The organism is Acinetobacter sp. CWB-G5, assembly GCF_019209785.1.
Taxonomy (GTDB): domain Bacteria; phylum Pseudomonadota; class Gammaproteobacteria; order Pseudomonadales; family Moraxellaceae; genus Acinetobacter; species Acinetobacter johnsonii.
Map to the genome: position 1 here is coordinate 1 of NZ_JAHUTF010000009.1, position 57,671 is coordinate 57,671.

A 57,671-nucleotide genomic window follows, 5' to 3' on the forward strand; every position below is an offset into this window, starting at 1 on the left:
CAACTGGTTTTGTTAATTATTTTCAAACTCATTCAAGACCTCCAGATTCTACCGCTTGGGCTAAATCCTTGTTTCTCAACAAGTTTTAATCAACATCACCGCCGATGGATGTGCATTCTACAGTATTTCTAATCCCTTGCAACACCTTTTTCTATTATTTTATTCCAAGCGCATATTTTTTGGTCAAAAATGTGATTTTTGTCGATTATTAAAGCAATTTTAACCATCACTGTTTATTTTTCGTTAAAATAAGCTCACTTTCGCTGCCAAGCAAAATGAATAATGACAGCTTTTAAATACAATATTTATTTAACCCTCTTGTCCTGTTTAATGATTTCTCAGGCACAGGCACAACCACAACTAAATCTCCCCGCAACCACATTGACGATTTTGAGCTATGTACGTTGGAATACTCCCAATCCCATTTCTTTATGCATTTTAAATAATAACCAATTATCCAATCAATTCATTCAAGTCAATCAGCAACTCAAGAGTGCGTATCAAATTCAAGCGGTCAGTTTGTCTGAATTGAATAAGGTTATGTGCAATGCTGTTTTTTTCTCAACCTACACGCCACGTGAAGAGCAAAATATTATAAATAGCTTAAAAGATGCTCCTCTGACTTTCAGCTCCAACAATACTGAATGCGAATTAGGTAGCGCATTTTGCTTATATCAAAACAAAACGCAAACTTCATTTAAGGTAAACTTGGCCAGCCTGTCCCAGTCACAAGCGCGTGTTGACCCACGTGTTTTATTATTAGCAAAATCTACGGAGCCTTAAGTCAATGTTTCGTAAAAGCTCTAATACTTCCCTACAAAAAATTTTTAGTCAGTCTCAATTGCTGATTTTTGCTCTTACTCTTGGAATTTGTAGTTTAATTTTCGTGGTAATTTCCATCTACACCATGAATACCTACGCCAAGCAAAGCCTTAATATTTTTAGCGCAACCTTAAGTGAGCAAATTCAACCTGCTGTCATTTTCAATGATCCTATTACACTACAGCAAACACTGAACAATCATATTCAGCAATATCCAATTCGTGCTATTCAAGTCATCAACCTACAAGGGAAACCACTGGCCGAAGCACACAAACCTACACCTGAGTTTGCATGGATGGAAAATCTGTTTGATAAGGTCTTCTTTAAACACCCCGTGACACGCACCATCAAACATCAAAATAACCAGTATGGGACATTGATCATTTACGGTAGTGCCACTCAACTCATGAGCTTTTTCTTTCAGCTCTTGATTTGTCTCTCCGCTGGGATTTTTGTCATCCTGCTGATTATGTTATGGTTGGTACATTCAACATATCAAAAACTGATGCACTCGATTCAACCCATGGTCAATACTGTTGAAAGCCTTAATCTAGATACTCAATATCAAGCACGTCTTCCGTCATCCCCCATTTATGAATTTCGCGTCATCAGTGGGGCATTTAATAATTTATTAGATAAAGTGCAGCGTACCAATGAAAAACTACAAAGCGAAAACTCTCAGTTATCACATCAAGCGTTGCATGATCAGTTAACCGAACTCCCGAATCGTCATTATTTTTACAATATTTTGTTCAATCAATTTGAGCACCCCGAGAAAAACCAGACCGCTCTCTTTTTTATTGACAATAATAACTTTAAAAACATTAATGATGTGTATGGGCACTTAGCAGGTGATGCCGTACTCAAAGAAATGGCTCAACGCTTAAAAAAGAATGTCAGAAGCCACGATGTGGTTGCTCGTTTAGGTGGTGATGAGTTTGCAATTCTGCTTCGTAATATCAAACACTATGATCATTTAGAACTAATTTGCGAGCATTTAATCGAATGCAGTAAAGCCCCGTTATCTTTTGATCAACATCAGATTCATTTTAGTTTCAGTATTGGCGTTGCTTTCTCAAAATGTGCAACAACGCCTGAAGATTTGATTGCTGAAGCAGACAATGCCATGTATAAAGCCAAAAACTTAGCTCAAGGGTGGTACATCACACCTTGCCTAAATCCGGATCAGGAACCCTCATGTTAAAACATCTTTGTAAATTTATGCTCATCGCAGGTCTTATCACTGCTTTATCTGGTTGCCTGAGTTTAGGGCATCTCAACTATAAACAAGCACGTATGCTGAAAAAACAAGGCTTCACCTTGACTGAAGAAGGCTGGACACTGAGACTGCCTGAAAAATTATTGTTTGGTTTTGACCAATCTGATATTCAAGCCACTCAAAAACCTGCACTCGAAGCACTTTCTAAACAGTTGCAGCAGTATAATTTGAATAAAATTAAAGTGGTTGGACATACAGATAATATTGGTGACCCAAGCTACAACCAAACACTTTCGGAGAAACGCGCATCAACAGTTAGCCAGATTTTTATCGAAACAGGGTTTAAAACTCAAAATATTCAGAGCATGGGTCGCGGTGCATCACAACCTCTGGTAGAAAATAGCAGCGAGGAAAATCGAGCGCTGAATCGTCGCGTGAATATTATTATTATTCCATAAATATTTCTGTTTTATGTTTTATCTTGAGCCTTCGACATGAAGGCTTTTTTATCTATTGCACTAAATTGCAGGCATAAAAAAACCGCTTAACGCGGTATCTTTATCTCGACCATTTTAATAAATGGTCGGAGCAGTAGGATTCGAACCTACGACCCCCTGGTCCCAAACCAGGTGCACTACCAGGCTGTGCTATGCTCCGATTTCAACTTTTTAAAGTTGGGGTGAATGACGGGATTCGAACCCGCGACAACTGGAATCACAATCCAGGGCTCTACCAACTGAGCTACATCCACCATAACGTGTCGGTTCTTAATACCAAGCTACCTAATGGCGCGCCTGACAGGATTCGAACCTGTGACCATCCGCTTAGAAGGCGGATGCTCTATCCAACTGAGCTACAGGCGCATGACCAATAATACGAGGTATTATGGATAACCTTGCCTTGAAGAATTGGTCGGAGCAGTAGGATTCGAACCTACGACCCCCTGGTCCCAAACCAGGTGCACTACCAGGCTGTGCTATGCTCCGATTCATCTCAGCTTTTGTATCGAACATCTCGTTCGGTACGGTGTGCATTCTAGGCGTGACGCTTGATAACGTCAACACCTATATTTAAAAAAAATAAAAAAATCACCTCAAATGTATATTAATCAAGCGTTTCAGGCATTTTTTATACAAATTTTAACGTTTTAGCGATGCACTGAAATCTAACATGCGATCTAAAGGTAATTTTGCACGCTCAGCAAGTGCAGGATCTACGAATATTTCCTGATCGCCGCGCTGTAATACCTCTAAAATACCATCCAGCTCATTCATTGCCATCCATGGACAATGTGCACAAGAACGACAGGTTGCTCCCTCTCCGGCTGTTGGTGCTTCAACCAAAATTTTGTTGGGCACTGCTTGTTGCATTTTGTAGAAAATACCCCGATCGGTTGCCACAATCAGTCGTTCATTGGGTAAGGTTTGCGCAGCTTTAATCAGTTGTGAAGTACTTCCAACGGCATCAGCAACATCTACCACCGACTCAGGTGACTCAGGATGTACCAGCACCGCAGCATCAGGATAAAGCGCCTTCATTTTCGCAATGCCACGTGCACGGAATTCTTCATGCACAATACATGCACCATCCCAAAGCAACATGTCTGCGCCCGTTTTCTTTTGGATATAACGGCCTAAATGCTGATCAGGCGCCCAAATAATCTTTTCACCTAAACTGTCTAGATGCTCAATAATTTCAACCGCACAACTTGAAGTCACCACCCAATCGGCACGGGCTTTAACGGCTGCTGAAGTGTTGGCATAGACCACTACTGTATGGTCTGGATGGGCATCACAAAACTGACTGAATTCTTCAACAGGACAACCCAAATCTAAAGAACATGTAGCCTCTAAAGTGGGCATCAGAATAGTTTTATTCGGTGATAAAATTTTTGAGGTTTCCCCCATAAATTTAACACCCGCCACCACCAAGGTCGATGCTGGATGATCACGACCAAAACGGGCCATTTCCAATGAATCGGATACACAGCCACCACTTAACTCAGCCAATTCCTGCACTTCAGGATCGCAATAGTAGTGCGCTACCAATACCGCATCGCGCTTTTTCAACTCTTCCAAGATTAAAGCAAATTTTTCTTGCTTCACTTCTTCACTGAGCTTTGAGTCTTTGGTTTCACCCAAACGGTCCAAATGCGCCTGCACAATTGATTTTGCGTCATTGGCAATTAAATTGGTCGCATTGTTCATCATTCATTCATCCCTTCATGCTTGTCGGCAAGCAAGTCCCGCACTTAATTTATTGGCCAAATGGCTTCTCGGCTTTTGACCAATCATTCAAAAGTCCTTATGGTAAAAAAAGCCTCCAAAGGAGGCTTTTTTTACACTTGTTAAGATTAAGAGCGATAATCCGCATTAATCTTTACATAGTCATAAGATAAGTCACAGGTATACACTGTGTCTTTCGCTGCCCCGCGTCCTAGATCTACACGAATGGTCATTTCAGCTTGTGACATTACACGAGCACCTTCCGCTTCCGTGTAATCGGCAGCTGCACCACCATCCTTACAGATTTGCACATCATCTAACCAAACTTGGATTTTTTCAACATCTAAATTTTTAACCCCAGCATAACCAATCGCAGCCAAGATACGTCCCCAGTTCGGATCTGACGCAAAAATCGCAGTTTTAACCAAAGGTGAATGCGCAATACTATAAGCAATATCGCAGCATTCTTGCGTGTCATGACCACCTTCAACAGCAACCGTAATAAACTTAGTTGCACCTTCACCATCACGCACAATTAGTTGTGCAAGACGCTTCATCATACGCGTGAGTACATCTAGTACTACGGTATAGCGTGCATCTTGGGTTGAGCTAATTTCAACACCACCCGCTTGACCCGTAGCCGCAAAGATACAGGAGTCATTGGTTGAAGTATCACCGTCAATGGTAATTCGGTTGAACGAAACATTAACCGTTTCGTTCAACAGTTGCTGAACCAACTCGCGGCTGATAGGTGCATCGGTTGCAACATAGCCCAACATCGTTGCCATGTTGGGACGAATCATGCCTGCACCCTTAGAAATACCCGTCATGGTATACATGATGCCATCCAATTCAAATTGCTCAGATGCGCCTTTCGGTGTGGTGTCTGTGGTCATAATCCCGGTAGCAGCAGCACTCCAAGCATCAGCACTCAAACTATTTAATGCAGGCTGTAATCCATTTAACAAACGCTCCAACGGCAATTGTTCACCAATCACCCCTGTTGAAAACGGTAACACTTCCGTTGCTTGCACACCAGCAAGCTCAGCCAATTTTGCACAAGTACGTTCAGCATTCAGCATGCCTGTCTTGCCTGTACCAGCATTGGCATTGCCAGTGTTGATAATAAGGTAGCGCGGATTCGCCACTTGTAAGTGCGCTTTTGACACATGCACGGGCGCTGCACAGAACGCATTTTGAGTGAAAACACCCGCAACATTCGTTCCTTCAGCAAATTCGAAAATGACAAGATCACGTCGGTTCTGATAGCGCACATAAGCTTCAGCCGTTCCGATTCTCACCCCTTTCACCACGTGCATTTGTGGCATTGATACGTCACCTACTGGCATTTTAAACGTCCAATTCATTTGTTAGAAAAAACACAGCTTATTAGAATTTTCAGAAAAAATCGAGCAGAAGACTTTGTTTGCTTTAACTTTTCAATGCACACTCATTTTTGACATAAAAAAACCAATCCGAAGATTGGTTTTTATACAGCAGCATTTGATTAATTTGAAGCAAGCTGTGCTGAGCTAGACAAAAGCGCTTGTTTAGCATTTTCTTGACTTACAGGAGAAAGTGCTGGGTTTGAAGCCACAATACGATTCACCGTTGCTGCATTTACAGGAGCAATAGCAGCCGTTTGCAGAACCACTGGGCGTTGATTTGGGTTGGCAAAGGTATAACGAATACCTGTACGCGGACTTTGTACCGTAATATTGCCATTGGCTTGTGCCGCAGGTGCTGTGGTTACACCGCGTGCTTGTTGAACTTTAGCTGCGGTAGTGGTATCTGCAAATGCAAAAGTTGGAAGCGCTAAAGCTACAATCATGATTGGTTTTAATACTTTTTTCATTGTCTTTCCACTTTAGAGGTTTAGATGATGAGCAACTAAATAGCATTTAATGCCTAACACTGCAAATGCTATTCACATTATGCAACGCTTTAGCTGTAATCAGAATCGTATTTGGATTGATCTTAATGTCAATTTTTCAGCCATGCCAATAAAAAGCAGAACCGAAGTTCTGCTTTTTCACTCGTTCACAGTTTAGATTTTACCGTGACACTGTTTGTATTTTAGGCCTGAGCCACATGGGCAAGGCGCGTTACGACTCGCAGGTGCAGCAAACTCTTCTACTGGCTCATACTGTGCATCTACTTCTGCGAAGTGGCTTTGATCATCGGCCAATAAACCATCAAAGTCTGCATGCGACAAGTTCAATTGCATCGCTTCAGCTTGAGCTTGCTTTTGAGCTTCCATTTCAGCCAGCTCTTCAGCCGTTGGCACATGTACGCGAGATAAATCAGTCACAACGTCCGATTTGATAATCGCCAACATATTTACAAATAAGTTATATGCTTCTTTTTTGTATTCTTGCTCAGGATTTTTCTGTGCGTAACCACGCAAGTGAATGCCTTGACGTAAATAATCCATCGCTGCCAAGTGATCTTTCCAGTGGCGATCCAACGAGTTCAACATGAAGTGACGCTCCAGCATAACTGCTGTTTCATCCCCCATTTGCTCACGGCGGCTACGGTAGCGCTGTAGCACTTCATCAGTAATACGCTCAACCAAAGATTCTTCATCTAAACGACGGTCATCTTCCAACCATTGGTTGATTGGCAAATCAATCCCGAGGTCTTCACGTAACGCTTTTTCAAGCCCATCAATATCCCATTGGTCATGAATTGACTCAGGTGGGATATAGTTAGAAATCACGCCTTTCATCACATCACGTTGCATCTCTTCGATATAATCTTGCAATGTGCTTTCAGCCAAAACTTCATCACGTTGCGAGTAAATAATTTTACGCTGTTCGTTGTTGACGTCATCGTATTTCAATAAGTTCTTACGAATATCGAAATTACGTGCTTCAACTTTACGCTGCGCATTTTCAATCGAACGTGACACCATTTTATGCTCAATGGCTTCGTCTTCTTGTAAGCCCATCGCGCGCATCATGCCCACAACACGATCACCCGCAAAGATACGCATTAAGTCATCTTCAAGTGACAAGTAGAAACGTGACACACCAGGGTCACCCTGACGACCTGCACGACCACGAAGCTGGTTATCAATACGACGTGATTCGTGACGCTCAGAACCAATGATGTGTAAGCCACCCGAACTCAATACCATTTCATGGTTTTGTTCCCATTCGGCTTTTAAGCGCGCTTCATCTTCAGGGGTTGGGTTTTCAATTTTTGCCAGTAAAGCTTTCCAGTTACCACCGAGCAGAATGTCTGTACCACGACCTGCCATGTTGGTTGCAATAGTTACTGCACGCGGTGCACCCGCTTGCGCAATAATATCTGCTTCACGTTCGTGTTGTTTTGCGTTCAACACTTCATGCTGAATGCCTGCTTCTTTCAATTTATCCGAGAGAATCTCAGAGGCCTCAATTGTTGCTGTACCAATCAAAATTGGGGCTACACCAGACTCATGCACGCGTTGAATTTCTTGAATAATCGCATTGTATTTACCATTACGATTTAAATAGATTAAATCGTTTTGGTCGAGACGAACCATTGGACGGTGCGTCGGAATGATGACTACATCTAGACCATAAATTTCTTTCATTTCCGCAGCTTCAGTATCGGCAGTACCGGTCATACCCGAAAGCTTTTTGTATAGGCGGAAATAGTTCTGGAAGGTTGTAGTTGCAAGCGTTTGGTTTTCAGGCTGGATTTCTAAGCCTTCTTTTGCTTCAACTGCTTGGTGTAAACCTTCTGACCAGCGACGACCTGGCATGGTACGTCCTGTGTTTTCATCGACAATGATCACTTCACCATCATTGATAATGTAATGTACATTGCGTTGATACAAGTAATGCGCACGAATGGCAGCAGTAACATGATGAACTAGATTTAGGTTGGTCGATGAATACAGGCTTTCACCTTCAGCCAACAAGCCCATTTCAATTAGTTCATTTTCAACCGTTTCAAAACCAATTTCTGTCATTTCAACAGAACGTTGTTTTTCATCGATCCAGAAATGACCGCCATCCGCGACTTTTTCTTCTTTCTGCGCATGCAGTTTGGGTGGAATGCTGTTGATTGCAGCATACAACTGTGAAGAGTCATCACTTTGACCTGAAATAATCAAAGGCGTACGCGCTTCATCAATTAAGATCGAATCGACTTCATCGATGATGGCATAGATCAAACCACGTTGTTTTTTCTCAGCAAGCGAGAACACCATGTTGTCACGTAGATAGTCAAAGCCAAATTCGTTGTTGGTACCGTAGGTAATATCGGCACGATAGGCTTCAGCTTTCTCTGTTGGATCTTGCATGGAATAGATAATCCCGATGCTTAAACCCAAGAATTCAAAGAGCGGACGGTTTAACTCAGCATCACGCTGTGCCAAGTAGTCATTCACGGTAATGACATGAACACCTTGAGCACTAATCGCGTTTAAATAACACGCCAAAGTACCCATCAGGGTTTTACCTTCACCTGTACGCATCTCCGCAATTTTACCTTCGTGTAAGGTAATACCACCGATCAACTGTACATCGTAATGACGCATGCCCATTACACGCTTAGCTGCTTCACGGCAGACGGCAAATGCTTCCGGGAGTAATTTATCGAGGCTTTCGCCCTTGTTATATCGTTGTTTAAATTCTTCAGTTTTTGCAGATAAGTCTGCATCGCCAAGAGCGGATATCGTCGGCTCGAGCGCATTAATCTTGTCTACGATTTTACGCATGCGTTTGAGTTCGCGCTCATTTTTGGTACCGAAGATTCCTCCGATCAGACTTGCCAACATGAATAGACTCTCTAAATCTTGCTTGTCAAATGAATATGTTTTCTTAGTCGTTATTATGGTGCTAGAAATTTGAAGTACAAGGGCTTTACACAAAACCATTTAAAAAATCTATTCATTGTTTCTAGCCCGTCGAATCTAAGGCAAACTAATGTAACAAATTTTAAACAGCCGACATAGAGATTTCATCCGAACTCATCAGGATTCAACAGTCTTTTTTAAAGTAGCGACTTTAATTGTTTGCAGTTGTTCAAGGTTTTGCTTTCAAGTGCATGATTTTGCCGCAGCGAGGCTTTCACCCCGTTGTTGGACTGATTTGGATTCATGCTCTGTAAGAAACCCAAGAGTTGTTCATCATTGACTCGCATTGCGGTAAGAATTGGAACAAGCTGTACGCAGGTAATATTATAGACATTACTCGCATTCGTATTCTGACCTTGAGCTAACTCTTGTTCGAGAGCCTGAGACAGTGCCACTTTCCGCTGTGTAAGGCTTTTTTGAGACGCTAGATATTGATCTGTAATTTGTTGTGGCGTTTGACGAGCAGTACTCACTTGGGCTTGTTTCAATTGCCCACCATTCTGCGCATGGGTTACTTCCAGTCCCCATAACACTAAAGTCAGGGCGATACCTATTTTTTTCATTGTTCTAATACTCAAGTTTTTTATACTTTGTGAAATTGCTTTAAAAAACAATTATAAATCAATAATGAAAAGAATTATATCCAATCATAAACCGATCGAATGCGCAATCAATTCTATAGAGCGATACACTTCACAGAAGCAGAAAAAATCTCGTCTAAACACCGTTACCAAATATGCAAATAAGCGGCCTCTAGAGCAACAATGAGGTCATCTTTGGCATCCCCAAATACAGAACACCTATCCGACCAATTATGAATATTTTGTATAAACAAATAATAAAACACTATTTTTCATGCAAAAGAAATTGCGCCATAGTGATGTTCATTCCATAGACATAAAGATAATTTGAGGTTCAACATGAGTTTACGTTTAGGCGACATCGCACCCAACTTTCAACAGGCTTCGAGCGAAGGCGAAATCGATTTTTATCAATTTTTAGGCGATAGCTGGGGAGTACTGTTTTCACATCCTGCTGACTACACGCCAGTATGTACCACCGAGCTTGGCTTTACCGCAAAACTCAAAGATGAATTTGAAAAACGTGGGGTAAAAGCCATTGCCCTCTCGGTCGATGATGTCGAATCACATCAGGGTTGGATTAAAGACATCAATGCAACCCAAAACACCACGGTGAACTTCCCGATCATTGCCGACCAAGACCGTAAAGTGTCTGAGTTATATGGTTTTATCCATCCCAATGCCAGTGAAACATTAACGGTTCGCTCTTTAGTGATTATCGACCCAAACAAAAAAGTCCGTTTGATTATTACCTACCCTGCATCAACTGGTCGTAATTTCCATGAAATCTTACGCGTGATTGACTCACTGCAACTGACCGATCACCACAAAGTTGCAACTCCTGCGAACTGGCAACAAGGCGAAGATGTGGTGATTGTGCCATCACTCAAAGATGAAGCTGAAATCGCACAGCGCTTTCCGAAAGGTTATAAAGCAGTCACCCCGTATTTACGCCTGACTCCACAGCCTGAGCAAGGATAAAATATTCTGCTGTGGCAGCAGACAAGTGAAGCCCGAAGTTTTGACCGAGCAGCTCCATTGAAAACAAAAATGGGGTACCGAACTTCAAGCAATCAAAAGAGGAAACTAACCCATAAAAATACGCTCTGAGTCACCTTGTATGATCGTTTCAAACTCCAATGACGAGCCGAGTTTGAATTTTTGAAAGCCTGTCAATCGACAGGCTTTTTTCCGCTTAAAGCAGGCATACATGACTCTTTAACAAAATCAAACTGTTAAAACTCAAATCTTCCGCTATAACAGTCAAAACAATACGATAAAAATGACTTTATGATTTATAACATTCACCATTTACATTGTGGCACCATGTGTCCAGTGTGTGCCCCACTCTTTGGTCAAAAAGGTTTTCAAGCTAAGGTCGTGTGCCATTGTCTTTTGGTTGAAACAGATCAAGGGCTGGTGCTGATTGATACGGGCTTAGGCATACAGGACTATCTACACACCAAGCAGCGTTTGGGGCAGTTGGTGGCTCGAATTGGAAAAATTGAACAAAACTTAGAATTAACCGCCATTGCACAAATCCAAAAACTTGGCTTTAGCCCGAAAGATGTCAAACACATTTTGGTTTCACATCTGGATTTTGACCATGCGGGGGGTATTTCCGACTTTCCCAATGCAACAGTACATATCCTGTCTAACGAATATAATGCGGCACAAAACCTGAAATCATTTAAAAATAAAGCCCGTTATAAAACACAACAATTTCAGCAGCATCGCCATTGGCACTTTATTGAGCCGATTCACGGTGACGCATGGTTTAATTTGACTCAAGTGCAAGGCTTTGACTTATTTCATAATGAGATTCTTTTGATTCCACTGTTTGGGCATACTGAAGGTCACTGTGGCATTGCCATTAAAACCCAACAGGGTTGGAAACTCTTCTGCGGAGATGCCTACTACTCCCACCAAGAACTCAATCCCCAAAACAAACTTCGCAGCTTAAATGCCTTGGAAGTATTTTTTGCCGAAGATAATGCACAACGTTTAAACAACCTGCATAAAATTCAACAATTGGCACAGTCGGAACCACGTATCGAAATCTTTTGCGCGCATGATCCGGTTGAACTTTCACACCATCAGAGCCTGATCCTATGACCAAATATCTTGTTATGCTTTCTCTGTGTATCAGTGTTTCTGGCTGTATGACTACGCCTGCGCTGCCCGAGACAGAGCGTCCACAACACTGGGGACAGTCTATCCAACCTGCGCATAATTTCTATCAAATCAGTGAAACTGTTTTTCGTAGTGAGCAACCCGATCAAGATTTAGTTCAGAGTTTAAAGGCACAAGAAATTGATGTGATTATTAATTTACGCTCACGCAATCAAGACCTGAAAAAACTGTCCAACCAAGGGTTTAAACTGGTGCATATCCCGATTCATACATGGGCGATTGACCGAGACGATTTGTTAAAGGTGATGCAACAAATTAAACATGCGGAGCAAAACCAGCAAAAAGTTTTACTGCATTGCTACCATGGCTCAGACCGTACAGGCGCCAGTGTGGCTATGTATCGCATTATTTTTCAAAACTGGTCTACCACTGATGCCTTGGCTGAGATGAAACATGGGGGTTATGGTTTTCATCCGATTTGGCAAAATATCGAACCGTTATTTAGCCCTGCAAATATAAAATGGATTCAACAGCAACTGTTGAATCCATCATAGTGAAGGCAAATGGGTTAACCCAATTTTAGCGTTTGTCGAGTGGAACCCAGTCAATCACCCATGCGGACTTCATACCGAGGCTCGCATCTGAAGTGATCTTTTTGCGGGCTGCATCGGCAGTATCACGGTCTTTAGATGGCCCCACCATAATCCGTACGCCTTTAGAGGTTGGACTTTTAGTGACCTTATAGCCCTTGGCACGAAGTTTCGCCGCCAGTGCATCCGCATTGGCTTCATTGGCAGCCAATGCCACCTGTACCATCCATTGCTTATCGCCATGTTCAAGCAAATCACGCGCTTTTTCTGCTTCTGCCTTTTTCTTGGCTTCATCAGCTTTACGCTTTTCATCTGCCTTACGTTTGTCTTCCGCTTTTTTCTCAGCATCTGCTTTACGTTCGGCTTCTTTTTTCGCTTCAGCTTTACGCTCGTCTTCTGCTTTACGTTTAGCCTCTGCTTCTCGCTTAGCTTTATCTTCAAGTGCTTGCTTTTCTGCTAAGGCTTTTTGCTCAGCCAGTTTTTTTGCAGCCGCTGCTTTTTCAGCTTCAGTACGCGCTTGCAGCTTTTGCTGTTCCAACTTCTTTACTTCAGCCGCTTTGTCCGCAGCAATTCGCTGTTGCTTGGCTTTTTCATCTTCAACCAATTCTGGTGGAATGTTGTCCGAGCTTTGTTGTGCAGCATTACGGTGCGCATTCAATGCAGCATATTCTTCTGCTGCTTTACGTGCAGCATCTGCTTCGGCTTGCTGTTGCATTGCTAAAAATTCGGCCGCACGAGCTTCTTGTTCAGCAACCGATTTTTCACGTGCTACACGTTGTTGTTCCAGTAAACGCTTTTCTGTTTCGACATCAACCGTTAACGGCTGAAGTTGAACCAACTCACCTTCGGCATTGCGTTGCACATTTTGTGTGACTAGCTCTGGTGTTTTAATATTATTTTGATGTATTTCTTCTTTGCCTTTAAGCAGTAATGCCGCCAAAAGGACACCACCACCTAATAAAACAACGCCACCCATCCAACGTTGTTTGCTATTCATTGACATTCTTCCAAATACTCCCATACCGCTTCTAAGGTATGAAATGAACCACATACCAAAATCAGCTGATTATTCTTTGTTTCGTCGAGCGCTGATTTAAAAGCCAATTTCACACTGTCAAAGTGCTGCACATGTTGCCCTTGCAGCGCTTGATCCAATTGTTCAATTGGAGCTGCACGCGGGACAGTTAATGCCGCAATTTTCCACATTTGTATGGAATCTTTCAATAACTCTGTGACAGATTTCACATCTTTATCTGCCAACATCGAGAAAACACTGACTACTTCAGTGTACTGTTTATTGTATTTTAGGAAATTTCGCAATTGATTTAATAAAAAAGCAACACCATGCGGGTTATGCCCTGCATCAAAAATTACCGTTTTGTTCTGTATTTGGCGAATTTCAAAACGACCTTGCAGTTTTGCGTTTTGAATTCCTTCAGAAATAGCTGTTTGAGTAACCGTTAAACCACTCAATAAAACAGTAGCAACGGCTGTTGAAATATTTTCAACCGCCAATGTGCCGAGAGGTAAATTTAAAGTGGTGCCGCTGGATGCAAACATCCATGACTGACCATGCTCACTGCGTTGATAAAAATAGTCACGATTCACTGCATAAAGTTTTGCAGCACAAGCATCTGCTTTATCGATAATCGCTTGAGGGATGTGCTGTAAGCCGCCAAACACCACAGGAATATTGGGCCGGATGATGCCTGCCTTTTCAAAGGCAATCTTTTCAATGGTATCGCCCAGCCAGTCAGTATGGTCTAAACCAATATTGGTGATCACCGCAACATCGGGTTCTATCACGTTGACCACATCTAAGCGACCACCCAGACCGACTTCAAGCACCCAAACATCACATGCTTGGTCTTTAAAAATGACAAAAGCCGCGAGTGTGGTCGCCTCAAAGAACGAGAGGCTTAAATCACAATCACGGCGCGCTTGATCCACTTGTACAAAAGCATCGACCAAGCTTTGGTTATCGACCTCTACACCACGTAATTTAACCCGCTCATTAAAACGGTAAATATGTGGTGACTGATACAGTCCCACCTTATAGCCTTGCGCATTTAAAATGGCAGCCAGTGTGGTGGTGGTCGAACCTTTTCCGTTGGTTCCCGCTACAGTTAAAACTTTGGCATCGGGACGCGTTACACCGAGCTTTTCAGCTACTGGAATGACCCGTTCCAATCCTAAATCAATCCCCGTAACGTGAACATGGCCCCAATAATCGAGCCATGTTTCTAAAGAGTCTGTTGCAAGTGGTGCTGTGTTCAAGACAAATTCATCAGTTTCGCGACAATACGATAAACTGTATCACGTAATGCGTGACGGTGAACAATTTGATCGATTACACCATGATCAAGCAAGTATTCCGCACGCTGGAACGGCTCTTCTAGCTTTTCACGCACAGTTTGTTCAATCACGCGTTTACCTGCAAAACCAATCATCGCTTTCGGCTCTGCAATATGTACATCACCAAGCATCGCTAAAGATGCCGTTACACCACCATAGACAGGATGGGTCAACACCACCAAATATGGCAGACCCGCGTCTTTCATTTTTTGGATGGCCGCTGAAGTACGCGCCATTTGCATCAAAGACAACATGCCTTCTTGCATACGTGCACCGCCTGAAGCAGCAAAGCAAATCAGAGGTTGCTTGTCCGCAATGGCTTTTTCAGCCGCTTGCACAAAACGGTCACCAACAACCGTACCCATTGAACCGCCCATGAAGTCAAATTCAAAGGCGCAGGCAACCAAAGGAATACCTTTGAGTAAACCTTGCATCACGACCAAGGCTTCAGTTTCACCTGTTTTGGTCTGTGCTTCACTCATACGCGCTGGATATGGCTTTGAGTCGACAAATTTCAACGGATCTTTGGCTTTAAATTCTTGTCCCAATTCTGTTTGCACTTGGTCAAAGAACCAATTCAAACGATCACGGGCTTTCATACGCAAATGTTCATCACACTGAGGGCAAACATACGCGTTAAATGACATTGCAGTACGTGTAACAAGTGCATGACACTCAGGGCATTCAATCGTTGGTTCTGTAAACGTCGCCTTGAGTGAGGTTTGCTCATCAGGTACTTGAATACCGGGTACACCACGTTCAGTCCATGGCGTCGATGGGCTTAGGATTTTCCCTGATTTAACATCTTGACTCATACTAACTCATCGAGCGCTGCTCGAAGCTCCTTGACTTTATTAACCGTTTCAACCACGGCTTGTTCTGGTGCTAAGCTTGCAAATTGCTTAACAAAAGCACTACCAACAATCACAGCATCAGCCACTCCGCCCATTGCTTTGGCAGATGTCGCATCACTGATCCCAAAACCAACACCGACAGGAATATCTGTTTCTGCTTTAATTTTTGCAATTCGGTTTGCAGCTTCAGCAACGTCTAAAGTTGCTGCACCTGTGACCCCTTTTAAAGACACGTAATAGATGAAACCACTCGCCTGTTTCACCACATGTTTAATGCGTTCGTCCGTTGAGGTTGGCGCTAGTAAAAAGATTTGATCCATATCAAATTGCTTCAATACAACATCAAGCTCTGCTGCTTCTTCTGGCGGTAGGTCCACCAGTAGAATGCCATCGACACCACATGCATGCGCAGTCGATACAAACTTTTCATAACCAATCACTTCAACTGGATTCAGATAACCCATCAATACGACTGGGGTCTCTTGATCCTTTTGACGGAACTCTTTGACCATATTCAAAGCATCTAAGGTATTGGTACCACCTGCCAATGCGCGTTCTGCTGCAAGGGCAATCACAGGACCATCTGCCATAGGGTCTGAAAATGGAAGACCGAGTTCAATCACATCTACACCCGCCTCGACCATCTGATGTAACAAAGGAACTGTTACCTGTGGATGAGGGTCACCAGCCATAACATAAGAAACCAAAGCTTTACGCTGTTGAGATTTAAGCTGTCCAAAACGAGTGGCTAAACGTGACATAGGGTTGTGCTTTCCTTAACTTGTTTAAAATTAAAACTACTGAGGAGTTGGCTTTGTAAAAATACAAGACGCTGCATTGTAACGCTATTTTTTACTCATTGAATAGAGCACATCGCGTTCGCGTTCCAATTCATTTTTCGTCAAATATTTTCAGAACAACCGTAAAGCACCATTTACTGATATTTCGGTTTTTTTCTCAATGATCAAAGATGCCTAATTTTAGGAAATACCAAAATGTCTAAGTTTTAGATAAACTTATTTTTATTTGCAAAAAAATGATAAAAATAGGCGGCTTAGCTTTTACATTTAAAGTTTTATGAAATAGCAAAACCTGCATTATACTACGCACATTCTTTCATTTCCCTATCTCCTATGACCACCGATAACTCAGGTTTAGTGCAAGCACGTGCGCTTGCGCTGTTACCGCTTATTGTTTTTTTAGCCATTTTCTTAGGCAGTGGTATTTACCATTCTGTGATTGGAACCGAGTTTGCGTTCTATCAAATGAAAGCGCCTGTTGCGGCCATTCCTGCCATTATTTTGGCGGTGTTGATTTACCGCGGTGAGTTAAATCAAGGCATCGAAACCTTTCTGCGCGGTGCAAGTCACCCGAACCTCATCTTAATGTTTATGGTGTTCATGCTGGCAGGTGCATTTGCCAGTACCACCAACGCCATTGGTAGTGTAGATGCCACAGTACAAATGGGCTTGTCTGCGATTCCACCCGCCTTTGTGTTACCGATGCTATTTATTATTTCAGCGTTCATTGCAACAGCAATGGGCACCTCGATGGGCACCATTGCGGCCTGCGCCCCCATTGCCTTTGGCTTCTCTCAAGCCACTGATATTGCCGCAGTCTATGCCATAGGTGCGGTCGTGGGCGGTGCGATGTTTGGTGACAATCTTTCAATGATTTCGGATACCACCATTGCAGCCACCACCAGTCAAAACGTTCAGCTTCGAGACAAGTTTCGCGTCAATGTCTGGATTGCAGTACCAGCGGCTTTAATCACGATCGCTATTTATGTCTTTAGTATCCATCAAACCGAAACCATTCAATCCAAAGAATTTAATCCTTGGCTAGTGTTGCCCTATGTCGTGGTATTTTTCCTCGCCTTCAGTCGTTTACACGTGCTTGCGGTACTTACAGTCGGTGTGGTGCTCTCTGGAGTGATGGGACTGATTGCACAGCCAGAATTTACGGTCATTCAACTCAACACAGCCATCTACGATGGTTTTGTCGGTATGTTTGAAGTCGCTTTACTGTCGATGTTCTTGGGCGGTCTTTCGACCATTATGCAAAAAGAAGGTGGTCTCGACTGGCTTATTCAACACATTTACAGCCTAACCCGTTTATTTAAAGTTGGTCGTGAGCGCGCAGGGGAAATCGGATTGAGCTTTTTGGTGGTGTTTTCCAACATTTTTGTGGCCAACAACACTGTAGCGATTATTTTATCGGGCGATATGGCACGTGAAGTCGCGAAAGAATATGGCGTAGACCCAAAACGTGCAGCAGCTTTGCTCGACATCTTTTCATGTGTTGTACAAGGGCTTATTCCCTATGGTGCACAGCTTCTATTGGCCTGCTCAATTGCAAAGCTTTCACCAGTTGAACTCATCGGCAGCATTTACTACTGTTGGATACTAGCAATCTTTGCCATCCTTGCGATTGTATTCCGTTTTCCACGACTGAAATCAGTCTGATCATTTCATACATTTCAGCGCCTCTCCAAAGGCGCTTTTTTTATACCAGCTGTTATTTCAGTTGTCGTTTCAACTGTAATAAGGTCTGTCCACTGTGCTGTTTATAAGCACGCGCTAAAGCAGACTGTCCCGAATAGCCGAGTTGTAAAGCAATTTCAGTTAAACTCAAACCTTGTTGTAAGAGATATTCACATCGTTTCATACGCTCTGACTCAAGTACTCGCTTAAATGAACTATCCCAGTCTTGCAACTGGCGTTGTAAGGTACGCGTTGACAGGTGTAATTCATTGGCAATCTGTTCAATTTTAGGAGCTTCCGCATGTGCTTTAAGATAATCGGCCACGGCGCTATGAATCTGTTGTAATACGCTTTCATAACGAGGCTTGAGTGCGATTGCAACTTCTGCTTGTTTCAGTAAAAGCTGCGTTAAAGAAGGATCAGCAAAGCCCGATTTTAAAGTCAAACTGTCCGCACTCATCACATACGCATAGCAGGCTTGATTAAAGCTCACTTCACAGCCATAAAATTTTTGATAATGATACTGTGCCATCTGGGCTGGATGCGCCATTTGGATTTTTAAGAATTGTAATTGATCGGGGAAAATTTTCTTGGCCAAATACACAATGGATGCCATGGTCATTTCATTCAGTGAAGCATATTTATCATTGAGAAAAGGCCAAGTCAGCCAAATTTCATTGCCCCTTTGCTGCATCTGCATGGGACTAACTTCTGCACCATCAATCACCAAACGACTAAAACGCATCACATAACTCAGTGCTTCAGCCACGCTATTACTGCGTGTGGCCATATAGCCCAAAACACCAAAATGCTCAGGTTGAATAAATTTTGCCATCTCCATAATCAACTGAGGGCAATCCAGCTGCTCTCGCGTCAGTTGTAAAATCGTTTGAAAGAATGAAAATGGCGATTGGGTATCGATTGGCAGTTGTAATACATGCTCCAGTTCATACTGATATTGCTCTAAAAAACCGAGTTGATGAAAATCAATTCCTTGCTCTAAGAGGTACATGTTCCAGAGCTGAAAATAACCATTGGGGATTTGTAATTCTTGCATGACGGCCCACCCGCTATTTGACATGCGATATTTTCACATTGGCGTAAAATGTATAAAAAATGGCAATATCTGTCAAAACAAACTGCATTTTCTCCGACATACTGCAATCATCCAAGGCAAATGAAGTAAAACAAAATGAATGCCATTGTTAAAGCCCCTATTGAACCAATTGTGCGAACTCAACTCAATTTTAAGCTTGATGAAGTGCCCCGTTTTTGGTTTGGCGGCGACCCATTTCGGACGCGTATGTTTGATGCACTCAGCCTCACTTTCCCCGATGGAGAACGCTATTTTATTCAAAGCGTGCGTTTGTTTCGGGACCAAATTACAGACCCAAGCTTAGCTGCTCGTGTCACCGATTTTATTAAGCAGGAAGCACAGCATGGCATTGCCCATGACAAAATGAATCAAGTCATGCGAGAACAAGGCATGCCTGTCGATCAGTTTATTCAGCGTTTAAATAAAATTTTTAAATTTGAGCTGAGTAAACGCTCACCTCAGTACAACATTGCCATGACGGCTGCAGCAGAACATTTAACTGCACTGATGGCCGAAACTTTTTATAGCCATAAAGCCACGTTGGCTGAGGCCCACCCCTATGTGCGTGCTTTATTTGCATGGCATGCCATTGAAGAAATGGAACACCGTGATGTCGCGTTTGATGTGATGAAACAAGTCGGACATGTGCCTGAAGCGACGCGTCTATTTGCATTGGCCTTTACCACGGTGATGATGTTTGGTTTCACCACTTATCGTGCAGATGTCATGCTCAAGCATGATGGCTTTAACCGTATTCAGCGCTTGCAAATGATGCGTAAAGGGCTGCCTTGGTTCTTTGGTAAAAAAGGGATACTGTCCCGCATGCGTGGTCAATATCTCGATTGGTTTAAGAAAAACTTTCATCCCAATCAACATCCTGTGATTGCACAGTACGATGTTTGGATCGAGACCCTCGCAGAAAGTCATGACCCGATTTTAGCAGGTGAAGCTTTTTGGCAAGCAGGGAAATAATTCAGTAAGCGCAACAAATATACACTTTGGATGAGTTTAGGTATCATACGCCCATCTTAAAACATGGGCATATGAAGTTGAATTTGTATGTCCGATTACATCCGAAGTTAAAAATGTCGTTTAAATTCAAACTCCGCGTTCTTGGTTATCTGATCATGGTCAATGCAGTGATCTCGATGCTCATTGCTTGCAGATATTTCCTGTATTTATCTGAGTTTCCAACAGATTTATTGGGATTCAGTTTCTTATTTACTGGAACATTCTCGCACATGACTGTGCTTGCTTCATTGATTGGCTTGATCTTGATTCCGAGCTTATTTCTACCCAATACGCTACGTCATATTACGCAAGCAAGTATTGCTAGCTTGGCACTCATTGCACTGATCATAGATACCTTTGTTTATGCACAGTACCGTTTCCATATCAATACCGTCATGCTGGAACTGGTGATGTCAGGTCAGGTTGTGAGTTTCTCAATCTCAACATGGCTGATGGTCATTGCTGCGATTGCCTGTATTTTTGCAGCACAATTTTACTTCATTCGATTCTTAGAGAAAAAATTACCCACTTTTTCATGGAGCATTGGTAAAAAGTTTACAGGCTTAGTGTTTGTCGCTTTACTTTTAAGTAATGGTATTCACGTTTGGGCTGCAGCACATGTGTATCAACCTGTGACCATGACACAACGCTATTTACCGATGTTTTATCCGATGACCTCGAATAAAACCATGAAAAAGTACGGCTGGATTGATGAAGAAGCCTTAGAAAAACAAAAGGCTATGTCTTTAGAGCGTAAAAGTGACCTGAATTATCCGCTGACGCCGATTGTTGGAGAAGCTCCAAAGCAACCCACCAATATTATGTTTATCGTGATTGATTCTTGGCGTGCAGATACATTTAATGCAGACAACTCACCAAACTTGTGGAGTTATGCGCAGAACGGAAAGATTTTTAATCAACACTATTCAACAGGAAATGCCACACGCACAGGTATTTTCGGAATGTTCTATGGTATTCCTGGTACTTACTGGCATGGCATGATTGTGAACCGCCAAAGTCCGGTATTTATTGACCGTTTGCAAGCACTGAATTATCAACTCGGTTTATTTGCTGCTGCCAAATTAACCAACCCTGAATTCCACGAAACCGCGTTTTCAAAAGTGCCAAATTTACGTATTGGTTCTTCTGGCAAAGTGGCGGGGGGTATAGATGAGGAATTAACGCAAGATTGGTTAAAGTGGTATGAAAAAAGAGATCGAAACAAACCGACCTTTTCATTTTTATTTTACGACTCCCCACACGGATACAGCTTCCCTAAAGACTATCCACACCAGTACAAACCTATGTTGGATGAAGTTAATTATCTCAAGTTAAGTAATGATTCTGATCGTTCATTAATGATGAATCGTTATAAAACCAGTGTGCACTACGTCGACAGCATTGTGAAACAGGTTTTAGATAAACTAAAAGAAACGGGTGATGCAGAAAACACATTGGTCATCATTACTGGCGACCACGGACAAGAGGTGAATGATAATCTTCAAAACTTCTGGGGACATAATGGTAACTTTACCGACCCTCAAGTCAAAGTTCCCTTTGCAATCATTGGTCCGAAGATTCAAGCTGATAAACTATGGAATAACCAAGTTTTAACTAGCCATCAAGATATTATTCCAACCCTCATGAAGAACTATTTGGGTGTGACCACAAAAATTCACGACTATTCAGTGGGTGAAGATTTGTTGGGACCACAAATTCAACGTGATTGGATTTTAACCTCAAGCTATAGTAAATATGGCATTGTTACCCCTAAAAACATCTTAGAAGTGGGGGCTGTTGGGCAGTTCGAAATCTTAGATAAAAAGAATCAGCCAATGTCAGATCAAGAGCCAAACTATGCTCATGTTCAAGCAGCATTGGAGCAAATTAGTCGTTTTAATAAATAAAGGCAAAAGAAAAACCGGCATGATGCCGGTTTTTTATCACAGGTCTTTCACCACTTTGCATAGTGCTGTTCGAGCAATCCATATTCATTTAGCAAGACAATCTCTTGATCACCCTGCTGAATCGTACCGCTAATTTTGGCTTGCCATTGACTAAACTGACTGCCCACGAGACGCAAATTTAGATTTTCAAAACGGCGCCACCCCGTGGTCACTGTTAAATTTAAGCGTTTATCTAGCGAGCGAATGCTCCAACGCCCTTCTTCTTCCATTTGGAACAGAACATCACTCACGGTATAGAGCTTTCCATTCACCCACAGACAGTTTTCATTACCAAAACTTTCATTCACACCAGAGGCTAAGTTCAGACCAATACGCTTACCCTGTGCATCCCAAAAACTACACGAAAGCCAAAACCATGCCGTTTCCGGTCGGAGGAAACCACAAGTATCATCTAGCGCGGCCAAGGTTCGCTCATTAAACTGAATGATCTGCCCCGCTTTATTGGTAAAAAAACCCTCACACGCTAAGGTGGTCAATTTTTGAGTATAAGTCCAACCATTAATCCCTGTTGGACTACACATACTCAATGGATCAGTGCCTGCGCAGAAAATACGGGCGCTCAGCTTAATTTCACCATACTTGGTGACTTGAACATAGCGCACACCATTGGCATGCTGAATTTCAATTTGAAACGGTGAATTTGCAAACACACTCTGGTTATACAAAGGCTGTTCATCTAAAACGGTTTTACGCGCCAGAAAATTCACGGCGTTCCATTCAAGTACTTCATTTTTGAGATGATCGTAAATATAAACGAAACCATGCCCAGCCCAAGCAATATCAGCAATCGCTAAGCCAATGGTGTAATGCTCATGTTGAATGCTACAAAACTTAAATTTCTTATATTTCAGCTTTTTCCGCCATCCCGTAAGTACTTCACCATATGGGGTTTTATACTGATACTTATTTAAATCAATGGTTTTTGGAAGTTCGCTAAACCGACCATAATGTGGTTGTCCGTTGGACTGAATCAAATCCATTGATGCTTTATCCTTAAGCAAAAGTTAATTAATATCCCTAAGCCTATTATGCCTATAATTTTAAAGGTGAAAAGTCTTTAGTTTGTTTTTTCATCAAATTGTTCGCTAAACCTACTCTCTTTCATTTGAAGACACCACTTAAAAATTAAGAATGATCCAACCTTAATTTAACATCAGATATGTATTTTCCCAGATGTTTGCATCAAACTCAGCTTCAACCAAAACCACATAACGCCCATATACACAATCAATCGCAATACAGTCATCAACGTCTAAAACACGGTCAGTATGTTGCTTTTGCCATTTTTGATCAAAATATTGTTTGCCAAGTTGTTTAGCTTCCGCGGCATGCGGAGCAACGACGAGTACATAACGATGTAACTCCCCAAATTCACGTGCGTCATAACCACCTAAATTGATGAGCCACAGTTTTGCATCTGTGACTTGAGACTGGGCATCACTAAACTGTATTTGGTATTTTTTCCCTCGACATTCAATACCATTCACTTGCGTCCAAGCATCAATATGTAAGCCTTTTTGTTCACCAAACCATGCATTTTTAAGTTGTGGGTAACTGTCTTCTAAACTGTCAGCGACTGCAAATACCACATCATGGACTTCGGTATTGGCGCGGGCATGGCGACCACCGAGCATAACCATAAATAAGTTGGGCATTCTATTTCCTTTTTTTGACACATTTTTACAGCTAACATGAGATTCACGGAAACGTCATTCGCAATTGTTCGAGGTAAACCACACTTCGATAGAAATGTTTTTGCAACTATATTAATCACATGAAAGTATAGGACGAGTTTTGCGAATGACAATGCCTTTGGTTACTTTGGGCTTATCCAAAGTAACATTATGAACTCCTTACATTTGAGGTCTAAGCAGCAAGACTCCGTCAAAAATGTAAATAACATTACAACCAATAAGATAGATTTGACCAGAGTTTTCATTGGGAGGAAATATCTTACTTTTGTTTCGGTAAAAGTAACAAAACCATCTTGTTGAGCGGACATTACATCCCTGTAAAGCTACTCAACGGGCAACATCCATGTCGCCTTCACTTATTCATGTTTTTGATAAACGTCTATTTCAAAAAAATCGTGCTGAATTACTTCAGCACGATTTTCATATTGTATAACCTTCTCCACAGAGAGAAGCTTCACACCAGAGGAAAATTACATCTCAACCATTTCCACGCCATCAATACGTGCCACAGTCATTAAGTCCTTATCACCACGACCTGAAACCGTCGCAATAATAATTTGATCTTTAGACATCGTTGGCGCAAGTTTAGTCACATAGGCCATCGCATGAGAACTTTCCAATGCCGGAATAATCCCTTCAATATGGGTCAAATCACGGAAACCTTGTAAAGCTTCATTGTCATTGATCGGCACATAATCCACGCGATGCATATCTTTTAAGAAACTATGCTCAGGGCCTACACCTGGATAATCTAAACCTGCTGAAATCGAATGGGTTTCAATGATTTGACCTTGTTCATCCGACATTAAATACGTACGGTTACCGTGTAAAACACCAACATGACCTGCATTTAACGGTGCAGAATGTTTACCTGTTTCAATACCATATCCCGCCGCTTCAACACCATACATTTTCACATCTGGGTCATTTAAGAATGGATAGAACAAGCCCATTGCATTTGAACCACCACCTACACATGCTACCAAGGCATCAGGTAAACGCCCTGCTTGTTCCTGAATTTGTTTGCGAGCTTCACGACCAATAATCGATTGGAAATCACGAACCAATTGAGGATATGGGTGCGGGCCTGCAACTGTACCAATCACATAGTAAGTTGAATCAACATTGGTAACCCAATCACGCATTGCTTCGTTCATGGCATCTTTCAATGTTTTAGAGCCACTTTCCACAGGCACAACGGTCGCACCGAGTAAACGCATACGATAGACATTCATGGCTTGACGTTTCACGTCTTCTGCACCCATGAATACCACACATTCAAGCCCTAAACGCGCTGCAATTGTCGCTGTTGCTACACCATGCTGACCTGCACCTGTTTCAGCAATAATTCGTTTTTTACCCGAAAGTTTAGCCAGTAAAGCCTGACCAATCGTGTTATTCACTTTATGCGAGCCTGTATGATTGAGGTCTTCACGTTTTAAGTAAATTTGCGCACCACCCAATTCTTTCGACCATCGCTCAGCATAATATAAAGGACTAGGACGACCTACATAATAGGCGAGGTCACGGTCGAATTCTGCCAGAAACTGCTCATCATCCTTCATACGGAAATAGAGCTTTTCTAAGTCTTCTAATGCTGCCATTAGAGTTTCTGACACAAAACGTCCGCCATGGATACCAAAATGCCCACGTTCATCTGGGTATTGGGTATAGTCAATCACATTACTTTGCTGATCCACGATGGACTCCTTGCATGAAGTTTTCTATAAGTTGTTGGTCTTTTATACCTTTAGCGGATTCGACGCCTCCGCTGACATCTACAGCATAAGCCCCAGTCGTCTTTATAGCGTCTTCAACATTAGTTGGGGTTAAACCACCAGCTAAAATTAAAGGAATATCGAGCTTGGGGAATTGTGACCAGTCAAAACTGTGTCCTGTTCCCCCTTTCAGTTCAGGATGCCATGCATCTAACAGTACTGCGCTTGCCCCTGCCTGTTGAAAGCGTTGAACTTCTGCGACCACATCCTGTTCAGGTTTGACTTGAATGGCTTTATACCAACGACGTCCTACTTGTGCCGCAATTGCCTGACAGCCTTCTGGTGTTTCATCACCATGAAACTGAATGATATCCAGCGCCACTTGTTTTAACACATCTACAATATCATCCGCAGTGGCATTCACAAAAAGTCCAACAGTTTGCACATAGGCAGGCACATGTTGAATCAATTGTTTAGCTTGAGCTGCACTGACATGGCGTGGACTAGGCGGGAAAAATACAAAACCAATTGCATCAGCCCCGGCATTGACCACAGCGTGAATATCTTGGCTACGGGTAATTCCACAAATTTTGGCACGGGTTCGCATAGGTTATGACTCTGGCTCAACCCTATTTATAGCTGATCTATAAATAACAGGGCGAATCATTGTAATGCAATTTTTTCGCCTTGCGTAAAGTTCATCCTGAAAAATCTTTACATAGATTGTTTAATTCGCATACAAACCTTATACTGCGCGCAAATGCAATAAGTCTAAGCATTATGCTTTAGGGAAGTTGGTGAGAGTCCAACACTGCCCCCGCAACGGTAAAACGAAACGTATATCTTTTATAAGTGTTTGCACTTACATCACTGCACTCGTGTGGGAAGATGGGTATACCAATATTGTTCGCAATATTTATATTTAAGTCCGGAGACCTGCTTATTGCGCCGTTTAACTCAATCATTCACGGGGGGTGAATGTATGGAGCCAGCATGCCAAATTTATTTCAGCCTACAGCTTTAGTGGGCGCAATCGCTATTGCGATGGGTTTCTCCGCAACAGCATCTGCACAAGATAGTGTTAATGCGTCTTTAGATACACTCGTTGTGACTGCAACACGTTCTGAAGAAAAGATTAAAGACGTACCAGCACGTATCTCTATTATTGAGCCACAAATTGTTGAACAATCACCAATTGCATCTTTACCTGATCTATTAAAAACAGATGCAGCGATCAATATGGTACAAAGCGGTGGTATGGGGCAGCTTGCAGATATCTACTTACGTGGAACTGAATCAGATCACACCTTAATTTTACGTGATGGTGTTCGCTTAAATAATGCTTCTTCAGGTACTGCAAGTCTTGCATTTTTAGATACTACTGACATTAAACAAATTGAAGTCCTCAAAGGTCCAGCATCCGTTTTATATGGTACTGATGCGATTGGCGGTGTAATTCAACTTGTATCTAAAACACCTGAAAAAACCGGTGCTTTTATTACAGGAGAAATAGGTGAGCACAGCACTTATAAATCTGTAATAGGTGCAGACTTAGCAGAAAATGGTTTTTATGCACAAGTTCGTGGTCAACGCTTAGAATCAGATGCAACTAAAGTGACGAATCAAAACACCAATAAAACTGATACTGCATCTTTCGATCAAAAAGGCTTTAGTACCAAATTAGGCGTCGAAAAAGAAGACTATGCTGTATCAGTAGATTACAGCAGTAATAAAGGTACAAGTTTATACGATGCTTACACCTTTGATGGTACGTTACTAAAACAAGATTTTGAAAATGAAATCATCAATCTGCGTAGCCGTTTAAATGTAACGGATCAATTTGAACTCAACACACGTTTATCTCAATTTAATGACGAAGTTGATCAAAAAGATTCAACAGACTACGTCCATAGTAAGACACAAGAAGCTGAACTTTATGGCAAATGGAACTTCACTCCTAGCCAATCTATTATTTCTGGGATTACCCATCGCAAACTTGAAGGCGACATCTTATCTTATGGTACACCTTATAATGAAGATGTAGATTCAACTGGTTACTATGCTCAACATCAATACAACGGTTCAAAACTAAATACTCAAGTTGGTATTCGCCTTGAAGATAACGAAAAATATGGTTCACATACTGTAGGCCAAATGGCGGCACGTTATCAATTATTCGCTAACACAAGTATTTATACAAATATTGGCACTGCTTTTAAATCACCAACATTAAATGAACTCTATAACTCATGGAATGGTAATCCTAACTTAGATCCTGAAGAAAGCACCTCCTATGAAATTGGTCTTGATCAGGTTTTGGCTTACGGTTTCCAAACAGGTTTATCTGCTTATTACACTAAAGTAGACGACTTAATTGCATCTGGTTCAAATGGCTTATTAACCAACATTCAAGAGGCAACTTATCAAGGTGGCGAGCTATATCTAGGTTGGCAACAAGATGATTTATTTACGAAAGCAACCTATAGCTATGTTAAAGCTCAAAATGAAGAAACCAATGAAGACCTAAAACGTCGACCTCGCCAAGGATTCACCTTAACGACTGGTTTACAAAACGAAGTTTATGGCATTAGTGCTTCATTAGTTGCTAAATCTAAAGCCAAAGAATGGAATAAGAACTATAGCACTCCAGGTTATGCAACCATTGATATCAACGCATTTTGGAATGTAAATCCATATGTAAAACTCTTCACGAATATTCAAAATATTGGTGATGTTGAATATAAAACCGCATATCAAGACCGTGGTTATTACTATATGAATGGCGGCCGCCTAGCTACCGCAGGAGTCACTTTCCGTTATTAATTTAACGTAAAGACTCAAAAAACAATTTAAAACAGCGCAGTTTATGGATAATGTTTTGACCGGCATTATCCTTTTTTTCATTCTTTAGGCAGGACAAATTATGGGCCACCGTTTAAGTAAAATTTATACACGTACAGGCGACTCAGGCACCACAGGTTTGGGTGATGGATCACGTGTGACTAAAGATGATCTAAGAATTACCGCACTCGGTGATGTGGATGAGCTTAATTCAACAATTGGTGTGCTTCGTGCTCAAATTACCGCAAGTCAAATCACGGACAAAGCCACATGGGATAAAAGCTTAAGCCTGATTCAGCATTGGCTTTTCGACTTAGGCGGTGAAGTGTGTATTCCAAACTATCACTTGCTGCAACCGGTTTGTATTGAGTTTCTTGAACAAGAAATTGACCGCATGAATGAAGACTTACCCATGCTGAAAGAATTTATCTTACCTTCGGGTTCTTTAGCATGTAGCTATGCACACCAAGCACGCGCGGTATGTCGCCGAGCTGAACGTAGCTTAATGTCAGTGCACACGCGTGATCAAAATATTCAAAGCACCGCACTACAGTTGCTCAACCGCTTATCGGATTGGCTTTTTGTCGCATCGCGTGCTTTACAGCGTGCTGAAGGTGGCTCGGAAGTACTTTGGCAAAAAAATATCAATGAAACTATTTAAACGTTTCTAAGTTTTAGAACGAAATAGATTTTTTCGGAGTCTTCCTGTGATCAATTTACTGGAAGACTTTTTGATATTATTTTCTTTTGAGAATAGAAACCAAAACCATTTGCCAATTGTAAAACTCGTCAAATGCCATCACTTATCGTGAATATAAACATTTCATTCAAATTCAGTCCTACCTCAAACCATTACGAATCACATTTACGCATATCTGATATTTCCACCTTAGAATCTATCCCAATCAGATATTTTTAGCGCTACAATCACGCAAAAGACGTATATAGATCAGGTTCAATATGAGAATCATCGGACATCGTGGTGCACGTGGCGAAGCCCCAGAAAATACACTCGGCGGTTTTCAATATATTCATGATCTGGGCATACGTGCGGTCGAATTTGATGTTCGTCAGCTCAAAGACCATGAGCTGATCATTATGCATGATGACAACATGCTCCGAACCACTGGTATTGATCAAGCACTCTACCAATTAAACAGCACGCAACTCGACACCTATAACCAAGCACATATTTGGCTAGACTGGGAAAAGCAAAGTACGCCAACATTGCGACAAGCCCTCCAGATTATGCAGGACTTCGAACATCTTGAAGTTGAAGTCAAAGCTGTAGAAACACAAGCTGAAGCTGAGCGACTGACGCAACATTTAACACAGCAACTTAGAGGCTTTGAACGCACTGCGGTCATCACTAGTTTTGATCTTAAAATCCTACAAGCACTCCAAGATCAACACTCAACATTTAAACGTGGCTTATTAATTGAAGACGATATTCAACATCTCGCGATTGAACAAGCGCTCAAATACGACTGTTGCCAAATCGGCTGGATGAACCAACTCGCAACCGATGACTTGTTAAAAGCCACACAACAAGCAAATTTAGCGATTAGTGTTTGGACAGTGAATGACATCGAGCGCGCCAAACATTTACGTGACTGTGGCATTGATGGATTAATTACAGATTTTCCTAAAATGATGCTACAACATTTGATAGATGTGCATTGAACAGGCCACAGATTGACTTGAGTTTTACATGAGCAGTGGCACTGAAAATGTTTATTTTTCATATTGATCGCTCTGCTACGATAAAGCCTAGAAAAGCTTCGGTAATTTCGATATCTAAACATTCGTATTCTGTTACTGTTTAGTACAATACATCTGTACAATAATGCTAGTGAACCAAGGTTCGCTCATGCTAATATGCTGTAGCTTAATCCATGCAAAAAGTAATGGATTGACCTTCCATTTATACCTCCCAAGGTTTCAGGAGTGCTGTTGGAGATGAATGCTCCCCTACCCAAAGCCCCATTTAACTGGGTTGCAATTTTTGCATTGGTTTTTCTTCCCATTGTGGCTGTGATTGCAATTCCCTTATATGCCTTTCAGCATGATTTCAGCTTAGCCGCTTGGATCAGTATGTTTGTATTACTGGGTGTTAGTAGCTTAGGTATTACCGCTGGCTATCACCGCTTATGGGCACACCGTGCTTATGAAGCAAGCTTACCTTTAAAAATCATTTTGATGATTATGGGTACCTTTGCCGTGCAAAACAGTATTTTATTTTGGAGTTCAGGTCACCGAACCCACCACCGCCATGTCGATGATATCGAGAAAGATCCGTACTCGATTAACAATGGCTTTTGGTATGCGCACATGGGTTGGATGCTTCGTGATTATCCATCAGCAGAACCGGACTTTAAAAATGCACCCGATTTGCTCAATGACAAATTGGTGATGTTCCAACACAAATACTATGTTCCTTTAGTGATCAGCGTCCACATGGGTATTTTATTACCAATCGGTTGGGCTGTTGGCGACTTATGGGGGGTGTTATTGTTGGGCGGATTAATGCGTTTAATTCTCAGCCACCACGTCACGTTCTTCATTAACTCTTTATGCCACATGTGGGGCAAACGTCCATATACAGACGAAAATACTGCACGTGACAACTTCTGGTTAGCCATTGCTACTTGGGGTGAGGGTTATCATAACTACCACCACATTTTCCAATACGACTATCGTAACGGGGTGAAATGGTGGCAATATGACCCAACCAAATGGTTGATTTGGTCATGCTCAAAACTGGGCTTAGCTAAAAACTTACGTCGTATTCCGAGCTTTAATATTAAAAAAGCTGAACTTGCGATGAAGTTTAAATACGCTGAACAAGACTTAGAAGTTCATGGTCTGAATGTCAGTGATGACATTAGCTCGGCGAAAGCTCGTATTGCACAAGAGTATGATGCGTTCACCCAGACCTTGAATGACTGGGCAAAATTGAAAGAACAAGAAATTCAAGCCAAGAAAACAGCAGTGGCTGAAAAAATCCATCAAATGGATGAGAAACTCAAAATTGAGTTTCAGTTAGTCGAACAGCGTCTAGGTCATCACCGTCAAACCTTGACCACCTTGATGCGTAGCATTAAAAAAGCCCCTGTTTCACAATAATTAATCTCTGATTCAGCATTTCAAAAGAAAGCTCCGCAAGGGGCTTTTTTTAGCAGTTCATAAAGGATAACAGCATGGATATTAACAATATTCCTTTTGGTATCACCAACTGGGCCGAAATACCAACCACCCGCCATACAGGTGATCAGGGTTATGCCCTATGGCGTACTCAGCAATTTGACGCGATTCGCGTGCGTATGGTGGAGTATTCTGAGAACTATTTGGCCGACCACTGGTGTTCTAAAGGACATATTCTGTTGTGCTTAGAAGGTGAACTACACACCGAACTAGATGATGGTCGTAGCTTTACCCTCACGACTGGCATGAGTTACCAAGTTGCGGATCAAGCCGAAGCCCATCGCTCGTCCACCTCAAAAGGTGCTAAACTGTTTATAGTTGACTGAAACAGTTGGATATATGTCTTAACACTAAAACTTTGCTATATTGATGGGGTCATGGCTTATCCCTTGTGATCCTTCACTATGCAGTTCAATTCACGCTACTCTCTCCTTTCTTCAAAGCTTTATCACCATCAACAGCCCCTGCCACTAAAAGGCGCAAAAGCAGGTCACTTCAATGCAGCCTTGGCAGGACAGTTGCAATGGTCTGAAGCCGACAAACAGTCTTGGGTAGAGATTTGTAGCGGACAAAAAACCTTTAGTGAATTTGAACCATTGGCAATGGTCTATGCAGGACATCAATTTGGTCAGTGGGCAGGACAGCTTGGTGATGGTCGGGGTTTATTGATCGCGCAAATTCTCGATCAACATGGGCAAACCATTGACCTGCATTTAAAGGGTGCCGGCTCTACTCCTTACTCACGTATGGGAGATGGTCGTGCGGTACTTCGCTCCGTCATTCGTGAGTATTTGGCTGGACATGCGCTGAATAGTTTAGGCGTCGCATCGAGTAATGCTGTTGGCTTTACCTCGTCGACTCAAGGCGTGCAGCGGGAGAAATTGGAACTCGGTGCAATGATGTTACGCACATCAGACTGTCATATTCGCTTAGGACATTTTGAGTGGATCAACCAGTACCAACCTGATTTACTCGACGAATTTACCCAAAAATGCATCGAATGGCATTACCCTGAGTGTTTAGAGGCAGAGCAACCTGTTTTGGCATTTGCAACTCAAGTGATTCAACGGACTGCGATAATGATTGCCAAATGGCAACTGGTCGGTTTCGCACATGGAGTAATGAATACCGATAATTTAAACATTACAGGTTCAACCCTCGATTTTGGCCCTTATGGCTTTATGGAACGCTTTCGTCCGAATTGGATTAACAATCATTCCGACTACCAAGGCCGCTATACCTATCAGCAGCAGCCAAGCATTGGACATTGGAACTTATGGACATGGTTGAATAACCTGATTCCGCTTTGTCCGCAAGATTATGACAAAGAACAATGGAAGCAAGACCTTGCCAATTGCCTAGAGCACTATGAACCCACGTTCTTGGAGCACTATAAACAAGGTTTAAGCCAGAAAATGGGCTTACCTCATTTCCACACGGACAGTTTTGACTGTGCCATGACCTTCTTACGGATTCTACAAACTGAACAGCTCGACTACACACAAAGCTTTACGCGTTTGCAAGAGCAGCAATATGAAATGATTAAAGATGACTGCCTTGACCGTCGTCAATTTGAAAGTTTCCTCGCGCAATATGAACAGATTCGTGCAAATCAAGACACAGCAGCACTCAATGCAGCCATGCAACAAGCCAACCCTGTTTATATCCTACGCAATCACATGGCGCAAAAAGCGATTGAACTGGCTGAACGAAATGATTTCTCAGAAGTCGAACGCTTATTTGACCTGCTCAGCCGCCCGTTTGAGCGAAATGTAGCACTAGAGAAAGCGGAAGATTTAGCACCTTTACCAACGGATATTCCTGAGGTGATGGTGAGTTGTTCCTCTTAAGCATTTGGCTTAAGCTGTGGATAAATTGAACAATATCCACAAGGCTTCGCCCACTAGAGTGATGATCAACATGTCCTTACACCTTATTGCTGCAAAAGCTGCACTTGCCCTGCCAGAAGTGACGTGTAGTCAGCCCTTTGGTGAAGGCTGTGATGTCTATAAAGTCATGGATAAAATGTTTTTGCTCAATTCATCTTTAAGTGGCGAGGCTTTAAGTAACTTAAAAGTTACGCCTGACCACGGCGCGATGCTACGTGATATTTATCCGTATATTCATGCAGGTTGGCATATGAATAAAAAGCATTGGATTTCAATTTATGAGCATGAAGACTTAGATTCGGATTTAGTCATTGATCTAGTACAAAGTTCTTATGAGCTCGTGGTATCCAAGCTGAATAAACTACAAAGACAGCGAATCGCTACGCTTCAAGCCATCACCTAAATATGTATTGAATGAAAAAGATTTTTAATTATTCTTTTTACATTTTCTAAAGCTCAGTGCTATTGCTTCATCAAAGAGGTCATGGATTTGAATGCATAGTGTCTCGGCTAAACAGTTTTTCGACGCTTTCTACGTGTGCCCAAACTAAAAGTGAAATGAGGCATTCATAGATCATAAAAAAGCCCGACATCCTGTCGGGCTTTTTCGTATTGGTTAGCTAGGTATAACTCCTGTCGTACCTCACATCCTAGTGTTGAACTTATCATTTTTGTTTTATGTTTTGGAACTTCCTGTTCTCTATGACTGCATCATATAAAATATTTCAGAGCTGACCTAGACGCAATCCACTTGAATTAGTGTAAGCCAAAACGTACATAGAAAAATAAGCTTAATTAGACTTACCCCCAAAATTATCCGCAGAAATTGTGGATAGTTTTCAGGATAACTAAAGCTGAGCCTTACTCCTAAAAATTACTTTTTGCGTGATTTAAAAGCAACTTTATAGCTCAGTACTTCAATCTGTCGGAAATACAATCACTCTTTCTCCATTTTGCCTATTTAATTATCTATACATATCAATCCGAAAAGATGAAGTATGGGAGTCGCTCACTCTCCACCCAAGTTAATCAGCAGGTCATGCCAAACCTCAGATAAAGACCCATTGAGAATCAGTAATATCTTAGTCATTTTCATATTCAGTTGCTTATTTGATTGCATTGTAGAATATTTTAAATGCTATCTTATAGTCCAAACCTAAGTGACATGCTCATGGCTTGTAGAATGCTTCGCTGATTTAAATATAGACTCATCGACTTTGTCTAAAACAAATGTAAAAGTAAAAAGACAAACTAAAACATTATTTTAAATACTTATAATTCACCCATGAATCAGAACCCGAAACAATCCAAAGCCCAATAAAAAAGGACTCATATTGAGTCCTTTTCAACATCATTACCTGCGCTTTAGCTCTTCTTCGTCTTCAATGTTTTAAATAAAACAAATAACACGAGGACCCAGACAGGAAGCATCAACACGGAAAGCATAAAACCTTGATTCCACATGATATATAAAATCATCAGCATAAACACTAAAACAAAATAATTGCTAAACGGTGCAAATAACGCTGGAAACTTAGTTTGAATGCCCTGCTTTTTCATACTCTGTCTAAATTTAAGATGAATCAAACTGATCATCATCCAATTCAACACCGCCGCGCTGACCACAATATAAATCAGATAACTGAGCGCTTTTTCAGGCAAAAAGTAATTCAACAGCACGCAACCAAAAATCAGTAATGCTGAAAATAAAACAGCCGCAATCGGTGTCCCTTGTCGATTAACCTGCTTAAAAACTTGCGGGGCATTGCCTTGTTCTGCCAGACCTAAAAGCATGCGACTATTGGCATACATCCCACTATTACAAACAGAAACCGATGCAGTCAGAATAATAAAATTCAGTAAATGCGCTGCCCAATCAATGCCAATTTGCTTAAAAATAAGCACAAATGGACTTTTATCTAAGCCACCCAAATCCAATTGATTCCAAGGCACTAAAGACAAAAGAATCGCCAGCGAGCAAATATAGAACAGGAAAACCCGAATCACCGTTTGATTGACGGCTTTTGGAATGTTCTTTTCAGGATCTTCGGTTTCCGCAGCCGCCATACTGATCAGCTCAATGCCGCCAAAGGCAAACATCATAAAGGCCAGCATATAAAACAAGCCTTCAAAACCATGTGGGAAAAACCCGCCATGTGCCCATAAGTTCGTGACAGATGCGGTTGAACCGACATCAGCCGTCAACAACAGATAAACCCCGAAGATGATCATGGCGATAATCGCCACAACTTTAATCATCGACAGCCAAAACTCAGACTCTGCATACAGTTTGACATTGGCAAGATTGGCCAGTGTGATCACCACAAAAAACACCAGCACCGAGACCCACGCAGGAATATGTGGCCACCAGTAATTCACATACTTGCCAATCGCGGTCAGTTCAGTCATCACCACTAAGATGTACAGCACCCAGTAGTTCCAGCCCGTTAAAAAGCCTGAAAACCGCCCCCAATATTTAAAAGCAAAGTAGCTAAATGAACCCGTCACTGGCTCATGCACAATCATCTCACCGAGCTGACGCATAATTAAAAATGCAATCAAACCGCCAATCATATAACCCAAAATAATCGATGGGCCAGCAGATTCAATAATATGTGCTGAACCTAAGAACAGCCCTGTGCCAATTGCACCACCCATGGCGATCAACTGGATATGGCGGTTCTTTAAACGGCGCTGAAGTTTAGGCGTCTCGCTGCTCAAAACACATGCTCATCTGATAAAAAAATGAATTGTACCGCTTGCACAGACGATCAACCAGTCTTGTCCTTTTAAATTGCAGATTGCTCGGTTTCATTTCACCAGTTGGAGATTTAAGTGAACTGCTGATTTTGATTGCCGTTTTGCTTGAATCCCATAAAAAAAGCGGATAAGCCTAGGCTTATCCGCTTCTTCTATCGTTCAGAAAACCGAATTAATCTTCAGGATATTCAAAACGGTAGCCTACACCATATACTGCCTGAACCCATTCATGACGGTTGCCTGTTTCAGCTGCATCCGAAATCTTACGACGTAAGTTCTTAATATGACTATCAATCACACGGTCAGCCACTTCAAAGCTGTCTGGGTTGATATGATCCAGTAACTGCGCACGTGAATAGACTTGGCCCACATGCTCTAAAAACAACTCCAGTAAACGAAACTCGGTCGGTGTTAGGTTTAAAGGCTTTTGTTGATACCAAATGCGTTGCTGCGCTTTATCCATACGGAACAAAGACTGATCTTCAGGCTCAGCCTTACGTTCTAAACGGCGTAACACAGCTTGGACACGCGCTACCAATTCTTTCGGGCTAAAGGGTTTACACACATAGTCATCTGCTCCCATGTTCAAGCCAAGCACACGGTCAATTTCTTCGGTGCGTGCGGTGACCATAATAATCGGCAAATCCGACTGTTCACGGACTTTACGGCAAATGGTCAAACCATCCATACGCGGCACCATCAAATCTAAAATCATCAGACTCGGTTTACGTTGCGTAAAGCTATCAAATGCGTCCTGACCATCGTGAAACATACTGACTTCAAAGCCCGCTGCTTCAAGATAATCGCGGACCAATTGTGCAAGTTCTACTTCATCTTCAACCAGCATAATATGTTTCATACATACTTCCTTTTGTGTTTCATTTTTTTGGGAACGTTAACTTGCAACGTAAACCACCCAAAGGCGAATGATCAAAATTCAATTCGCCGCCCAAAGCTTGTGCCAGTTTAGCCGATAAAGCCAAACCTAAACCTGTACCACCTGTGCTCCGCGTACGCGAGTCATCGACTCGATAGAAACGCTCACCGAGTCGTGCCAGTTGCTCATCAGTTAAACCATATGGACTGTCATCGACATAGACTGTCCAATCTGTTGCAGACTGTTCCGTATGAACTCGAACCTGACCACCTGCTTCGGTATAACGAATGCTATTACCCAATAAATTGACCATGATTTGCTTAAAGCGGTCAATATCAAGTTGTAACTCAGCGCCCTCACCTTCGACACTGATGCTTAAATGGGCTTGTTCAAATTTGGGCTTAAAGTTTTCCACTTCTTGCTCAATCACCGCCCACGGGTTCACGGTTGCAAAATAACAGTTTAATTGCTGTGCTTCCGCTTGCGCCAAATCGGCCAAGTCATGCGTGAGTTTTTTCAAACTGGTGACTTGGCGTAACATCGATTCAAAATGCTCAGGTGTTGGTTTTCGAATTCCGTCTTGCATCGCTTCGATCTGCGCTTGTAACACTGCCAGCGGTGTTTTCAACTCATGCGAAGTATCTGACACCCACTGACGACGCGAAATTTCATGCTGATCTAAAATCACCGCCAGTTGGTTCAGTTCATTAGATAAATCACCCAGCTCATCGTTTCGATTCACTTTAACCTGATGCTGAAAATTACCCTTCGTTAATTCACGCGTACCATTCAACAAGCGTTGAATCGGTGTCTTAAAATAAGTCGCAAGTAACAACGCAGCAATTAAACTGGCAAAAACGGTTAAACCATAGACCAGCAATAAATAACGTTTTTGGTTACTAAAGAAATTAATACTCAACGCATCATCTTGATCGAGGACTGGTTTCAACCCCAAGTAGCCCACGACTTGGTTATTCACCACAATAGGACGGAAAGAAACTTGATCATCCGAGGGTTCACCGACCACGAACTGACGCTGTGTATCGTATAAAGACAAACGCGAACTAAGACCTAAACGGTCAGGCGTGGAAATAAACTGTTTTTTGCCTGTGTTTTGTTTGCTCTCTTGTTCAATCTCTTCTTTTTTACGATCTGGACGGAAAACATTTTGATTGGCGCTGAGCGGGAACTTTAAACCTTCAAAGGGTTGAAACTCCGAAGGTAAGTTTTCCTCCAAAGCTTGCAGTTCTTGTTCTGTTAAAATCTGTTTTTCATGTTTGACTTCAGTGGTAGAGACATCACTGAGTAAGGTTTTGGTATTTTCTTTAAAATAACGCTGTTGCAGAGCAATATCGTACTGGCGGCGCAACCACCAACGAGAGAGACGGTCATAATCATCTGGCGCGGCATGTCCTTCAATCTGCAAAATTTGCGCTTGAATAGCATTGCCCCAGTCATGATAAGTGCTATAAACGCCTGCTAAGTTATCAATCAGATGATCGAGCTTTTGCATTTCCACGTCCGCCACATATTTAGCAAAATTCTTTTGCATCGTCCAATGCAGCACACCTAAACTCACCGTGGTAATCACCAAAGTGGTCAGCAATACAGTGAGGAATAAGCGTAAAGCAATCGGTACGCGGCGAATCTTCAAAAGCAATCTCTCGGTCGTTCTTTTGCCTTGTTATTGTATAGAACACTGCACCAAAAAACTCTCCATTGTTTCTACATCTTTATTATTTAATCTTTAATCATCCAAAATCACATGCTCTTGTATGGGGGAGTTGTAGAATGAATAAGATGACAAAAATTGCGTTAGCCACTGCCAGCGTTTTATCTGTAGGTGCATTGACTGCCTGTCAATCCACCCAAGCACCAAAAGATATGGAGCAGTCGCAACATATGCATGGTCATTATCAAAAAGACCGTCACATGACACCTGAACAACGCGAACAGTTTGAAAAAATGCGTACTGAACGCAAGCAGGTCATGCAAGACATTAAAAAAGCCTGCGATGGCAAGGCAGTGGGTTCAGCAGTCCAAGTTAAAGCAGGTGAACAAACACTAGAAGGCACATGTGCGATTTCATTTAAACCGAACCGTGATGAAATGAAACGTGGTGAACACCACCCAATGCGTGGTGATCAAGCCGATCGTGGTGAATTCCGTGGCATGAGTATGCAGCGTGGCGAACCACTAACCGATGCGAAACGTGCTGAGTTAACTCAGCAATACGATCAACGTTTAGCTGAACGTCAAGCGCGCCAACAAGCTGCGACCAAAGCCTGCCAAGGTCAAACCGATGGTAAAGTCGTGCAGTTAAAAGTTGGCACACAAACAGTAGATGGCAAATGTATCGTTCACTTCCAGCCTAAAGCCCCTGTTTCAGCACCGAATAAGGCTGCTTAAGCCACTTTAAAAAGCATAAATATATAAAAAAGGCGCAAATTGCGCCTTTTTTATTGGACATAACTTTTTACGCTTTTTGACTATTTATGTCATGCCAAAAGCAGCAAAACTGTTTACACTCAGTGCACTTAGCGATTTTGAATAATATTTATTTGACTTTACAGTCACCAAGAAAAGCACCTGAACCGCTTGTACCAAATTAGAAGATGTTGCACGATTAAGTTATTCCAATCCGTGTCAAAGAAGACACGTTTTTATGTTTATTAGGATTATAAGCTGGTTAAACCAGTATTGAGGAAACCGATATGCCACAATACAAAGCGCCCTTACGTGATATGCAATTCGTACTGCATGAGCTATTGAATGCAGAAGAACACTATTCTAAATTGCCTGCATTTCAGGAAACCGTAAGCCGTGAATTGGTTGACCAATATTTAGAAGCTGCTGCAGATTTCTGTGAAAACGAATTATCTCCAATCAACCAAAGCGGCGACCGCGAAGGTTGTACTTGGAATGATGGCGTTGTTACAACTCCAACTGGCTTTAAAGAAGCGTATCAAAAATATATCGAACTTGGCTTCCCGTCTCTTTCTGCTGAAGAACAATACGGCGGTCAAGCATTACCTGTTTCTTTGGGTAACGTGATTTCAGAAATGGTCGGTACTGCAAACTGGGCATGGGGCATGTACCCAGGTCTTTCTCATGGTGCAGTTCGTACTTTAGAACATCACGGTTCAGCTGAACAAAAAGATGCTTACTTACCAAACCTTGTTTCAGGTGTTTGGACAGGTACGATGTGCTTAACAGAATCACACGCTGGTTCTGACTTGGGTATTATCCGTACTAAAGCTGAGCCACAAGCTGACGGTAGCTATGCAATCACTGGTGAGAAAATCTTTATCTCAGCGGGTGAACATGACATGGCTGAGAACATTGTTCACATTGTACTTGCTCGTCTTCCTGGCGCACCTAAAGGCACCAAAGGTATTTCTTTATTCATCGTACCGAAGTTTAACTTAAACGCAGACGGTAGTGTGGGTGAGCGTAACGCGGTGCGTTGTGGTTCTATCGAACACAAAATGGGTATCCATGGTAACTCAACTTGCGTAATCAACTTTGACAATGCAAAAGGTTTCTTGATTGGCCCTGAAAACCGTGGCTTAAACTGCATGTTCACTTTCATGAACACCGCACGTATTGGTACTGCTGTTCAAGGTCTTGCTGCATCTGAAGGTGCATTCCAAGGTGCATTAACCTATGCGAAAGACCGCTTGGCAATGCGTTCTTTAACAGGTCCTAAAGCACCAGAAAAAGAAGCCGATCCAATTATTGTTCACCCTGCTGTTCGTAACATGCTGTTAACTCAAAAAGCATTTGCTGAAGGTGGTCGTGCACTTGTTTACTTATTGTCTCTACATGCGGACGTGGTTGAGCAAGGTGCAACGGAAGAAGAGCGTAAATCTTCTGACAACATCTTGTCACTCCTTACCCCAATTGCAAAAGCATTCTTGACTGAAACAGGTTCTGAATCTGCAAAACACGGCGTTCAAGTGTTTGGTGGTCACGGCTTTATTTCAGAGCATGGTATGGAACAAATCGTTCGTGATACACGTATTGCGTGTCTATACGAAGGGACAACTGAAATCCAAGCGCTTGACTTGTTAGGTCGTAAAGTTTTGGGTACTCAAGGTGCAATGTTGAAAGACTTCACTAAGATTATTCACAAATTTGTTGAAGCAAACAAAGACAATGCGGCAATGAAAGAGTTTGTTGAACCTCTTGCTGCTCTAAACAAAGAGTGGGGCGACTTAACCATGCAAATTGGTATGAAAGCAATGCAAAACCCAGATGAAGTGGGTGCTGCTGCGGTCGATTACCTCTACTTCTCTGGTTATGTAACGCTTGCTTACCTATGGGCACGTATGGCACTTGTTGCACAAGAAACATTGGCTGCAGGTACAACTGACGTTGACTTCTATAATGCGAAAGTCACTACAGCTCGTTTCTACTTCAAGAAGATTCTTCCACGTGTTCGCTCACACGTTGATGTGATTGCTGGTGGCGTAGAACCATTACTCGCATTAGATGCAGAGCACTTTGCATTCTAAGTAATTAATAACTAATTCGATATTCGAAATAGTTGTACTCTTGAGTACAGAAATGAAAAAGGACAGTCATAGCTTTGGCGGTCCTTTTTCTTTATAAATAGAGCGTTATTTCGCTTGGGTCATTTAACAACGCTCTCCGTTGTTAATTAAGCTGTCCTAAGTCTACAGAGATTCAAACAATAAACAGGTGAACGAACATGCCAATTTATAATGCCCCACTTGCGGATATGAAATTTATCCTCAATGACGTTTTCAATGCAGATCAGTTCTGGCAGTCTAATGAAAATCTAGCTCATGTAGACAGTGCGACGGCTGAAGCGATCCTCGAAGAAATGGCTAAATTTGCGCAGAACGTAACCCTGCCTTTAAACCGTACAGGTGATGAAGAAGGCGCAACTTTTAGCAATGGCGCAGTGACTACACCTGCTGGTTTTAAAGAAGCGTTTAAGCAATATGCTGAAGGCGGCTGGATTGGCTTAGCGGCTGATGAAGAATGGGGCGGTCAAGGCATGCCAAAAATGCTGACGGTTCTAGCAGATGAAATGCTGTTCGCAACTAACCCATCATTTATGCTCTACCCGCTTCTTTCTGTCGGTGCTGGCATGGCGCTGAACAGCTACGCATCGCAAGAACAAAAAGAAACCTATTTACCTAAAATTTACTCAGGCGAATGGTCTGGGACCATGTGTTTAACTGAACCGCATGCAGGTACAGATTTAGGCATTATCAAAACTAAAGCTGAACGTAACGAAGACGGTACCTATAACATTACAGGGACTAAAATCTTTATTACTGGCGGTGACCACGACTTAGCTGAAAACATCATTCACTTAGTTTTGGCAAAAACTCCTGATGCACCTGCGGGTTCACGTGGTATTTCATTATTCATCGTGCCTAAATTCCTAGTGAATGCAGATGGTTCTGTAGGCGAGCGTAATGCGGCAGGTCCAGGTTCAATTGAACACAAAATGGGGATCAAAGCGTCTGCGACTTGTGTAATGAACTTTGATGGTGCCAAAGGTTACTTGGTCGGTAAAGAAAATGAAGGCCTTGCGGCAATGTTCGTGATGATGAACTACGAACGTTTATCGATGGGTATTCAAGGTTTAGGTGCATCTGAATTTGCCTACCAAAATGCTGCACAGTACGCAACAGACCGTCTACAAGGTCGTAGCGCGTCTGGTGTTCAATCACCGGCTAAACCTGCAGACAGCATTTTAGTTCATGGTGATGTGCGTCGTATGTTGCTGAATGCACGTGCCAATAATGAAGCATCTCGCGCATTTGCAGTTTACGTGGGTCAGCAACTGGATATCACCAAGTTCTCAACAGACCCTGAAGCTGTGAAAGCAGCCAATGACCGCGTTGCCTTGTTAACCCCAATTGCAAAAGCGTATTTAACCGATACTGCTTTTAACGCAGTAATTGATTCACAAATGGTCTTCGGTGGTCATGGTTATATTCGTGAATGGGGCATGGAGCAATGTGTACGTGACTTACGTATTGCACAAATCTATGAAGGTACCAACGGCGTTCAGTCTCAAGATTTAATCGGTCGTAAAACCATTAAATGTGGTGGTGCATTCATCGCAGACTACATTACTGAAATCCGTGACTTTGCTAACGGCTTAGATGCAGACCTAAACTTCATTAAAGATGCAACACTCGATGCAGCAACTGAAGTGGAAGAAGTGACCAAGTACATCCTTGAACGTGCTGCTGAAAGTGCAGAGTTCCCGAATGCAGCAGCAGTAGATTACTTACATGCAGTCGGCCTACTCAGCTTTGCCTATATGTTTGCAAGAATTGCCAATGCTGCAAAAGCTAAAGATGGTAACTTCTATCAAAACAAACTTGCGCTTGCAGCTTATTTTGCTCAACGTATTTTGCCTGAAATCGACTTACGTATTGCAAAAGTAAAAGCAGGTGCAGAAGTTATCATGAACTTCTCTGAAGACTACTTCACCAGCCAAGCTTAATCGCTTAAAGACTGAATAAAAAAACGCCTGCTTCGTCAGGCGTTTTTTTATTACTCAGCTTTATTTTTGCTTTTATACGTCATGTGCATGAAATTTGCTTATGATGCAATAAACCACCATCAACATATCAGGAGGCAGCCATGACTAACCGTGACCCTAAAATAGAGAAAATAGAAACCCTCCTCGATAAACTGGGCAATACTGCAGTAGAAAGCTTTCACTATGTGGCTTTATTTATTATTGGCTGTATGGTGATTTGGTCGGCAGGACATACCGTTTATGAGATCCTGACCATTAAACAATATGCCTCGATTGATGATATTTTATTGTTATTCATCTACCTCGAACTGGGCGCAATGGTTGGTATCTATTTTAAAACCAACCACATGCCTGTCCGCTTTTTAATTTATATCGCCATCACTGCGCTCACCCGACTTTTAATTTCCGATATCCAGCATGACCACAAAGCTGATATGGATTTGGTGATTATTACGGGTTCAATTTTAATTATGGCGATTGCAATCTTAGTGGTGCGTTATGCATCGTGGAATTATCCTTCAGTAATTCGGGATAAACATGCCGACAAGCCTTTACCTGAAGGGAAAACACCACGCCCACAAGATGATGAACTCGCTTAATTCTTTATTGACCACTAAAAAACCCTCCGTCTAAACAACGGAGGGTTTTCTGTATCAATCAAAGATTCATTTATTTTGAATCCGCTTCTAAAGCGTAGCGTCCATTTTCATAGATCCAGTGCATGCCTTCAGGTGGGTCTGGCAATCCCAAACGTCGCCAATCGGTAATCAGCACATAATCACGGCTTTCAATACTGGAGTCGCCATCCCCATACACATAGCTATTGGTTTCCTGACTATAGGTTGAATAGCTGGGTGCTCGGTAAATAATACTCACACCCGGTCGCATCGGATATCCGCCATGTGGTGGATGGTGTGGAGGTGGTCTGTGATGAGGGGGCTCAATTTGAGGCGGTGATGTAGGTCTGGGCATTGCTCCTTGATACGGCCCAGCATAGGTTGGGAAACGCTGCGTTTGCGAAGTCAGCGGTTTTCCATAATAACGCGTCGCTGGTTGAGCAAAACTCAGTGCAGGAAATAAGCTGAGTAAACTTATTCCATAGATTATTTTTAAATATTTCATCATCTTCCTCCACTGAGGTGAATATTATTATTTTAAACCTATTTTGTGGATAAAAAATGTACAAGTTATCAATTTTAGATCACTGGCCGTTATCACCACTATAAGGTTTGAAGCAGGATTTCTTTGAAAAGCAAAAAATCGTATATGTTTTCAGTTTATACTTAATCTTTGTTTATAAATGTATTGGATGAACAATCGTGGCTGAATTAAGTTTTGATCGACTCTATGAATATTTTGCAAAAGTGCCCAGTATTCAAAAAAATCTGATTGATGCTTATGGCACAGATGGAAAAAGTGCATGGTGGTTTAAGTTTCAAATTGATGTAGATCATCCTTTGGCATGGCAAACGGTACAAGAGTTGGGACATGTACTGAACTATATTTCTAAAAATGAGCGCCTACCGACGCAGTTTTTACCTGTGTCACCGCCGCCGTATATGAATGGTGAAGCCAAGCAATTCTTGGCATGGGTCATTCAGTGTAACCATCCTGATTTTCCACCTGATGTCATTTGTGACTGGTTAGAAGCACGCCTACCAAGCCCTGTAGAAGATATTGAAAAATGGAAAATCAAAACTGATCTACATGAACTCGATAACATGACCGATAAAGATTTGGATGAGATCATCCCGCCAAATCCTGAACAGTAAAATCTTAAAAATTAAATCTCCCTAAATCCCTCTTTAAAAAGAGGGACTTTTCATCTTGCACAATAGAGAAAGTGCCGCTTTTCATGAAACGGCAAGAAATGGAAAAAGGAACTCGAAATTAAAACGTCGATAAACCACTCCACTCCATAAAGCGGTATAGCCCATATTTGAGTTTCGACTCATCTTTATATTGCTCGTAGCCCACACTCATTTGACGACCATTTAAGTTCGACCATGCCCCATCAAAATATTGCTGAGCATCTGTAAACACCGCTGCATTAGACTGGCCTATCACACGTAAATTGGTCTCTAAGTTATAATTCTTCAAATTCCGTGCGGTAAAATTCGCAGAACCTAAAATGAGCTCTGCTTCTTGTGCATGGCGTTTTAAAATCATTTTGCTATGACACTGCTCTCCTTGAGTATTACACCAACGTACTGTAATTCCTGCATCATTAAGCTCAGACGCAACTTGACGGTTCGGAATTCCATTCTTTTGACGACCAAATGCATCTTTATTGGGGTCGAGTAAAATCCGAAGCTTAACGCCGCGCTTCTGTGCATCTTTTAAAGCATTGATAATTTGACGCTCAGACAAATAGAACATCGCCAAATCAATCTGGTCATTGGCTTTTGCAGTATTCAACAAGTTAAGTGTTGCATCTAGGATTGCTTCTTCAGTCAGCACCTGTACCTGAGGTTGAGATGGATTTCCTGCAATTTCGCCCAAAATCACCATCGGTACATCGCCCTGAGACATGTGAGCCACAGTTTGCTCTGTTTTCAACACATCTATTGCGGTATTGCCTGTTACCAACAACGCTACATTGGAATGTCGTGAACTGCCATCATGCGGATTTGCCGATGTGACCAAGGTTTTCCAACCTTCGGCGGTATCGACCACCAAAGTTTTGCGGTGATTAGCTTTGAAATTAAATAAGTTTAAATAACTACGTAGGGTAATTTTTTCATCCCCAAACGGGTTTCTTAACCAACCACCATCGGGATTATTGCCTGCATTTTGACAACAGATATACCAAAAACCTGACCAAATAGGGTTAGAAGCACGTAGCGGACGTAAATCGGTTTCAATCACATCCACGCCGGCCTGACGCAATTTACGGTAATGCTCAGGTAATAGCCCGCCATACACCGAGTTAATCGGGTCGGTAATGACTTTGATTTCAATATTCGGATGCAAGCTTCGCTTGACAATCAACGCATCGGTCAGCTGACGTGTCAAAGCACGTTGTGATGCTTGAGATGTCCCCACTTCATCATTAAACAAGAACATATCCAACACAATCGTGGTTTGTGCATCTTCAATCAGTTTAAACACTGCGTTGAAAATATGATGATCTTGTTGCTGCTTGCCTTGTGCATCAATGTAGGTTTGATCTGCAATAAATTTGACATCGGCATGACGCAACTTGCCCGTATAGTCCAGCCCATCAGGTAGTGGTTTAACGCTATGGTAAACTGCGGAGGTTAAATAAGTCAGAGCCAATAAACCCACCACGACACCGACGTAACGGGTCGATGTCCAGTTGAGCTTTTGATGTAATTTTCGAAAGATACGCATAACAAAAAACCTAATCCAATATACTCAGACTAGGTTTTATTGTTTGATTTTTCAAGAGGATTTCTGTTGTCAATGTTTTGGCAACCTCTCCCTAACCCTCTCCTTTAAGAAGAGGGAGCACCTCCTCTTTACGGAAAAGGTTGGGTTGAGGCTTGAAATAGCACTTAGAAACTAAAGTCCAGTCCAACTGTGAAGTTACGCCCAACTTGTGGAATGGTCGATAAGAAAGAGGTATGCGAATAAACCGTCTCATCTAAGAGGTTATTGGCTTTGAAATACACGCGATAATCATTGCCCTGCATATACTGACCATTATACACCAAGCCCAGATTCACCATGTTATAGCCCTGTGTTTCCGTCTCATAGCTTGCAATTCGATCTTGCTCAAACACATGGTAATACTCTGCCGTACCCGACCACGTGTCACTAAAGTTCGCATTCACTTTTGTTCCTAAACGGCCGGCAGGCACTCGCGGCGCATTTTCATTGTCAATTTTGCCACGTACATAGTCACCAAAGACACTCATTTTATACACATCATTGATAGCATAAGAGGCTTCTGCTTCAGTCCCATAAAAACGCGCTTTGTCTTGGGTGTAGTCTACTAGGCGGAAGTTTTCGTAACGGTCTGCGGTTTGAGCATAAATGTAGTTGTCATACCAGTTGTGGTAAACATGAACGTGATAATCAATTTTATCCGTATCGTAATGGAAACCTAATTCTAGATTATTGGACTTTTCGACATCAAGATTTTCATTGCCACGCTCGTAGGTATTGGTTGCAAGATGCTTACCATCAGCATAAAGCTCTTGCGCCAAAGGTAAACGCTCTTGATGTGATCCAACCAAAGACAGCTTATAGTTCGGTGCAAACATCCAATTCACAGCACCCGAATAGGACACGGCATAATCATCATAGTCTTTTCGATCAGATTCAATATCAATGGTCTGCTGATCGACACGTGCCCCTAACTCAAAATGGAAGTCATTCCATTGCTTATGTTCTAAACCAAACACGCTCCACTTTTGCGTCTTGGTCGGTTCTAAAATAGACTCTTCACCCGTGATATCTAGTTTCTGTTGATTGTACTGTACGCCAACCACACCTTCCCAATCCGCAATCGGCTGATGCACCATTTCTAGACGCGCATCATAACCTTTACTTTTAAAGGTGGTTGCAACGCTATCACCTTCAATTTCATCATGTTGGTAGTCGGTATAACTGGCATGGGCACGTAACTTCTCAAACCCTGCAATCGGATTTAAAATTTCTGTACGGAAGTCATAACGCTCCGACTTTAAGACTACCCAAGGCCCTGTCTCATGTTCGTCATGCGCATGGTCGTGTCCTGAGTGATCATGTTCATCCGTATGTCCATGATTATCGCTTCCGTCACAGTGCAAATGATCCTCATGCGGATGACAGCTTTCATATTCATGGCTGTGCCCAGGTAAACCGTATTGATCTTGACGGTTGGTATAGGCAATACCCGCAAAACCACGCTCACCAATCCATGAACCACCAACACTGACAGTTTCACCTTTGGCAAAGGTATTTCCGACACGACGTTCTTTTTCGAGTTCCCCCTCATGCTCATGGAAATAGTTCGGCGCAATATAGTCATTCGCTTCACGTTTTGAACCTTCAACCCGCAAAGCAAACTGACTGCCCAAAGCAACCGTCGCCCCAGCACTGGCCAACTTTTCATCACTGCCAGAGTTGTAGCGTAATCCTGCCGTACCTTCTAGACCTTTTTCAGGCATGCTGGTTGGAATTTTTTGATCGGTGACATTGACCAACCCACCCACGGTGCCTGCACTGTATAACAGGGTTGAAGGGCCACGGATGATTTCAATTTGCTTGGCCAAAATCGGATCGACCGTCACGGCATGGTCTGGCGATAAACTCGAAACATCGGCTGTTTCTGAAGCATGTTGTAAAACTTTCACGCGTGGGCCATCTTGACCACGAATCACAGGTCGGCTTGAACCTGAACCATATTGATTTGAATATACGCCTAGCTCATCGGCCAAAGCATCTCCAATGGTCGGTGCGCGTTCTTTTAAACTTTTTTGCTCGATGACCTGATCGGCGACTGCAAAATCAGCAGCGGTCTGAACGAGTGGATGTGCTTGGCTGGTCAACGTTTCAAGTTGTTGTGTTGTTGTGTCATCTGCAAAAACGGCAGGTGTGGCCACCGCCAAAATAGAGAGCGTTATCAAATTTTTATGGAAAGACATGGAACTCACTCAAGCGTACAATTTTTGAATATTGTTATAATATAACATTTCAAATTCATTGCAATAAAAAACATTCCAATCATAGAAAAAAGATAAACTGCCCTATCCATCTAAGTCGATGCCAACACCAACAGATCAATGCCCTTTACCATTTCACATGCCGTTCTCGCGCCCCCTTTAGCCAAACTCAGTGGTGACCGTTTACCGATTGCTGCCATTGCCATTGGCAGTATGACCCCTGATCTTTATCGACTGTTTACACAAGCCAATTCAAATACTACCCACTACTGGACTTCACTGATTCATCCTGATCTTTGGATTGGACTCAGTTTTTGTGTTTTGTGGTACGCGCTATTACGGCCCTGTTTTTATCGTTTTTTAGGCATTCAGCATGAATTAAGTCTCAACAGTATGCTGCGTTTTTTTAAATTTTCTGTGGCCGTTATTCTCGCAATACTGCTCGGCACAGCAACGCATCTGTTATGGGATGGACTCACCCATGTTGATCACCGAACTTTGTTCGGACATGAGTTTCTAAGCCAGAAGGTCTCACTGTTAGGGCACGGCTATCCACTACACCGCATTTTACAAATTGGCACATCGGCACTGGCCCTCCCCTTGTTGGCGTGGATGAGTTGGCGATATTACCAAACCTATCAGCAACATTTTCCTGTCAGTTTAAAAATCAAACTCTATGCGATTGGACTGTTTATACTCAGCCTTTTGGGCGGTTTAGTCAGTGTCTGGGACTATGCACGTTATATTCCCACGCAAGTGTGGCAGTCAGACCTGTATTATTTTACGGGGCGAAGTATTAATGAATTTAGCCAAGTCGCTTTGCTAATTCTAATCTTTGGCTGCATTCTGTTTTTATTTTTAGATCGAGACTATCGTTTAGGCTGAATTTAGACCAACGCTTAAATGCTATTTCATGCCTTTTTTAAGCTATGCCTTGAGAGTCAATGCCCAAAGAGGCATAATCCTACCTTTATTTCTGGCGGTACGCTGTTTACGTATTCGCTACCTTTAGCCATATAGTTGGATTTTTAACGCCATGATGCGAACTCATTACTGCGGTTCTTTAACCGAAGCTCAAATTGATGAAACAGTAACCCTCTGCGGTTGGGTACACCGTCGCCGTGACCACGGTGGTGTCATCTTCCTTGATATGCGTGACCGTGATGGTCTTGTGCAAGTGGTTATTGACCCAGACACTCCTGAAGCATTCGCAACTGCAGACAAAGTACGTTCAGAATTCGTATTAAAAATTACAGGTCGCGTACGTCGCCGTTATGCAGGCACAGAAAATGCCAATATGGTGAGCGGTCAAATCGAAGTTTTAGGTAAAGAAATCGAAGTTCTTGCTGCATCAGAAACTCCGCCGTTCCCATTGAATGACGACAACACTAATATTTCTGAAGAAATTCGTTTGAAATACCGTTTCTTGGACATCCGTCGTCCTGAAATGTTAGATCGTTTACGTTTCCGTTCTAAACTAACCAACCTAATTCGTAACTATTTCGAAGACAATGGTTTCTTGGACGTTGAAACTCCAATTTTAACCCGTGCAACGCCTGAAGGTGCACGTGACTACTTAGTGCCAAGCCGTGTTTCAAATGGTAGCTTCTACGCACTTCCACAATCACCACAACTATTTAAACAATTGTTGATGGTGGGTGGTATCGATCGTTACTATCAAATCGCAAAATGTTTCCGTGATGAAGACTTACGTGCAGACCGTCAACCTGAATTCACCCAAATCGACGTTGAAACATCGTTCATGAGTGACGATGACATCATGGATTTAATGGAAACGTTGACGGTTAAGATGTTCAAAGAACTTCTTGATGTTCAATTCGATAAATTCCCGCGCATGACCTATACAGATGCTATGCGTGACTATGCATCGGACAAACCAGACTTACGTATTCCTTTGAAATTGGTTGACGTTGCAGACCTGATGCAAGAAGTTGAATTCAAAGTATTCGCAGGTCCTGCAAAAGATCCTAAAGGCCGTATCGTTGCATTACGTGTTCCGGGTGCAGGTTCTTTACCACGTAGCCAAATCGATGAATACACGAAATTTGTCGGCATCTACGGTGCAAAAGGTTTAGCGTACATTAAAGTAAACGAGCTTGAAAAAGGTATCGAAGGCTTACAATCTCCAATCGTGAAATTCATCGAGCCAATCGTGCTTGATCTATTGAAACGTGTTGGCGCAGAAAATGGCGATATCGTGTTCTTTGGTGCTGACAAAGCTAAAGTTGTGAACGATGCCATGGGTGCTTTACGTATTAAAGTCGGTCATGACTTGAAAATGTCGACTTGCGAATGGGCACCGCTTTGGGTGGTTGACTTCCCAATGTTTGAAGAAACAGATGATGGCAAATGGACTTCTGTTCACCACCCATTCACACTGCCTAAATCAAGCGTTGAAGATGTGAAGAATAACCCAGGTGCTGCACTTTCTGTGGCTTATGACATGGTGTTAAACGGTACCGAAATTGGTGGTGGTTCACTGCGTATTCATAACCTAGAAATGCAAAAAGCAATTTTTGAAGCTTTAGGTATTGGTGAAGAAGAAGCCGAAGAGAAATTCAGTTTCTTACTCAACGCATTACGTTATGGTGCTCCTCCGCATGGTGGTTTAGCATTCGGTCTAGACCGTTTAGTCATGCTCATGACAGGTGGTGCGTCTATTCGTGATGTGATTGCATTCCCGAAAACCAAAACTGCTGAATGTCCATTAACGCAAGCACCTGCACCAGTTGAATCAAATCAACTACGAGATTTAGGTATTCGCTTACGTGAAAAGCCAAAAGCTGAAGAAACTAAATAATCTTTAGATTTTGAATGAAAAAACCCTGCCATGCGCAGGGTTTTTTCATTCAAGACAAGACCATCCATTCCATAGATATTATTTTCGCTTCAAATTTTCCAAAATTTCTTTTGAACTTTTGATCTATCCCCCTTACAGTGATTCACGATAGTCTATATTTTATTGCAGCCGTTCTTGCACTGAATCACTCTATTGATTTATTCATTTATTTTGTTCTTAAGACGCTCATCTTTTTTTGATTTTATCTATCTTAGATTTTTAAGTCTCTTTGCAAAATTTTCTCTCATCTCATCTTTTCAAAAGATTTCTGAGTCAAAATATGGCTATTTATTATCTGCTTAAAATCATCTCACTTTTTCCATTGTCCTTTTTACAATACATCGCACGCGGAATTGCACACCTGCTTTACTATAGTGACTCTTCAATCAAGCGTATCACCACTATTAATCTGCAGTTGGCCTACCCTGAGCTCGACCCAATAGCACTCCAGAAACGTGTTCATCTCAGCATTCAAAGCCAGTGCCAGACCTATATTGAATTTTTAAAATGTTGGGGAATGCCACCACAATACAACCTAGATTTATTAAAAAATATTCAGGGGGAATCTGTTCTAACAGAGGCTTTAGCCAATAAAAAAGGCGTGATTGTGGTCATTCCTCATTTTGGTTGTTGGGAGCTGTTAAATGCATGGTTAAATGTCTATACGCAACCCATGATTATGTACAAACCCTATAAAATTAAAGGTGTTAATCGCTATATTTTAGCTGCACGGCAAAAGTTTAATGCAACCCTTGTTCCTACTGATGAAACAGGGATTCGTCAGATTTTTAAACACCTCAAGCAAGGTGGGTTAACTGTTGTTTTACCAGATCATCTGCCAAAACCGAGTGGAGGTATTTATTCATATTTTTTCCAGCAAAATACTTTGTCCACGACACTGGTCTCTAAAATGGCAGCTAAAACGCAATGCAATGTGATTGGATTAAGTTGTATTCGTAATGCTGACGCAACAGGTTTTGATGTGTACTGTACTGAGCTATCTCAAGATATTTTATCGACAGATCTACAGCTGTCGGTGGACAGTTTAAATCTTGCCATGCAAGACATAATTAACCAAGCACCTGAACAGTATATTTGGTCCTATAAACGTTTTAGAAATTGTTATGGCAATATCAATGCTTATCAGATACAGCCACCAATGTAGGCTCCACAAACTCGCACATGATCTCAAGCAGTTCGAAAGCAATAATTTATGCTATTTGCTAAAGGCCTGAATAGAATACTTTTATTCATTTGAGATCAATTCTCAGCAGTGGCATAATAGCGCACTGTTTTAGATAAGTTGTGAGCAACCAAATGGCTATGCGCCCTGAAGTCCGTCGTCGTGGTATTGTGCTAATTGTGTTTGCAATCGTACAATGGTTTTTCATGCGCTATATTCTAGACAATCAATTATTTAATTTAACCACCTATGACCGTATTGTCTTTTTCTGTGTAAGTAGCCTTGCGGGTGCTTTTGTCATTTTTGTCGGTTTAATTTATATGGTCTTAAAGGGAAATGCGGATAAGGAATAGGGTCTAAATATATGCAAACAATTTCGCCAAAAATATTTAGACAAGTTCAATTGATCAATAAATTGTTTAAAATTTCAAAAAAGCATTATTTTTTAAGAAGATTTTCAAACTTTTTATTCCAGAAAAAAACAGATTTAATTGTTCAGGAATTACAAAAATTACATCTCGATACATTAGAAACGTACAAAGAGAAACTATTAATAAATAATAACCCAAGCATCACTAATATTATTTGGGTATGCTGGTTTCAGGGAGAAGATCAAGCTCCTGCTCTGGTACAAAAGTGTATCTGGAATCTAAAGCAATTTAATCAAGATGAATACACGATTAAAATAGTAACATTAGATAATTATAAAGATTTTATTGATTTACCTTCTTACATTGAAGAAAAATTTAAAAAAGGTATCATCTCTTATACACAACTCTCGGATATATTAAGATTTACCTTGTTAGCAACGCATGGGGGCATATGGATTGATTCAACATATTTAACCCTGTCATCACTTCCCAAATACGTAACAAATCATTCTTTTTTTAGCTTAACTAGCGCTATTTTTCCTACCTACTCAATATCAAAAGGTCGTTGGGCTGGTAATTTTATAAAATTTGGTAAAAATGATTTCATTGCTTTGCTATTTAAAGACTTATTTTTCGAATATTGGAAAAATAACGATCAACTTATAGACTACTTTTTAATCGACTATTATTTCGAACTTTTATATCGAAATATACAATCTTTCCAAGAGAATCTTAAAAAACTACCTCAATATGGTGACAATCGCCATCTTTTAAATAGCATTTTATTTAAAGAGATTAATCAAATTGATAGTTCCAAGTTAGAAAAGGATATCTATAAAATATATAAATTAACCTATAAATTTAAGGCCGAAAAAGCAAATAAGCAAAAAACTTATTTCAGAGAGTATTTCTAAATACTCTCTGAAATAAGCCCATTTATTTAAAAAAGTTTCTCATAATAATACTTAACTTCAAAATTTCTTTAATAAAATTTGCGAAACGATCTTTATGTATCACTTTATAGTTGTATAAGTGATTATTTAACATTCTTTTTTTAAAATTATTTAACTGATTTTTTTCGGAAAACTGCTCAACTGTTTTAAATATTTTTTCTGATTTAGCTTCGCTAATTCTCCCATACAAATGACTTGTATCAAAAAAATATGTAGGCTTATCAACGTGCTCAAAATTACCCAAGTCACCAACTCGATACCAAAGCTCTAAGTCTTGCCACATGCAGAAACTCTCATCAAAACCAGAAACTTGTCGTAACGTTTTTGTTTCTGTAAAAATTTGATTACCAACATAGTTTGCAAAAAGGAGATCATCTTTCTTAAAGTATTTTTTAGAAAATAAACTATGCTCTTTTGCTTGATTACTTTTTTCACTTTTAATATTTGAAGTAAATAAAGCGATTGAGTCTTCTCTCTTTTTATTTACCCAATAATCTAGAAAGAACTCAAGGCGATGTGGTAAAAAATAATCATCATCATCTAAGCCTGTGATTAACTCACCTTGTGCTAAATTAATTGCAATATTTCGGCTGACGCATGCACCGCTATTTTTATCCTTAAAAAAATAGCGAATACGTGAATCTACTTTGGTCAATCCAACTAAAAAATCTTGTGTACCATCTGATGAGTTATCATCGACAATAATGATTTCAAAATTTTTATATGTTTGATTCTGTACAGACTGAACAGCCCTTTTTAAAAGCTCCAACCTGTTATAGGTTGGTATATATACAGAAATTAGTGGTTCCATCATTCATCTGCACTAATTATAGTTTCAAAAAATGTATAAATCATTTTCACGACAGTTTCCTGTTGTTGATTAGAAATACCATACCATAAAGGCAACCTTAGCAATCTCTCGCTCTCTTTAGTCGTGAATTCATCAAGACCACAAAACTCAGAGTATTTTTCACCTGCGGGAGAGCTATGCAAGGGAACATAATGAAATGTAGCCTGAACACCGTTGTCTTTCAAATATTGGAGTAAACCACTTCTTTGTTTTATATCTTTAACTTTCACATAAAACATATGAGCATTATGTTTACAGTTTTCAGGAATTTGTGATAATTCTATTTTTGAGCTATATGTTAAGGGAACCAATTTTTCATAATAATAGTTCCATGCCTTTAAGCGCTCTTGATTAATATGTTCAGCACTATCCAACTGAGCAAATAAATAAGCAGCCTGAAGCTCACTTGGCAACAAACTACTACCAATATCACTCCAAGTATATTTATCCACCATACCTCTAAAAAACTGGCTACGATTAGTGCCTTTTTCCCTAATAACTTCTGCTCTTTCTATAAACCGTTGATCATTTATGAGTAATAACCCGCCCTCACCGCCACTCGTATAATTTTTTGTTTCATGAAAACTAAAAGCAGCTAAATGTCCAATAGTCCCCAATGCCTTTCCTTTATAGGTAGACATGACACCTTGCGCAGCATCTTCAACGACATACAAATGATATTTATGGGCTAAATCCATAATTACATCCATTTCACATGCAACACCTGCATAATGCACTGGAACAATCACTTTTGTTTTTGATGTAATTGCTGCTTCTATTTTTGTTTCATCGATATTCATTGTATCCGGACGAATATCTACAAAAATAATTTTTGCACCTCGTAAAACAAATGCATTTGCCGTACTTACAAAAGTATAGCTTGGCATAATGACTTCATCCCCCTCACAAATATCTAGCAATAATGCTGCTAGCTCAAGTGCATGTGTACAAGAAGGGGTTAATAAAGTTTTTTTACAAGTAAACGAGTCTTCAAACCATTTTTGACATAACTTCGAATACTTACCATCACCTGAGAGCTTTTTAGACTGGATGGCGTCTACAATCAATTTAGTTTCAGAACCTAATACTGGCGCATTATTAAAAGGAATCATCAATCTACCAATTCATTTATTATTTAGACTTATACACAAAATAGTGAGTGTTTTAATGTTGCTTCACCTATCAAAACTTTTCTACCAGACTCATCAGAAACAGTTGTTGCAAGTTTAACATTTCCTTTATCTTCATCGATTTGATTCACTACAATCTGAGCATAATATGTTTGATCCATAAATACTGGTGCTTTAAAATTCATAGACTGGTTTAAATAAATTGTACCAATACCAGGATAATCAGTGCCAAAGATCCTAGAAAATACACTCCCGACAAAAAAACCATGAACTATTGGGCTCTTAAAAAACGTCGTTTTTGCATATTCTTCATCTAAATGAATAGGATTAACATCGCCCGTTATTTCAGCAAACTTTTCCACATCATTTTTTGAAAACCTAAATTTATATACCCTTTCATAATTAAGAGCATTATGCATACATTGATTCGAACTAATAAATTCAAAAAACATGCTTAAATCCATTCATCCTAGTTTGTAATACTATTATTTAAATATTTAAGTTCTAGATCTAATAAATCTTTTTTCCGATCTTTAACTCTTTTTGCAGGATTACCAACATAAATCCCCCATTCCTGAGTGCTTTTATTCACTAGACTTAAAGCACCAATTGAACATCCATCAGCGATACAAACCCCAGGAAATACTATCGTACCTGCCCCTACAATTACATGCTTGCCTAAAGTGACTTCTCTTTTAGTTTCATTTTTATATTCCTTAGGTATCGTTGGGTTAGTCAAAGATGCTCCACTATAATCATCAGATTGTGTAAAAACTTGTACATGATAGGCTAACCCTGAAAAATCGCTAAAAATAATTCCCTTCTCACCACCAGCAACTAGACACATTGGTGCAATATGCACATTTCGACCTATGGTTACCTTCCCAGAAATAACACAAAAATCATCAATCCGCGAATGATCACCAATCGTTATTTGTTCGCAATTATAAATTGAAGCTTTATCACTAATTTTTACGTTTATGCCTAAATTCTTAAAACCCATTGCATT

General features: G+C 41.3%; 50 protein-coding genes, 4 tRNA genes and 1 riboswitch (1 of these 55 running past the window's edge). Of the genes, 26 read left to right on the top strand and 28 right to left on the bottom strand.

The window, feature by feature from the left end:
- Positions 1 to 282 precede the first annotated feature (282 nt).
- The 3 genes from KVY11_RS13030 to KVY11_RS13040 are packed head-to-tail and all read left to right on the top strand — an operon-like array spanning position 283 to position 2,499.
- A complete protein-coding gene (locus KVY11_RS13030) occupies positions 283 to 783 on the top strand; it encodes a YfiR family protein (protein WP_218289197.1) in 501 nt (166 codons plus the stop codon).
- Between the two features lie 4 nt (positions 784 to 787).
- Positions 788 to 2,026 carry a sensor domain-containing diguanylate cyclase gene (locus KVY11_RS13035; RefSeq protein ID WP_218289198.1) on the top strand — a complete coding sequence of 413 codons (1,239 nt, stop codon included), beginning with the start codon at positions 788 to 790 and terminating at the stop codon, positions 2,024 to 2,026.
- The gene (locus KVY11_RS13040; protein WP_168159424.1) at positions 2,020 to 2,499 is read left to right on the top strand and encodes an OmpA family protein; all 480 of its coding nucleotides are present in this window, start codon (positions 2,020 to 2,022) and stop codon (positions 2,497 to 2,499) included. Before KVY11_RS13035 ends, KVY11_RS13040 begins: the two co-directional genes overlap by 7 nt.
- Positions 2,500 to 2,621: 122 nt before the next feature.
- On the opposite strand, the gene KVY11_RS13045 is transcribed toward KVY11_RS13040, so the two are convergent.
- The 9 genes from KVY11_RS13045 to KVY11_RS13085 all read right to left on the bottom strand — a co-directional run bounded on the left by KVY11_RS13045 (position 2,622) and on the right by KVY11_RS13085 (position 9,678).
- A tRNA-Pro gene (locus tag KVY11_RS13045) sits at positions 2,622 to 2,698 on the bottom strand.
- A gap of 18 nt (positions 2,699 to 2,716) precedes the next feature.
- Positions 2,717 to 2,792: transfer RNA gene (locus KVY11_RS13050), tRNA-His, on the bottom strand.
- A 35-nt stretch (positions 2,793 to 2,827) separates the two neighbouring features.
- Positions 2,828 to 2,904 (bottom strand) — tRNA-Arg (locus tag KVY11_RS13055).
- 46 nt (positions 2,905 to 2,950) lie between these two features.
- Positions 2,951 to 3,027: transfer RNA gene (locus tag KVY11_RS13060), tRNA-Pro, on the bottom strand.
- Between the two features lie 153 nt (positions 3,028 to 3,180).
- Positions 3,181 to 4,248, bottom strand: coding sequence for a quinolinate synthase NadA (gene nadA, locus KVY11_RS13065; protein WP_168159492.1), 1,068 nt, complete (start codon positions 4,246 to 4,248; stop codon positions 3,181 to 3,183).
- 146 nt (positions 4,249 to 4,394) lie between these two features.
- Entirely contained in the window at positions 4,395 to 5,615 is a 1,221-nt protein-coding gene (gene argJ / locus KVY11_RS13070; protein ID WP_218289199.1) for a bifunctional glutamate N-acetyltransferase/amino-acid acetyltransferase ArgJ, read from the bottom strand.
- 158 nt (positions 5,616 to 5,773) lie between these two features.
- Complete coding sequence (locus tag KVY11_RS13075; RefSeq protein WP_218289200.1) at positions 5,774 to 6,121, bottom strand: hypothetical protein; 348 nt, start codon at positions 6,119 to 6,121, stop codon at positions 5,774 to 5,776.
- A gap of 192 nt (positions 6,122 to 6,313) precedes the next feature.
- Complete coding sequence (gene secA / locus KVY11_RS13080) at positions 6,314 to 9,037, bottom strand: preprotein translocase subunit SecA (RefSeq protein WP_218289201.1); 2,724 nt, start codon at positions 9,035 to 9,037, stop codon at positions 6,314 to 6,316.
- 215 nt (positions 9,038 to 9,252) lie between these two features.
- Positions 9,253 to 9,678: a hypothetical protein gene (locus tag KVY11_RS13085; RefSeq protein WP_218289202.1), complete on the bottom strand. Its 426-nt coding sequence runs from the start codon at positions 9,676 to 9,678 to the stop codon at positions 9,253 to 9,255.
- A gap of 357 nt (positions 9,679 to 10,035) precedes the next feature.
- Between KVY11_RS13085 and KVY11_RS13090 the strand changes: the two genes are divergently transcribed.
- The 3 genes from KVY11_RS13090 to KVY11_RS13100 all read left to right on the top strand — a co-directional run bounded on the left by KVY11_RS13090 (position 10,036) and on the right by KVY11_RS13100 (position 12,383).
- Positions 10,036 to 10,677, top strand: coding sequence for a peroxiredoxin (locus KVY11_RS13090; RefSeq protein WP_178928712.1), 642 nt, complete (start codon positions 10,036 to 10,038; stop codon positions 10,675 to 10,677).
- A gap of 309 nt (positions 10,678 to 10,986) precedes the next feature.
- The gene (locus KVY11_RS13095) at positions 10,987 to 11,811 is read left to right on the top strand and encodes an MBL fold metallo-hydrolase (protein ID WP_218289203.1); all 825 of its coding nucleotides are present in this window, start codon (positions 10,987 to 10,989) and stop codon (positions 11,809 to 11,811) included.
- Entirely contained in the window at positions 11,808 to 12,383 is a 576-nt protein-coding gene (locus KVY11_RS13100) for a dual specificity protein phosphatase family protein (protein ID WP_159153223.1), read from the top strand. Before KVY11_RS13095 ends, KVY11_RS13100 begins: the two co-directional genes overlap by 4 nt.
- A gap of 25 nt (positions 12,384 to 12,408) precedes the next feature.
- Here the strand turns inward: KVY11_RS13100 and KVY11_RS13105 are convergent, their stop codons facing one another.
- Genes KVY11_RS13105 through trpA form a run of 4 tightly spaced genes read right to left on the bottom strand, consistent with a single transcriptional unit; the run spans position 12,409 to position 16,389 of the window.
- Positions 12,409 to 13,422: an SPOR domain-containing protein gene (locus KVY11_RS13105; protein WP_371315993.1), complete on the bottom strand. Its 1,014-nt coding sequence runs from the start codon at positions 13,420 to 13,422 to the stop codon at positions 12,409 to 12,411.
- On the bottom strand, positions 13,413 to 14,696 hold the full coding sequence (folC, locus tag KVY11_RS13110; RefSeq protein ID WP_218289204.1) for a bifunctional tetrahydrofolate synthase/dihydrofolate synthase: 1,284 nt from the start codon (positions 14,694 to 14,696) through the stop codon (positions 13,413 to 13,415). The genes KVY11_RS13105 and folC overlap by 10 nt, the downstream gene beginning before the upstream one ends.
- Positions 14,693 to 15,589 carry an acetyl-CoA carboxylase, carboxyltransferase subunit beta gene (gene accD, locus KVY11_RS13115; protein ID WP_004697788.1) on the bottom strand — a complete coding sequence of 299 codons (897 nt, stop codon included), beginning with the start codon at positions 15,587 to 15,589 and terminating at the stop codon, positions 14,693 to 14,695. Before accD ends, folC begins: the two co-directional genes overlap by 4 nt.
- Positions 15,586 to 16,389, bottom strand: a complete 804-nt coding sequence (gene trpA, locus KVY11_RS13120; RefSeq protein ID WP_004983629.1) for a tryptophan synthase subunit alpha — start codon at positions 16,387 to 16,389, stop codon at positions 15,586 to 15,588. Before trpA ends, accD begins: the two co-directional genes overlap by 4 nt.
- A 372-nt stretch (positions 16,390 to 16,761) precedes the next feature.
- Between trpA and KVY11_RS13125 the strand changes: the two genes are divergently transcribed.
- Positions 16,762 to 18,093 (top strand): Na+/H+ antiporter NhaC family protein, encoded by a 1,332-nt coding sequence (locus tag KVY11_RS13125; protein WP_218289205.1) that lies wholly within the window; start codon positions 16,762 to 16,764, stop codon positions 18,091 to 18,093.
- Positions 18,094 to 18,145: 52 nt separating this feature from the next.
- On the opposite strand, the gene KVY11_RS13130 is transcribed toward KVY11_RS13125, so the two are convergent.
- Complete coding sequence (locus KVY11_RS13130) at positions 18,146 to 19,168, bottom strand: AraC family transcriptional regulator (protein WP_218289206.1); 1,023 nt, start codon at positions 19,166 to 19,168, stop codon at positions 18,146 to 18,148.
- Between the two features lie 135 nt (positions 19,169 to 19,303).
- Here KVY11_RS13130 and KVY11_RS13135 point away from each other — a divergent pair, with 135 nt between their 5' ends.
- Positions 19,304 to 20,179, top strand: a complete 876-nt coding sequence (locus tag KVY11_RS13135) for a metal-dependent hydrolase (protein WP_218289207.1) — start codon at positions 19,304 to 19,306, stop codon at positions 20,177 to 20,179.
- Positions 20,180 to 20,292: 113 nt separating this feature from the next.
- Positions 20,293 to 22,125 carry a DUF3413 domain-containing protein gene (locus KVY11_RS13140; RefSeq protein WP_256350774.1) on the top strand — a complete coding sequence of 611 codons (1,833 nt, stop codon included), beginning with the start codon at positions 20,293 to 20,295 and terminating at the stop codon, positions 22,123 to 22,125.
- A gap of 47 nt (positions 22,126 to 22,172) precedes the next feature.
- Here KVY11_RS13140 and KVY11_RS13145 read toward each other — a convergent pair whose 3' ends face one another.
- The 4 genes from KVY11_RS13145 to KVY11_RS13160 all read right to left on the bottom strand — a co-directional run bounded on the left by KVY11_RS13145 (position 22,173) and on the right by KVY11_RS13160 (position 26,204).
- On the bottom strand, positions 22,173 to 23,165 hold the full coding sequence (locus KVY11_RS13145; protein ID WP_218289209.1) for a DUF2804 domain-containing protein: 993 nt from the start codon (positions 23,163 to 23,165) through the stop codon (positions 22,173 to 22,175).
- 162 nt (positions 23,166 to 23,327) lie between these two features.
- The gene (locus tag KVY11_RS13150) at positions 23,328 to 23,840 is read right to left on the bottom strand and encodes a DUF1543 domain-containing protein (protein WP_218289210.1); all 513 of its coding nucleotides are present in this window, start codon (positions 23,838 to 23,840) and stop codon (positions 23,328 to 23,330) included.
- Positions 23,841 to 24,349: 509 nt separating this feature from the next.
- On the bottom strand, positions 24,350 to 25,579 hold the full coding sequence (trpB, locus tag KVY11_RS13155; RefSeq protein WP_168159438.1) for a tryptophan synthase subunit beta: 1,230 nt from the start codon (positions 25,577 to 25,579) through the stop codon (positions 24,350 to 24,352).
- On the bottom strand, positions 25,563 to 26,204 hold the full coding sequence (locus KVY11_RS13160; RefSeq protein WP_218289211.1) for a phosphoribosylanthranilate isomerase: 642 nt from the start codon (positions 26,202 to 26,204) through the stop codon (positions 25,563 to 25,565). The genes trpB and KVY11_RS13160 overlap by 17 nt, the downstream gene beginning before the upstream one ends.
- Positions 26,205 to 26,347: 143 nt before the next feature.
- Positions 26,348 to 26,556: riboswitch (cobalamin riboswitch) on the top strand.
- Positions 26,557 to 26,590: 34 nt separating this feature from the next.
- Between KVY11_RS13160 and KVY11_RS13165 the strand changes: the two genes are divergently transcribed.
- From KVY11_RS13165 to KVY11_RS13195, 7 genes are all read left to right on the top strand, one after another.
- On the top strand, positions 26,591 to 28,420 hold the full coding sequence (locus KVY11_RS13165) for a TonB-dependent siderophore receptor (protein WP_168159440.1): 1,830 nt from the start codon (positions 26,591 to 26,593) through the stop codon (positions 28,418 to 28,420).
- Positions 28,421 to 28,520: 100 nt separating this feature from the next.
- On the top strand, positions 28,521 to 29,099 hold the full coding sequence (locus KVY11_RS13170) for a cob(I)yrinic acid a,c-diamide adenosyltransferase (RefSeq protein ID WP_078388464.1): 579 nt from the start codon (positions 28,521 to 28,523) through the stop codon (positions 29,097 to 29,099).
- 299 nt (positions 29,100 to 29,398) lie between these two features.
- A complete protein-coding gene (locus KVY11_RS13175) occupies positions 29,399 to 30,121 on the top strand; it encodes a glycerophosphodiester phosphodiesterase (RefSeq protein WP_218289212.1) in 723 nt (240 codons plus the stop codon).
- Positions 30,122 to 30,397: 276 nt separating this feature from the next.
- Positions 30,398 to 31,564: an acyl-CoA desaturase gene (locus tag KVY11_RS13180; protein WP_004697764.1), complete on the top strand. Its 1,167-nt coding sequence runs from the start codon at positions 30,398 to 30,400 to the stop codon at positions 31,562 to 31,564.
- A gap of 74 nt (positions 31,565 to 31,638) precedes the next feature.
- Positions 31,639 to 31,968, top strand: a complete 330-nt coding sequence (locus KVY11_RS13185; RefSeq protein WP_218289213.1) for a DHCW motif cupin fold protein — start codon at positions 31,639 to 31,641, stop codon at positions 31,966 to 31,968.
- Positions 31,969 to 32,046: 78 nt separating this feature from the next.
- On the top strand, positions 32,047 to 33,492 hold the full coding sequence (locus KVY11_RS13190; RefSeq protein WP_218289214.1) for a YdiU family protein: 1,446 nt from the start codon (positions 32,047 to 32,049) through the stop codon (positions 33,490 to 33,492).
- Between the two features lie 70 nt (positions 33,493 to 33,562).
- Complete coding sequence (locus KVY11_RS13195; protein ID WP_218289215.1) at positions 33,563 to 33,934, top strand: MmcQ/YjbR family DNA-binding protein; 372 nt, start codon at positions 33,563 to 33,565, stop codon at positions 33,932 to 33,934.
- 962 nt (positions 33,935 to 34,896) lie between these two features.
- Here KVY11_RS13195 and KVY11_RS13200 read toward each other — a convergent pair.
- The 3 genes from KVY11_RS13200 to baeS form a co-directional block, all read right to left on the bottom strand.
- Positions 34,897 to 36,252, bottom strand: coding sequence for an amino acid permease (locus tag KVY11_RS13200; protein WP_218289216.1), 1,356 nt, complete (start codon positions 36,250 to 36,252; stop codon positions 34,897 to 34,899).
- Positions 36,253 to 36,463: 211 nt separating this feature from the next.
- Positions 36,464 to 37,150 carry a response regulator gene (locus KVY11_RS13205; RefSeq protein WP_004983596.1) on the bottom strand — a complete coding sequence of 229 codons (687 nt, stop codon included), beginning with the start codon at positions 37,148 to 37,150 and terminating at the stop codon, positions 36,464 to 36,466.
- A gap of 19 nt (positions 37,151 to 37,169) precedes the next feature.
- Entirely contained in the window at positions 37,170 to 38,822 is a 1,653-nt protein-coding gene (gene baeS, locus KVY11_RS13210; RefSeq protein ID WP_218289217.1) for a sensor histidine kinase efflux regulator BaeS, read from the bottom strand.
- Positions 38,823 to 38,959: 137 nt separating this feature from the next.
- Between baeS and KVY11_RS13215 the strand changes: the two genes are divergently transcribed.
- The 4 genes from KVY11_RS13215 to KVY11_RS13230 all read left to right on the top strand — a co-directional run bounded on the left by KVY11_RS13215 (position 38,960) and on the right by KVY11_RS13230 (position 44,302).
- Entirely contained in the window at positions 38,960 to 39,577 is a 618-nt protein-coding gene (locus KVY11_RS13215; protein WP_218289218.1) for a hypothetical protein, read from the top strand.
- A gap of 305 nt (positions 39,578 to 39,882) precedes the next feature.
- Positions 39,883 to 41,685, top strand: coding sequence for an acyl-CoA dehydrogenase C-terminal domain-containing protein (locus tag KVY11_RS13220; RefSeq protein WP_078425693.1), 1,803 nt, complete (start codon positions 39,883 to 39,885; stop codon positions 41,683 to 41,685).
- Between the two features lie 197 nt (positions 41,686 to 41,882).
- A complete protein-coding gene (locus KVY11_RS13225) occupies positions 41,883 to 43,664 on the top strand; it encodes an acyl-CoA dehydrogenase C-terminal domain-containing protein (protein ID WP_218289219.1) in 1,782 nt (593 codons plus the stop codon).
- Between the two features lie 140 nt (positions 43,665 to 43,804).
- The gene (locus KVY11_RS13230; RefSeq protein ID WP_004983586.1) at positions 43,805 to 44,302 is read left to right on the top strand and encodes a phosphate-starvation-inducible protein PsiE; all 498 of its coding nucleotides are present in this window, start codon (positions 43,805 to 43,807) and stop codon (positions 44,300 to 44,302) included.
- A 70-nt stretch (positions 44,303 to 44,372) separates the two neighbouring features.
- Here the strand turns inward: KVY11_RS13230 and KVY11_RS13235 are convergent, their stop codons facing one another.
- A complete protein-coding gene (locus KVY11_RS13235) occupies positions 44,373 to 44,828 on the bottom strand; it encodes an RcnB family protein (protein WP_256350775.1) in 456 nt (151 codons plus the stop codon).
- 194 nt (positions 44,829 to 45,022) lie between these two features.
- On the opposite strand from KVY11_RS13235, the gene KVY11_RS13240 reads away from it, so the two are divergent.
- Positions 45,023 to 45,475, top strand: coding sequence for a hypothetical protein (locus KVY11_RS13240; protein WP_218289220.1), 453 nt, complete (start codon positions 45,023 to 45,025; stop codon positions 45,473 to 45,475).
- Between the two features lie 118 nt (positions 45,476 to 45,593).
- On the opposite strand, the gene KVY11_RS13245 is transcribed toward KVY11_RS13240, so the two are convergent.
- Positions 45,594 to 47,057, bottom strand: coding sequence for a phospholipase D family protein (locus KVY11_RS13245; protein WP_218289221.1), 1,464 nt, complete (start codon positions 47,055 to 47,057; stop codon positions 45,594 to 45,596).
- Between the two features lie 164 nt (positions 47,058 to 47,221).
- Positions 47,222 to 49,297, bottom strand: coding sequence for a zinc piracy TonB-dependent receptor ZnuD (gene znuD / locus KVY11_RS13250; RefSeq protein ID WP_218289222.1), 2,076 nt, complete (start codon positions 49,295 to 49,297; stop codon positions 47,222 to 47,224).
- A 138-nt stretch (positions 49,298 to 49,435) separates the two neighbouring features.
- Between znuD and KVY11_RS13255 the strand changes: the two genes are divergently transcribed.
- From KVY11_RS13255 to KVY11_RS13275, 5 genes are all read left to right on the top strand, one after another.
- On the top strand, positions 49,436 to 50,200 hold the full coding sequence (locus KVY11_RS13255) for a DUF4184 family protein (protein WP_218289223.1): 765 nt from the start codon (positions 49,436 to 49,438) through the stop codon (positions 50,198 to 50,200).
- 151 nt (positions 50,201 to 50,351) lie between these two features.
- The gene (aspS, locus tag KVY11_RS13260; RefSeq protein WP_005401682.1) at positions 50,352 to 52,136 is read left to right on the top strand and encodes an aspartate--tRNA ligase; all 1,785 of its coding nucleotides are present in this window, start codon (positions 50,352 to 50,354) and stop codon (positions 52,134 to 52,136) included.
- Between the two features lie 319 nt (positions 52,137 to 52,455).
- Positions 52,456 to 53,340, top strand: a complete 885-nt coding sequence (locus KVY11_RS13265) for a lysophospholipid acyltransferase family protein (protein WP_218289224.1) — start codon at positions 52,456 to 52,458, stop codon at positions 53,338 to 53,340.
- A gap of 152 nt (positions 53,341 to 53,492) precedes the next feature.
- Positions 53,493 to 53,711: a hypothetical protein gene (locus KVY11_RS13270; RefSeq protein ID WP_004983573.1), complete on the top strand. Its 219-nt coding sequence runs from the start codon at positions 53,493 to 53,495 to the stop codon at positions 53,709 to 53,711.
- A gap of 11 nt (positions 53,712 to 53,722) precedes the next feature.
- On the top strand, positions 53,723 to 54,643 hold the full coding sequence (locus tag KVY11_RS13275; RefSeq protein ID WP_218289225.1) for a capsular polysaccharide synthesis protein: 921 nt from the start codon (positions 53,723 to 53,725) through the stop codon (positions 54,641 to 54,643).
- A gap of 22 nt (positions 54,644 to 54,665) precedes the next feature.
- Here the strand turns inward: KVY11_RS13275 and KVY11_RS13280 are convergent, their stop codons facing one another.
- The 4 genes in view from KVY11_RS13280 to KVY11_RS13295 are tightly spaced (at most 29 nt apart) and all read right to left on the bottom strand, a layout consistent with a single transcriptional unit that may run on beyond the window.
- Positions 54,666 to 55,496 carry a glycosyltransferase gene (locus KVY11_RS13280; protein WP_218289226.1) on the bottom strand — a complete coding sequence of 277 codons (831 nt, stop codon included), beginning with the start codon at positions 55,494 to 55,496 and terminating at the stop codon, positions 54,666 to 54,668.
- A complete protein-coding gene (gene rffA, locus KVY11_RS13285; protein ID WP_004983564.1) occupies positions 55,493 to 56,644 on the bottom strand; it encodes a dTDP-4-amino-4,6-dideoxygalactose transaminase in 1,152 nt (383 codons plus the stop codon). The genes KVY11_RS13280 and rffA overlap by 4 nt, the downstream gene beginning before the upstream one ends.
- Before the next feature lie 29 nt (positions 56,645 to 56,673).
- Entirely contained in the window at positions 56,674 to 57,114 is a 441-nt protein-coding gene (locus KVY11_RS13290) for a MaoC family dehydratase (RefSeq protein WP_218289227.1), read from the bottom strand.
- Between the two features lie 17 nt (positions 57,115 to 57,131).
- A protein-coding gene (locus tag KVY11_RS13295) for an acyltransferase (protein ID WP_218289228.1) crosses the window boundary here: on the bottom strand, positions 57,132 to 57,671 show its 3' portion. It continues 27 nt past the right edge of the window; only the last 540 of its 567 coding nucleotides appear in the window; its start codon lies beyond the right edge, outside the window — the gene reads right to left on this strand; it ends in the stop codon at positions 57,132 to 57,134.

Excerpts from the sequence above, each read along its gene's own strand:
- KVY11_RS13030 (WP_218289197.1), top strand. The coding sequence starts at position 283 with ATGACAGCTTTTAAATACAATATTTATTTAACCCTCTTGTCCTGTTTA.
- KVY11_RS13035 (WP_218289198.1), top strand. The coding sequence starts at position 788 with ATGTTTCGTAAAAGCTCTAATACTTCCCTACAAAAAATTTTTAGTCAG.
- KVY11_RS13040 (WP_168159424.1), top strand. The coding sequence starts at position 2,020 with ATGTTAAAACATCTTTGTAAATTTATGCTCATCGCAGGTCTTATCACT.
- nadA (WP_168159492.1), bottom strand. The coding sequence starts at position 4,248 with ATGAACAATGCGACCAATTTAATTGCCAATGACGCAAAATCAATTGTG.
- argJ (WP_218289199.1), bottom strand. The coding sequence starts at position 5,615 with ATGCCAGTAGGTGACGTATCAATGCCACAAATGCACGTGGTGAAAGGG.
- KVY11_RS13075 (WP_218289200.1), bottom strand. The coding sequence starts at position 6,121 with ATGAAAAAAGTATTAAAACCAATCATGATTGTAGCTTTAGCGCTTCCA.
- secA (WP_218289201.1), bottom strand. The coding sequence starts at position 9,037 with ATGTTGGCAAGTCTGATCGGAGGAATCTTCGGTACCAAAAATGAGCGC.
- KVY11_RS13085 (WP_218289202.1), bottom strand. The coding sequence starts at position 9,678 with ATGAAAAAAATAGGTATCGCCCTGACTTTAGTGTTATGGGGACTGGAA.
- KVY11_RS13090 (WP_178928712.1), top strand. The coding sequence starts at position 10,036 with ATGAGTTTACGTTTAGGCGACATCGCACCCAACTTTCAACAGGCTTCG.
- KVY11_RS13095 (WP_218289203.1), top strand. The coding sequence starts at position 10,987 with ATGATTTATAACATTCACCATTTACATTGTGGCACCATGTGTCCAGTG.
- KVY11_RS13100 (WP_159153223.1), top strand. The coding sequence starts at position 11,808 with ATGACCAAATATCTTGTTATGCTTTCTCTGTGTATCAGTGTTTCTGGC.
- KVY11_RS13105 (WP_371315993.1), bottom strand. The coding sequence starts at position 13,422 with ATGTCAATGAATAGCAAACAACGTTGGATGGGTGGCGTTGTTTTATTA.
- accD (WP_004697788.1), bottom strand. The coding sequence starts at position 15,589 with ATGAGTCAAGATGTTAAATCAGGGAAAATCCTAAGCCCATCGACGCCA.
- trpA (WP_004983629.1), bottom strand. The coding sequence starts at position 16,389 with ATGTCACGTTTAGCCACTCGTTTTGGACAGCTTAAATCTCAACAGCGT.
- KVY11_RS13125 (WP_218289205.1), top strand. The coding sequence starts at position 16,762 with ATGACCACCGATAACTCAGGTTTAGTGCAAGCACGTGCGCTTGCGCTG.
- KVY11_RS13130 (WP_218289206.1), bottom strand. The coding sequence starts at position 19,168 with ATGCAAGAATTACAAATCCCCAATGGTTATTTTCAGCTCTGGAACATG.
- KVY11_RS13135 (WP_218289207.1), top strand. The coding sequence starts at position 19,304 with ATGAATGCCATTGTTAAAGCCCCTATTGAACCAATTGTGCGAACTCAA.
- KVY11_RS13140 (WP_256350774.1), top strand. The coding sequence starts at position 20,293 with ATGTCGTTTAAATTCAAACTCCGCGTTCTTGGTTATCTGATCATGGTC.
- KVY11_RS13145 (WP_218289209.1), bottom strand. The coding sequence starts at position 23,165 with ATGGATTTGATTCAGTCCAACGGACAACCACATTATGGTCGGTTTAGC.
- KVY11_RS13150 (WP_218289210.1), bottom strand. The coding sequence starts at position 23,840 with ATGCCCAACTTATTTATGGTTATGCTCGGTGGTCGCCATGCCCGCGCC.
- KVY11_RS13160 (WP_218289211.1), bottom strand. The coding sequence starts at position 26,204 with ATGCGAACCCGTGCCAAAATTTGTGGAATTACCCGTAGCCAAGATATT.
- KVY11_RS13165 (WP_168159440.1), top strand. The coding sequence starts at position 26,591 with ATGCCAAATTTATTTCAGCCTACAGCTTTAGTGGGCGCAATCGCTATT.
- KVY11_RS13170 (WP_078388464.1), top strand. The coding sequence starts at position 28,521 with ATGGGCCACCGTTTAAGTAAAATTTATACACGTACAGGCGACTCAGGC.
- KVY11_RS13175 (WP_218289212.1), top strand. The coding sequence starts at position 29,399 with ATGAGAATCATCGGACATCGTGGTGCACGTGGCGAAGCCCCAGAAAAT.
- KVY11_RS13180 (WP_004697764.1), top strand. The coding sequence starts at position 30,398 with ATGAATGCTCCCCTACCCAAAGCCCCATTTAACTGGGTTGCAATTTTT.
- KVY11_RS13185 (WP_218289213.1), top strand. The coding sequence starts at position 31,639 with ATGGATATTAACAATATTCCTTTTGGTATCACCAACTGGGCCGAAATA.
- KVY11_RS13190 (WP_218289214.1), top strand. The coding sequence starts at position 32,047 with ATGCAGTTCAATTCACGCTACTCTCTCCTTTCTTCAAAGCTTTATCAC.
- KVY11_RS13195 (WP_218289215.1), top strand. The coding sequence starts at position 33,563 with ATGTCCTTACACCTTATTGCTGCAAAAGCTGCACTTGCCCTGCCAGAA.
- KVY11_RS13205 (WP_004983596.1), bottom strand. The coding sequence starts at position 37,150 with ATGAAACATATTATGCTGGTTGAAGATGAAGTAGAACTTGCACAATTG.
- KVY11_RS13215 (WP_218289218.1), top strand. The coding sequence starts at position 38,960 with ATGAATAAGATGACAAAAATTGCGTTAGCCACTGCCAGCGTTTTATCT.
- KVY11_RS13220 (WP_078425693.1), top strand. The coding sequence starts at position 39,883 with ATGCCACAATACAAAGCGCCCTTACGTGATATGCAATTCGTACTGCAT.
- KVY11_RS13225 (WP_218289219.1), top strand. The coding sequence starts at position 41,883 with ATGCCAATTTATAATGCCCCACTTGCGGATATGAAATTTATCCTCAAT.
- KVY11_RS13230 (WP_004983586.1), top strand. The coding sequence starts at position 43,805 with ATGACTAACCGTGACCCTAAAATAGAGAAAATAGAAACCCTCCTCGAT.
- KVY11_RS13235 (WP_256350775.1), bottom strand. The coding sequence starts at position 44,828 with ATGATGAAATATTTAAAAATAATCTATGGAATAAGTTTACTCAGCTTA.
- KVY11_RS13245 (WP_218289221.1), bottom strand. The coding sequence starts at position 47,057 with ATGCGTATCTTTCGAAAATTACATCAAAAGCTCAACTGGACATCGACC.
- znuD (WP_218289222.1), bottom strand. The coding sequence starts at position 49,297 with ATGTCTTTCCATAAAAATTTGATAACGCTCTCTATTTTGGCGGTGGCC.
- KVY11_RS13255 (WP_218289223.1), top strand. The coding sequence starts at position 49,436 with ATGCCCTTTACCATTTCACATGCCGTTCTCGCGCCCCCTTTAGCCAAA.
- aspS (WP_005401682.1), top strand. The coding sequence starts at position 50,352 with ATGATGCGAACTCATTACTGCGGTTCTTTAACCGAAGCTCAAATTGAT.
- KVY11_RS13265 (WP_218289224.1), top strand. The coding sequence starts at position 52,456 with ATGGCTATTTATTATCTGCTTAAAATCATCTCACTTTTTCCATTGTCC.
- KVY11_RS13270 (WP_004983573.1), top strand. The coding sequence starts at position 53,493 with ATGGCTATGCGCCCTGAAGTCCGTCGTCGTGGTATTGTGCTAATTGTG.
- KVY11_RS13275 (WP_218289225.1), top strand. The coding sequence starts at position 53,723 with ATGCAAACAATTTCGCCAAAAATATTTAGACAAGTTCAATTGATCAAT.
- KVY11_RS13280 (WP_218289226.1), bottom strand. The coding sequence starts at position 55,496 with ATGATGGAACCACTAATTTCTGTATATATACCAACCTATAACAGGTTG.
- rffA (WP_004983564.1), bottom strand. The coding sequence starts at position 56,644 with ATGATTCCTTTTAATAATGCGCCAGTATTAGGTTCTGAAACTAAATTG.
- KVY11_RS13290 (WP_218289227.1), bottom strand. The coding sequence starts at position 57,114 with ATGTTTTTTGAATTTATTAGTTCGAATCAATGTATGCATAATGCTCTT.